This window comes from Lysinibacillus sp. NPDC056185 (assembly GCF_047737915.1).
Classification (GTDB): domain Bacteria; phylum Bacillota; class Bacilli; order Bacillales_A; family Planococcaceae; genus Lysinibacillus.
In genome coordinates, this window is the sequence record NZ_JBLLLQ010000017.1 from 57,237 (window position 1) to 113,070 (window position 55,834).

Consider the following 55,834-nt stretch of genomic DNA (forward strand, 5'->3'; position numbering starts at 1 on the left):
ATTGAGGAGCTCCCGTCCGATGGGAGTATTCCATATATGGATGGTTTTCGTTGGATTCATACTCCGGGCCATACGCCAGGTCACATATCTTTATTTCGCGAAGAAGATCGAGCGTTAATTGTTGGAGATGCATTTGTTACGGTAAAACAAGAGTCTCTTTACAAAGTCATGCTACAAAAAAAGGAAATTAGCGGACCGCCACGATATTTCACAACGGATTGGCAGGCTGCTTGGGATTCTGTAAAAAAATTAGAGGCATTAAAACCTTTAGTTGCTATTACAGGACATGGATTACCGATGAAGGGGGAAGAGCTTACTAGAAATTTGCATAAGTTAGCGACTGAATTTGAGCAGATTGCTTTACCTAATCACAGCAAATTCTTGAATTAATGATTCCGAATTATAAAAAACTGCATCTCCAATTGTTAGTTGTGTCTAACTATTGGAGTGCAGCTTAATTTAGATTGTCTTATAAACTTGAAGCTTTTTAATATTTACTTATAAATTGTCGTATTTTTCCTTGTTCACCTCAATGTTATTTTCGGGAATAATAAGTGTGAAACCAACAATAACGACGAGTCCAGTAATTAAACCATAAATAATCGGTAATGTAGAAGTAATTCCAAAAATTATAAATGAAATAAAGATAACTAGTGAACTAGCAATAATAGAATAGAAAGCAGCTTTACTTGTTACACGCTTCCAATAGAGACCGATGATGAGTGGTACGAAGATAGCACCTGATAAAATTGCGTAGGCCATATCTAATGCAACTAGTATGTTTTGAATCCATACTGAGAAAATGATGGCTAACAAACCTAAGCCAAGTATGACAATTCGCGATGTATTGATGATATCTTTATCAGTCATATCTTTTTTTACGTATACCTTAATAATATCGTTAGTGATTAGGGTCGCAGAGGCAAAAATAGCACCCGAAGCATTTGACATAAGTGCAGAACAAACACTAGCAAGAACTAGCCCCAACAAGCCTGGTGGGAGAATTTCTAATGCAAGGCTAGTAAACGCTGATTGAGAGTCTCCTAAATTTGGAAGTAGCACAAGTGCGCACATACCTACAATGCTTAGTACTAAACCATATAAAACACTGTAAAGACCGGCCGATATGGCACTGCTTTTCGCTACTTTTTGATTTCTCGCTGTAAATACACGCTGCCAGATGTCTTGAGAAACCATTAAACCGAAGAAGTACAATAAAAAATATTGGAAGATACGATCCCAGCCGATATTTGTAAGGCTAAGATGCGCTTCTGGCACACTACTAAATAGAGCAGTTAATCCTCCAACACTGTTTACGCTAAACGGGAACATAATAAAAAATACGCCGATAGTCATTACTATAAATTGTATAATATCGGTTAAGGTAATACTCCACATTCCACCTAAGATTGTATAAAAGAGCACGATCCCTCCGCCAATAATCATAGAAGGAATAAGGGACCAGCCCAATAACACGTGAATAACATTTCCCATACCAATTACTTGTGTTACTACGACCATAAGGGTATAGATGGCTGTAACAATAGCACTGATAAGCTGAGTTCCTTCTCCAAAGCGCTTTCCGAGTAACTGACTAATAGTAAAAACCTCATAACCGCCAATTTTATTAACGACGAAAAGACCCAAGGCAGCTATACCAAAGCCCATCATCGAAACAAACCAAAGACCAGAAACCCCGTAATTATAACCTAATGACGTGGAACCCATAGTAGCCGCACCACCAATAATAACAGCTGCTAAACAGCCGACATGGCTGTAGTACCCTAAACGACTTCCTGCGAGGACAAAATCTTTTTCAGATTTCGCTTTTTTAACTCCTATTATTCCAATAATCATTAAGACACCGAAATATAGAAGAAGAACAAAAGTATCTAGTGTATTCATTTATTCACCCCCGAAACTTAACTCTAATTCGTATTCGGTAATCGCTTCGTCAAGCAAGGAAATTCCTAAGTCTAAATGTTCCTTATCTATATTTAATGGAGGCATCATTCGAATTACCTCTCCCTTATTACCGCTCAAATAGTAAATAACCCCTTTGTCCAGACACTTCTCGAGGATTTTCATTAAGCCCTGACCATTTGGTTCTAGGGTAACAGGATGAATAATTTCAATTCCTAGCATTAAACCAATTCCACGAACATTGCCAATCGTGTGATGTTTTTCTTTTAAGTGTATTAATTTATTTAATGCATAGTCACCTAATATTCTAGCATTTTCCACTAAACCTTCTTCTTCTAAAACGTCTATTGTAGCGCATGCAGCTGCACATGCGACAGGATTTCCGCCAAATGTAGTACTATGACTACCAATTGTCCATTGTTCCATTAACTCCTGTGAAGCTACAGTTGCGCTAAGGGGCAAGCCACTGGCAATTCCTTTTGCAATCGCCATAATATCTGGTGTCACACCAAATCGATTGGCCGCAAACCAGTCACCTGTTCGACCAAAACCAGTTTGAACTTCATCAAAGATTAGTAAAATTCCGAATCGGTCACAGATTTCTCTTATTTTTTGTAACCATGCTTTTGGAGGGATAACATAACCGCCTTCTCCGAGAACAGGTTCTAAAATAACTGCTGCCACTTCATCTGGAGATACTTGATGATTGAATAAACGTTCAAAATCTTTTTCAACATGTTCTGACCAATATTCTTCGTGGTTTAAACCCTCTGGTGTTTCCGTTATTTGAGCATATGGTAATTGATAGGTCATGTTTGCTCCAACCGGTAAATTCCTTCTGTATTTACTTTTCGATGTAGTAAGACTCAACGCTCCCATCGTTCTGCCGTGGAATCCTCCAAGGAAAGAAACAACGTAAGGTCTCTTGGTTACATGTCTTGCTAATTTTACTGAACCTTCGATTGCTTCTGCTCCGCTATTTCCAAAGAAAAAACAATCTAATGACTCTGGTAAAATCCTTTTCAATTTCTTAGCTAATAGAATAATTGAATCATAATTAATAATACCGATAGGACCATGAACTAAACGATCTACTTGATCTTTAATAGCTGTAATTACCTTTGGATGTCTATGCCCTGTATTTTCTGTAGCAATACCAGAAGTAAAGTCTAGATACTTTCTACCATCTACTCCTATATAAAATAATCCCTCAGATTTTACTACCTGCAGATTCGGAAAATCCTTCGCCATTGTGGGTGCTAATAGGCCTTCTTCGTTAATATTTTTCCAATCAATCATAATCTCATCCCCATTTCATTGGTGTTGAAGGAATTTTCTCTCAATTCAGAAAAAACGTCAAATGCCTACCATAAGAAATTTTAATAGTTGAAAAATAGTTGATAAAGAGGGATAGAAATAAAAACTTCTAATTCGACCTTGCATAACACTCATAATTTCTTAAATGGAAGAAGGGTAATTATTACTTTATAATAGAAATACAGATTTAATATGTAGGAATTAGGGGAAAGTAGACGGTGATTAAATGGAACTAAGGAATTTGAAAACCTTTCAAGTGGTCGCAGAAGAATTAAATATCACAAAGGCTGCCAAAAGATTAGGGTATACACAGCCAACTATTACGCTACAAATACAATCTTTAGAAAAAGAACTGAAGCACACTTTATTAACAAGAGTTGGTAAAAAGACTCTTCTAACAGCTGCTGGAAAAAAGCTAAAAGACCATGTCGATAACTTATTTATCTTTATAGATAAGTTAGAAAAAGACATGGAAGAGCTACATGGACCGTCTGGCATTCTGACCATTGCTGCCTCAGAATATTATTGTACTCAACATCTTTCACCGATTGTAAAAGCTTATTTGGAAATCTACCCGACTATGAAAATAAGTCTTCTACCACTAAATAGTATACATGCTATTAAAAGTGTAAGAGACCACGTAGCGGATATTGCTATTATTGCGAATGAATGTAATGATATTGATATTAGTAAAACTTTTTTAGAAGAGGAAAAGGCTTATTTAGTTGCTTCTTCTAGAATTAGTAAAGAAAGAAGTTTTCAAGAAATTCTATGTGAAGATACCTTTATCTCCTATGACTATCATTGTAGTTTCAGTAATATCATTGAACAATACTTCAAAAAAGCCGAATTTCAACCTCAGTCCACTATTATGGTTGGTGGAAGTGATGAGATGATAAAGCGTGCCGTGTTGAACGGAACAGGCTATGCGATTTTAGGTCAAAATGCTATAGAGAATGAAATACAGGATGGTTCGATCAGCATCCTCCAACATGTTTCAGAATCTATCATTACATCAGCCATTAATTTAAAAGTTCGCTCAAATGAACCGAATATACTAACGTTTAATGAATTTTTACAAAACGCCTGGCCAGTTAATAATAATCTTAGTAAATCATTTGATTAAATTGAGAGAATAATTAGAAAATTATAGATGCAAGAGTGCAGTCCCATTTTTTATTTTTCTAATGCGGGATATATATCTAAATTTATTTAAAAAGAAAAGCTGTAGCAAATAAATTTGCTACAGCCTGAATTGGTTCATGCCCCTTGATGGCGCAATATCATATATTTTATCATAAAAAACGTTATTGTAATATATTTTGTTTTTTGCAACATTTCAATAATAAATAAAAAATTATTGACAAAAAAATGCAGAACCGTTATATTCAATTTATTCAACGTTGAATATAAAAAGGTGATTATTATGACAAGACTATTAGTTCTTGCTATGTTGGGGCTAAAACCAATGACTGGCTATGATATTAAAGTAATGCTTGAATTAAGCGACGCTGAACGCTGGGGTGGTGTGCTAATCGGCTCGATCTATAATGCTTTGAAGAAACTTGAAAAAGATGGCTATATAGAGGTGGCTAGTATTGAATCCACAGGTCACAGACAAAAAGCAATTTACCAAATTACTGAAAAGGGCAGGGCACATGAGCAAGAATTAATTATCGAGGCTCTTGAAAAATCCTCTGTAGTTTATCCTACAACTTTATATTCTGGTGTCTCTTTTGCATTTAAACTACCAAAAGCTAAAGCGGTGAATGCATTAGAAAAGCAGAAAATAATTTTGGAACAAGAAGAAAAGGCGATCAATGCTGGCTATGAGGCGAAATTAATTGCTATGCAAGGAGAACTACCAGCATTAACACAACTAGCATTTGATAATATGCTTGAAATTGTTCAAGTACAATCAAAATTTGTACATCAAGCTATTGAAATTATGAAAAAAAGTGACTCTCTCGAATGAGGGAGTTAAAAATTAGCCATATATTCAACGTTGAATATACAATGTTAAGTAAGGGGAGATAATGTGAAAGAACTCATTAGCGCTAGTCAATTAACGAAAAGTTATAAAGCTAGATGTGTCGTTGATCATATAAATATTGCCATTAAAGAAGGGGAGGTAATAGCTTTAGTGGGCACAAATGGTGCTGGGAAAACTACAACGATCGGTATGCTTCTTGGCATTATTCCGCAGGACAGTGGAACGATTGAATACTGGACATCCGACTACAAAAAGGAAATAGGTACGCAGCTTCAATCAACCCCTTTTTTTGAAGGTTATTCTGTAGAGGATAATGTGAAATTATTTGGGGCATTCTATGGAATTTCGCTCACAAAAAATGATATTGATGAAAAACTCGCTGCTTTTGATTTATTGCAGGTCAAAAAAACGCCTGCTATCAAACTGTCATTAGGACAGCAAAAACGGCTAGCTATTATCGTGACAACTTTGCATAACCCGAAACTAGTAATTTTGGATGAACCTTCTGCTGGATTGGATCCTAGAGGCCAAAGAGAAATTCAACAGATCATTAAACGATTGAAAAATAGCGGGGTTGCCGTGTTATTTTCTTCCCACGATATGTTGGAAGTAATGAATGTAGCTGACAGAGTGTTGGTTATGCATCACGGAAAAATAATGGCAAATGGCTCACCTGATAGTTTAATGGAGCACTACCAAACGCAAAATTTAGAAGAATTATTTTTTGAATTAACGAAGTGAGGAGCGAGAAGATGAAGGCTATTTTCGTATTAAATTTGAAATCTAGCGTAAAGGATATGTATTTACTCTTTTGGTCAATATTAATGCCATTTGCTGCGATTATTGCGTTAAGGATATTTTTACCGAGTTATGCAGGAAATTATGTAGAAGGAATCATTGCCATTAGTGTATTTTTCTATTCATTTATGACCACTGCTTTTATAGCATTATCGCAAAGAAAAAGAGGGGTTTATAATTTACTTCACGCTACACCAATGCCATTATGGAAATATATCGTCAGTATTTCTAGTGCATGGGCTATAGTAGCGATTATCTTATCTTACATCGTGCTTTTATTCGCTATCGTTATCAATCAACTGAATTTTACTTTTAAAATCCTCTTATATATGACACCGATTATCCTAATAGCTTCATTAAGTTTTGTTTTTTTAAGCTTTTTTATTTCAAGTCTCGTGAAAAACGAGGGGCATTTAAGTATGACTGCAAACGTACTGATGATACCAATGCTACTTTGTAGTAATGCATTTTATACAATGGAAAAAGCGCCAAACCTTATACAATATGTTAGTCTGGTAAATCCATTTGAATGGTTTGTAAATGGAATTAAAGCCGCGTTTCTAAATAATTTTAGTACATGGGGAGAATCTTTACTTCTTTTATCGGGATGCTTAGCCGTGACACTTATCATTTCCTTAAAAACATTCAAGTATAGTGAATAATAATTGAAATATAATAAATCAAGTGACTAGAACTCGAATTTGAGTCTAGTCATTTCCAACGTTACTTTACAAACCCAGCGTTCATGGAGAGTTACAAGGATGGAGAGTAAACCATATTGAAAGGAGTAGAAGTGATATTTATTCCGATTTCACTAAATTTTCCAGACAATTATTTGGAGTTGGGGAATGATAGAGAAGGAGAGACGAAATTTTATCTTGTATGATCGAGATAGAAATACTCTAAGAGTTTGTCAATAAACTATATAAAAACACTATTTCCTGAACAGAAAACTTATAGAGGGCCACTTAATATTATAAGTGACCCTTAGTAACAAAGCTTCGGAGGTGTAAGACTAAACCAATCTTACATTACTAACATATGATACGATGTTATTCTTGCATAGTTAATTGCCTGAGAAATAGTTTAACTTCCTTCAGCGGGTCGCTGAAAGAAGTTAAAGCCTCCGGCGGATGTCACGGAATCGGAAAGGAGTGCTTAAAGGATGTTAGCCTAAAACCATCGCATCCATGCGATAACGGCTAACTGACCTGCATCGTGCAGGCCCAAGCACAAAGCCGATTCCGGACGCAATTATGCCGAGGCATAATTGATAATATTAGTAAGTCACTTTAAAGGCATAAAAGCCGCGGGATTTAATTGTTCAGATTCTATCACGATGCCGGTTAATCCTTTATCCGTTTTAGTTTCATGCCATTCACCCTTTTCCCAATAAACTGCATCTCCAGGCTGAACTTGATAATATTGCTCCTGTTCATTTCTTACAAATCCTTCGCCTTCTATAATTAAGAGAAGCTGGGGAACTACCGCTTGATGATAGCCAATAACACCGTTTTCTTCTAAATACATACACCCGAGACTAGCTGATGCTTCAGTTTTGATAATACGAGACATAATAAAACTTGACTTAAACTGTGTTATATTTTTGCCATTTTCTTTGGACAATTGATAAAATTTCATTTGATTCCTCCGAACTTAACTTATTTTTTCACGGCATGGACGTAGTGAATCGTTTCAAAGGCTGTTAAATAATCTTTTCGATTGTCAAAATAAAGCTCATTAATTGTATCTGGCGATAGATGTTCGTAAATAAGCAGACCTGAGTTCTCTAACATTTTTTCCATTTCTTCATAAGTAAAACATGATTTCATCGGTTCACCACTTGCTGCAGCCATTTTTACCATGTTGTTTACTCGGTTTGATATTCCTTGTTCTTTAAATAGTTTTTCATCTGCATAGTCCAACACTATCGAACTTCCTGTTGGTACATTGGCAAACAAGTGATCAATTAAACTTGAAATTTCAACTTTCGTTAAATAATAGGAAACACCTAGTAGACTAAAGAAAGTTTTTTTATTGTCAAAGCCGCTATCCATTAGATTTTGATATGAAAACTTTTTTGTGAAATCCATCGAAACGAAATGTACATTACTTGGAAGCTTTAAATTAACTTTAGCTAATCTTTTCTTTTTAAATTCTTGCGTTGCAGGGTGATCAATTTCAAAGATTTCCAAAATGCTTTCAAATTCCGGGTGTCTTAAGCTAAATGTATCTAACCCTGCACCGAGTATGACGTATTGCTGTAAACCCAGCAAAACTTCATTCAGTAAAACTTTTTCACAATATGCTGCACGCGCCAAGGGTGTGGGGGAGAGCTGTGTTTGCACAATCCATTTTAATAGCTCTTCAGTTTGTCCATTTAGTTTTTCTGCGATTTCTTTGTTAAAAAACTGGATGCCTTGTACCATATTTGTTTGAATGTCATGGAACTCTTGTTGTGTGATTAATTTTTGAGCTAGATAGTCATCAAAAATTTTAGGGGTATCAAATTGACTATGATAGGCTCTACTAAAAGCTGAGATTAATGAAGTTAAACTGGATTCACCTTTGTTCATGCAAATACACTCCTTCAAAAAAAATAGGATTCCCCTGGCCAGGAGAATCCTATTGTACAGATAAATTATTTAAAAGTAAATTTTTGCATAAATAACTTTTTTTGTCAAGTTTTCAGTACCGATAAGCCATTAGATTTAGAAATCTCCTTAATCAAATTTTTGGATAAATATTTTACCGTTCGGTTGAATTTCTGCATAAAATACTTCTTCGATTGTTTTTATATGTGCTTTTTTTAATTCGCTATCTAGCCATTCTCTACTTTTTCCAACTTCCAGTAAATTTCGTTTCAATAGCTTACCATCTGTGATCACTTCAATGGGGATAAAAGCTGGAGATGAAGGAGAGATATTTAAATCGATCTTCTGTGTGCCTAGAAATTCAGGCTTTTTCAAAATACTAAGCATGCCATTTGGTTCTAATATTGCATAGTCAATTTCTGTAATTGAAAAAACTTGATACTGTCTAATCATCATCGTCAGGTCATCAATATTAATTTTAGTGTTTGCTAAAGCTTTTCTATCTATTTTTCCCTTTTTAATAACGATTGTCGGTTGTCCATCAAGTAATGTTCTTGCTTTTCCGGATTTTAGAGCGATGTAACTAATTAAAGTAGTAAGCGCACACCAAACAATTAAGCTTACTAAAAATTTTGTGTATACAATTGTTTTTAAAACTACCATATTGGCTGCCATTGAACCAATTGTAATACCAGTTACGTAGTTAAAGAAGGTTAAGTGACTTAGTTGTTTTTTACCTAGAAACCTCGTAAGTGTCAGAAGAACAAAAAAACTAATAATCGTTTGAACAACTACTTGTATATAACCTGTGTACAAATTCTCCCACTCCTTATCTAATCACTAGAATACCCAATGAATTTCCAAAAGATACGTCGTTACAGGGCCGAGTTCGAATTGATTAGTGTTCTATTTAAGTTTTATAAGAAAATAAATGAATCGATACAATGTTGATTCATTATCAAAAGTATAGATAACCTTTGTATAAAACGTATGCTATGTAATTAAGTTAATTGAAGTGGGGAATGGGCGACTCCTTGAGGCTCATCGGACGTCCCCAAAGAAAGCGCCCAGTCGGAATGGAAATCAACAATACGTTTTGATGATAACCATATTAGTTTCAATAATGGAAAATATAGTTGGTGTTTTGGTAATATAAGTATTATTTGATTAAAAGGAGAGTTTTTATGGATTCTAGAGTTTCTATTCAGGTTCAAAAAATTTTAAATGAATATACTACCCTATTTCAAAATAAAATACCGAATACGCTTGAAGGGTTCTATTTACATGGCTCAATTGCTCTTAACGCTTACATAAACGGTTCTAGTGATATCGACTTTATTGCAGTTGTTAATAGATCCTTAACCGAAGAAGATGCGAAAGTAATATCGGCTCTTCACAAAGAATTAAATCGAAAATACAAGAATACAGGGATGGATGGATGTTATTTACTTGTTGAGGATATTGGCAAGAAACAGAGTGAGGTAAATGGTTGTTTAAACGTCAACGAAGGTAAAACAAATTGGAGTAATGATCATATTAACCCAATTACTTGGTGGATATTAAAAAATAAAGGGATTACCATTTTAGGGGCAGATGTAGCTACATATAACTTCAGTGTAGATGAAAGAGTGCTTGATGATTATGTTTTAGAAAATATGAACAGTTATTGGTCGAGTAGATTGGAAAAAATTAAAAAATATAAAGCATTTTTAATACCAAAAAATTTAGTTGATTCAGAAGTAGAGTGGTCAATAACAGGGGTTTTACGGCAATTTTATACACTGCAAGAACATGATATTGTTTCGAAAGTTGATGCTTGTAAATATGCAATACATCATTTACCAGAAGAATATCACAATATTATTAACGAAGCCATCAGTATTCGAGAAGGTTCTAATAAACGCTATTGTAATTCGAAAAAACAACGCATTGATGACACTATTCAATGTATGGATTATATACTTAAGCAATGTAATAGTGTTAAAAACTAATGAAATGTGGTTATCACCACATGTTTTGGTGATGAGATTGAAATGTTTTGATTTGCCTATTATTACTTTTTGTGGAAAGTGTGATAATATTAATTCTTAAATGACAATTTCATTTTAGGGGGTAGATATTATGAACAAAAATTATGTTAGCACCGTGATAAACAAAAAGGGGAAATCGTCTAACTAAAAAATAATTATATAGCGTTTCCTCAAATTGAAAGGGGAAAATTTTTTGAATCAAGCACTACTTATTATTGATGCTCAGCAAGAATTAATGGATGGTAATGAGAAAGAAAGGGCTGTTTTTAAGAAGGAACAGCTTATTAGAAATATAAATTTAGTCATTGACAAAGCAAGAAGATCCAATGTTCCAGTCGTCTTTGTAAGGGATCTTGATGTTGCTGAAGGTAAAGGGACAGGGTTCGGTATTCATAATGGCATTAGCGTACCTAAGGAAGCGAAGATATTCGATAAAAAAGCAACGAATTGTTTCCATGGGACTGAACTGCTAAATCATTTACATTCTCAAGAAATTAAACATGTTGTTGTGATGGGATGTTCGACACAACACTGTATCGATAGTGCAGTAAGAACCGCGACTATTAGTGGTTTGGATGTCACGTTAGTTGGTGATGGGCATTCAACAACGGACAGTGATGTTTTAAGTGCAGAACAAATTATCAAGCATCATAACAATACACTTCATGGTCATTACAATGTCGAACACTTTTCTGTTGTTAGAAATTCAGAAGAAGACTTGTTTCAACCTACACATGATTCGTATCGATAAAAAAGAAGATTCAAGGGCACTCAGATAAAATTAAATATACATTGATCCCTTCGGACTTGATAAGAAAAGCTTATATCTAAGTAATAAAAGATATAAGCTCTTTTTATGGTCTGTTCGTAGAAATTGTTACTTCTTAATTCCTTTTCTTATTCCACAAACAGGGGATAGTGCAATACGGAATGAGGGAATTATAGTTGTGTTATGATGATTCTATATATAATACTTTATTTAGGGGTTTTCTACATAATGTTTAAATTGAACACCATTAAAAAATTCAAAACTTCATTTCAGCTATGTCTTTCAAATGATTATCAACTATTATGTCATACAATGGGCGGAAAGACGATTGTTTATAACACTATTTCTTGGGAGAAAGTGGTGGAGATTCCTAAACCTAAAAATCCTGGTGAGATAAAATTCTCTGCTGATGATAAATATCTATTTATTAAAAGAACTACTGGTACGGTATATGTTTATGAAACGACTGAATTTAGTTTAGTTGCTATATTTCAATCGACTAAAGCTATACATCTGACGGAAGGGAATTTTGCTTTAACTACTAACCCTTTTATTATTCTTGATGAAATAAGAATAAAAGCAGATATTCAATTAGCTTCTATCAATACGGAAAATGGAGAAATTAATGTCTTGACTAATTTCGAAGAGCCTATCAGATATATGAGATACCATCATCATATACAAAGTGAAAATGCGCATCTATTTACAATAGCTTTTGAAAATGAACTATATGATGAACTTAAAGTACTAAAAGTCACTGAAAAAAATGGTACATTTTATACTTCATTAATTAGCTTTCCAGACGAGCTTTTTTGGGATACATTGATTTATAATCCAGTTTATCAGGTATATATTTTAGTGGAAAAATATAACTTAATCATAGTGAATGCAGAATTTAATAAAATATTGATGAGGAAAAATCTATTAAAGGATGAAAAATTAGATGATATCGGGTACTTCACACACATCCATCTGTCTGATAACGGCTTATTCATTGTATTAGCTTATAGTAAAAAGGTTCTGATTGTACGTTCTGAGGATTTACAGGTTATTTTAGTAGAAACATTTTCTTATGCTTGTTTCGCAGAATTTAGTAAAAATGATGAATTACTACTTATAGGTACTTGGAGCAATGGTTATGTTTTAGAAACTAATCTGAAATAATATGTTACTGATTGCGCCGAGATATTTTTAATGAAATGGTTATTGATTATCTAGAGGATAAGCCTTTAAAGCAATATAAGGATGTAACTATTATTAGTAAATAAATAGTAAATGGAAAGGCGGGATAGTATGACTATATATATTGCATTACTTAGAGGAATTAATGTAGGCGGGCACAATAAAATAATCATGGCAGAATTAAGAAGTTCTCTTGAGCAACTAGGATTACATAATGTGAAGACATATATCCAAAGTGGAAACATCCTTTTTGAATCTGACGAAACTGAGGAGCTTTTGCAAACGAAAATTCACGATAAAATTAAAGAGGATTTTGGGATCTCTAGTGTTGTTGTCATTAGGACAGCAGAGGAAATACAGCAGATTGTAAATCAATCCCCTTTTTCAAATCAGGAGATTTCAGAAGCGGAGCAATCATGTAAGGGGGAATGCTTGCATGTTGCTTTGTTGCCAGCAGCTCCTTCGAAGGTCAATAGCGACAAGTTTTTATCTCTAGCAAACGAAAGAGAACTTAGTGTCATAAATGGAAGGGATGTGTATCTTTTATTTTTTGACAGCATTCGAAACTCCAAACTTGGCAATAATCTAAAAAAGCTTGAAATTCCAGCAACTGTTCGAAATTGGAAAACGCTCATGAAGCTTTCGAGTATGGTCGAAGAGCTCAAACATTAAAAAGTGAATACAAGAAAAGAATTATTCAGGACTCGAAATAGAAGATTTACAAGATGGTACAATGGCTACAACGCATAGATTTGATATTCCATCTGCTAAGTTTAGGAGCTAAAAAATGTTTGGTCAATTGACTTTTTTGTGTTTTTCCTATATATTAGAAAAAAATGAAGGAAGAGGGTGATGGGTAATGTCAAACAAACGTGTAAACAAGTTATTGCCATTCAGTTTGTCCAATTTCCCTCACTGTTTGTGTACGTTGTAAACTAGACGTATACTCTCTTAAACGTGGATGAAACCTTGTGACTGCTGAAGGGCAGAACACGAGGTTTTTTATTATGTACAAAAAACGTATAAGGGAGCATATTATGTATGATTTATGAGGTAAAAGGGCCAGTAATAGAACACGTAACTAAGATATTTGAAAGCGTAGAGGATACATTAGTTCAGTCGTATCTACAGGGGCATATGGGAACTGCTTATGTTGATAGTTTAGAAAATCCGAAGGTAGCTCAAATTATTGTAGGTATATTTGTTTTTTATGCAGGAGATGCAGGTGTACCAGGTACCAAGGAATTATTACACAATTTACCGGACTATCCATTAGTTATTGTAAATACGGATGAATGGAAAAATAGTATTGAGCTTGAATACAAAGAACAGGCACATAAATTTAAGCGCTATCGATTTAATAGAGACAAGACCCATTTTAATCATGAGAAATTAACACAATTGATTAATGATTTACCAGAAGAATATAAGCTACAAAAAATAAATGCCACAATTATCAATAACTCTTCATTTTCAACACTTTCTGAAGATTTTTTCAGTCAGTTTGAGTCACATGATGACTTTTTGGCGCGTGGAATTGGCTATTGTGTTACGTATAAAGATGTTCCAGTTTGCGGTGCAACTTCTTTTAGTATATACGATGCTGGCATTGAAATTGAAATTGCAACTGACGAAAGACACCAGCGTAAAGGTTTAGCGGCGGCAACAGCTGCATCGCTAATTTTAGACTGTTTAGAGCAACAAATTTACCCGAACTGGGATGGGGCAAATTCTCCGTCAGTTAAGTTAGCTGAAAAGTTAGGTTATGTGTTGAAGGAAGAGTACGATACGTATTTTATAGAAAAATAAGTGCTATAAAATATCCATCTAAAAGGCTGAAGGTTGAAAGTAATGAGTAAAAATGCATTGTGACTTGAAAGCTAAATGAATAGAAGGCACTCTCGATGTCATTTGTCCTAGTAAAACAAATATACATTATAAGACCAAAAAATAGAGAATTTCATGATTTGTTCAGAATTTGTTGAGAATGATGTGGTAACCTAGTTATGTCATGGTTAACAAATGAACACGCATAAAAACGGCTAGGTATTCACAAATCTTTTGTGAGCCTAGCTTTTTTTGATGAATGGAGCTTTAAAAAGCTGTATTGCTGTAACCATTTGGAAATAGTTTTCTAAAAGGGTTTCATAGAGTAAATAAAGAGTATCTTGACAAATTATGTTTTTTAATTAAAATTAAATATGTTTAAAAATTTAAACATAGGGATGGGAATTATGGAGAATTTTAATTGCAATAACAAAGAACAAGTTTTAGAAAAATTTAAATTATCAACCCCCATTTTCCAAGCACTTGGTGATGAAAATCGTCAACAAATTATCATGCTATTACTCACACATGATAGCCTGAATGTAAATCAATTAACAGAAAGAATAGAGCTTTCTAGACCAGCCGTTTCCCATCATTTGAAAATTTTAAGACAAGCAGGTTTAGTTACTTTTAACCGAAATGGGAATGAAAAATATTATTCATTGAGTTCTAACGAGTTTCTAAAACAAATCAAAGAGCTAATTCAAACTATTGAGCAAAGCTATTGATTTGTTCTTTTTTACAAAAAATGTTCGTATGTTTAAAAACTTAAACGCACAAACATTATTCGAATGTTTAGGAGGATTTAAATCATGGGGAATAAGAACAAAAATCAATCGAGAAATATGTATTTATTAATGCTGCTCGTTCCTTTGTTTTGGGGTGGGGCCTTCGCGACAGCGAAGCATGTCATTACGGAAGTTCCACCACTTGTTGCAGCTACACTACGTTTTGGCATAACAGGAATAATACTCGTTACATTCATAACAATTAAGAAAGAATGGCAGTGGCAAGTAATCAGAAATCAATGGAAAGGCTTATTATTTATTGGCTTTATCGGAATTTTCGGTTACAATGCTCTTTTCTTCACGGCATTGAAGTATACTTCAGCAACAAATGGTGCGTTAATTATAGCTGCGATGCCTGCATTCACTATGTTAGGGGCAGTCTTATTAGGTAAAGAAAAATGGAGTAACAAATCTGGAACAGGTTTAGCTTTATCGATGATTGGAGTAATTATTGTTATTGTCAAAGGGTCGCTTTCTGATTTGTTTTCTCTTTCTTTTAACTTAGGAGATATTCTTTTTGTCGGGGCACTTTTATGCGGAGTTATTTATGCATTAATAGGTGAATCAATTCTTAAAGGTATACCAGTAATGCTATCGAATACTATTATGATGTTATCTGGTGCTGTTTTCCTAGCGATTAGCACGGTATTTGAAGGTGGTTGGGATCAAGTAGTTAATATGTCGGTTCAAAGTTGGATTGAAATGTTTTATATGGTCGTTTGTGGGACATTGATCGGCTATGTTATTTTTAACAAAGGTGTAGAGAGCTTAGGAGCTAGTAAAGCAAGCTTGTATTTAAACTTAACACCTATAGTCGCAACATTACTTGCAGTTATTGCGTACGGCAGCTCAATTACATTGATACAAATCGTTGGGATGGTGATGGTGCTGGTAGGTGTTTATATTGCTACTAATACTCAGGTAAAAGCCTAATAGAGAATACATAATCATTTTGAATTGGGTAAAGAAATTTAAATACTTCTGTCTTAACAAATAACTCGACTCCAAATGCTTTATTCAGAACGACGTGCTATTCAATAAATGTAAACTTTTCAATGTCATAAGGTAAACCCAAGATACCAGGTACTCATTAAATTGAGCCGGGTATTTTTTTATTATATCGTTTCTCTCGCTTTAAAACGAATCAAATTTTCTTTTTCAGATTTTCCAACAAATTAAATCAGCAAAGTTAGAACTGCTTACCAATTGTATTAGTTTATTACAATTAATAATTTTGTAAGGAATGAGTAAGAAAAAAGAGATGATCGATTCGTACAATTAAAGTACATGAAAGGGGGAAATTCTATTACGGATTAAGAGTGCTAAAAGGATATCAATTAATATCAGATACTCTTAAAAAACATAGCCCTTTTGGAAGTATTTCTTAAATAAACGAACGGAGAGAAAATCCATGCTTAAATCGATGGAACTAGGATGGAAAAAATATCGATTATCTAACTGTTTTATAGAAATAATCATTTGTTTTGTGGCGGCCTCCTATCCTGTTGAACTTGTGTCGTGGGGATTTAAAGATGGGAGCGGACTAATGCCATTATTGAATATTCTTATCAAAACAACAGTGACTATTATTTTAGCTATACGTTTAATAATTGATAAATACAAGAATAGTTATGGTCTACCAATATTCAACATAATGAGTATTGTTTATATTATCATGCAATAAGGAGAGATGGTTCTATGCTACAATTACTGAAGTTGGAAATGAAGAAATATAACTTAGGTTGGTATGTAAAAGGTGCGATTATTGCAAACATCATTATAACTGCAGTAGTGTGTTTCGTAGTTTATATAGCACAAAGAGAAGGGGATATACCCATTTCAACATATGAAGATGTTTATGTACTAATTGGTGCAAGTGTGAGGGCAATGTTTATTGTGTTTGCCTCTGTATTAATTGCAAAACTAGTTATTGAAGAGTATAAAAACAGAACAATTTTGATTATGTTCACTTATCCGGTTAGTCGTAAGAAATTGATTGCTAGTAAACTGGCCTTGATCGCTTTTTTAACCTTAATGACTATGATGTTGTCAAATATCGTTGTAGCTGGTCTTTTTTCGATCATTAATATTTATTTTCCTATCGTTCCATTTACAATAACTGCAAACCAGTTTATTGGAGAAGTCATAAACATAGTTCCTTTTGCTATTGCGGCAACAGGAACAAGCTTAATTCCATTGTATTTTGGGATGCGTAACCATTCAGTTCCGGCTACAATTGGTTCATCTTTACTTGTGGTGGCAATTGCTTGCGCTTATAACCCAGAAATATCATTAGTAACCTTCATTCCACTGCAATTAGGACTTGCAGCAATTGGAGTAATTATTGCGTACATAGGTATTCGTAATATTGAAAATGTAGATGCAATGTAATTTAGAGTAAAGTAAAGCAGAATCAAAAGACTATCGAAATCGAAGAGTTTTAGTAATTAATATTGGTGTTTACAATAAAAAATGTAAAGAAAGAAGGCAACAAGAAATGGGAATGATTATAGGTATTATTACAGGGGCAGTTCTGGGTGTGGTTTTATTATTAATTAGCATGATATTATTTTGGATAAGCAAGAGAAGACAAGAAGAGAGTCCCTATGCAATATGGATACTGGCTGCGGGTTTGCTAGCGTTAATTACATCTGGGAGTAATGCTTTAAAGTATCTCTTATAAGGTACTAAATTTTAATGTAGCTAAATGATATTTGACTTTCATTTTGGCTCACGATATTTGTGATACTGAGGGGATTTTTGTAAGACTTTTAAGATTCGAACGGGCTGATGATAAGGAAAACTTATGTATTTATATAAAACATCATAAATTTACTTTATATTCTTTATTTGATAACGTAAAAGTAAGGAGGCGGGAAAAATGAGAATTTTTGATGCACACTTTCACATTATTGATTTTGATTACCCTATTACTGAAAATCAAGGATATGTACCACCTAGCTATGTTGTAGAAGATTACCAAAATGAAACAGCGACTTATAATATTGTCGGTGGTGCAATTGTTTCAGGTTCTTTTCAAGGATTTGACCAAGCTTATTTAGTGAATGCTTTAGAGAAAATGGAAACTACATATTGTGGAGTTACACAGCTACCATTTGCGGTGACAGATGATAAGATTATGGATTTACATAAAAAAGGTGTTCGCGCACTACGATTCAATGTGAAACGTGGCGGTTCCGAAGATTTAACGAAGCTCGATTACTTTGCGAGACGTGTTTATGATTTAGCTGGTTGGCATAGTGAATTATATATCGACGCAAAAGATTTGCCTGAAATTACACCAACGATTGAAAAATTACCAGCGATTTCAATTGATCATTTAGGGTTATCTGAGGAAGGCTTACCTCATTTGTTGCGCCTAGTAGAAAAAGGTGTACGAGTAAAGGCGACTGGTTTTGGTCGTGTAGAGCTCGATGTAGAACAAACTTTGAAATCAATTCAAGCTGTTAATCCAGAGGCGTTAATGTTCGGCACAGACTTACCGTCCACACGAGCAAAAAGACCTTTTGCTTATGCAGATATTGAACTAATTCAAGAATTGTTTGATGCAAAGTCAGCTGAGAAAATTCTTTATCAAAACGCGATGGATTTTTATTTCAAGTGAGTTTTTTTCGTATATAAATCGATAATTGCCTTTCACATCAATAGTGAAGGTTTTTATTGTACGATTTGAGAGTAATCGTATTGGTCAACAATCCTTTTTAAGTTAGGTAAGTCCTTTCTTTCATATGTAATTCATTAGGAGGTAGAAATGGCCACTTTATATGATAGATCATATGGTGCTTCAAAAGTAAGTCTTGAATTATTAAATATAGAAAGTGATTCTATTTCAAGTGATATAAAGATTATCCTCAATTGTGGTGCACATCAATTGGATTTTAAATTTCCCGTTCTACGGAGTGACCTTGAAACTTTATCTATACTGATTTTAAATAATTGGGATGAAATTTTAAGGGTCGGTGTATGGGACTCAACGGAACCTGCGTTTTCATTTTCACTCCAGGAGAATAAAAGCGAGCTAGTTGACGAAAAGATTTATCAATTTCAATTTTGGATAGATGCAGGAGAATTTTATTCACATAGATGTACTCGTTCTGGTATTGGTATTACAATCTATCAGGATAGAGAAGCCATTGAACAGTTTGCTTTGCAGGTGAAAAGTGAATTAAACTAAAGTGAAACCGAGTTAACTCATAAAAATTTGAGTACTCGGTTTTCTATTTGTGTGGATTGAACTGCACTACTTGTTATGTGAGCACTTAGTAAATACTTCTAAAAAGGTTGTCAACAGTCTATTGATCAGCGAGTCTAATAGACTTTAACTTCTTTCAGCCATTCCGGACGCAATTATACTGAGACATAAGATTATGCGATCGAGCCAGTTAGTGTAAACGCTGCGCATTCTTATCATCTTTCATAATATCTTCTTTCTTTATATTTGCAATAAATACACCTACTAAAGTAATCAAACCACCTGTTATGGCAGAAAAATGCGGAACTTCACCAAGCCAAATCCATGCGATAAGAAATGCAAAAACAGAGGTTAAATAAAGCGTACTTGTTGCTTCAGCTGCTCCTGTTCGCGAAGTAACATAAGCTAGTGTAAAATAAGGAATGATTGTTGGAAAAATTCCAAGATACAAAATGACTAATGTTGCATTTAACGGGGCATCCATTATTGCTTCACTTAGGCCAGGTGAGAATAGTAACATAAAAATAGTACCTGACCAAATGGCGTACATCGTAAAGGGGATAGCGCCGTATTTTTCTAGATAACGATGTTGAAAAACAAAGTAAATACTTTCTGAAAGAGATGCTATTAAAACGATAATAATCCCAGTATTAAGAGAAAAACTTTCAGTTGTACCTCCTACAGAAATAAATGCTACACCACAAAATCCAACAAGTGAACCAAGCCATCCCCATAGTCCAAGCTTCTCACGATAAAAAAATACAGCTAACAGAGCAGTGAATATTGGAGTTGTGGAAACAAGTAAACTTGCAACCCCAGCACTTATCGTTTGCTCTCCATAATTTAGTGCTACTTGATACACGGTGAAACCTAAAAAGCCAAGTAATAAAATAATGGGGATATCTTTTAACGCAGGCAAAGGGGTTTTTGTAATAACTGCTATGATTATTAAGACGAATGAGCCGACTAATAATCGTAAAAGTGAAATATGCTCAGGTGAATAGGCCGTTAATGCCACTCGAATTCCTGGAAAAGCTGATGCCCATAAAATGATTGTTATGAAATGAGCGGAAATAATCTTAAGATCTAATGTTTTTAACATGAATACACCTCGTTATCCAACCAATTAAATTTATGATTTCAATATTAATAGGATTTTGGTAAAATTTCTCCAACAGGTTAAAATAAAAAAAACCAACCAGTATAGAAAAGAGCGTACATATGAAAAAACCAAAATATCAATTGATTATTGATTTTATAAAAGAAAAAATTGCTAAAGGGGAGTGGGCGATCGGAAGTCCCATACCAAGTCAACGTAATTTGGCAAAACAGTTTGAGGTTAATCGTAGTACAGTCATAACGGCATTAGAGGAACTAATGGCAGATGGGTTACTAGAAGGTAAAGTAGGAAAAGAAACAGTCGTCACCAACAATACTTGGACTTTGATGGGGGCAAAATCCTCGACTAACTGGAATGAAAATGTCAGATTAGGCATTCATAAACCTAGCGTTTCGATGGTGCAGGAGATTAACGAAGCGGAATCGAATACGAATCTTATTCAATTGAGTAAAGGGGAGCTATCACCAGAGATGTTCCCTTTAGAAGAGATGAAAGTCATTGTTCAAAAGGTATCGAATCAATTAACCTCTTTTGGCTATGAAGAGCCAAAAGGAAATATAAAATTACGGCAAGCCATTAGTGACTATTTAAAGGTAAGAGGGGTCGAAGCGTCTCCGTCGTCCATTCTTGTAGTGTCTGGTGCGCTCCAAGCTTTACATCTAATATCGATTGGACTTCTAAAAAGAGGTTCGACGGTGTTGTTAGAAATGCCGTCTTATCTTTATTCGTTGACTGTTTTTGAGTCTGCGGGTATGGAGTTGCAAGGATTAGCGATGGACAATGAGGGGATTATCATCGATTCCATTTATCCGACGAAGGAAAAAGGAAAAAATATTTTATATACGATTCCAACCTTTCACAATCCAACAGGCGCCTTAATGCAAGAAGAGAGACGAGAGAAATTAATTGCCTATTGTGAAAGAGAGCAGCTGCCAGTTATAGAAGATGATGTGTACCGTGATTTATGGATTGACAACCCACCACCTAAACCACTGAAAGCAATGGACCTTTACGGAAATGTGTTATATGTTGGAAGTTTATCGAAAACCCTTAGTCCAGGATTACGAATTGGTTGGATAGTTGGCTCGGAGTCAGTCATCAATCGATTAGCAGATTTAAAAATGCAATCCGATTATGGATCAAGTACTCTTTCACAACTCGTTGCTGCGGAGTGGTTATCTAGTAATTTCTATGATGATCACCTTGATAAAGTAAGAGAACAACTTAAGGTTCGTAGAAAAGTTGCTTTAGATGCACTGGATAAATATTTGAGTCCTTACGCATCGTGGGACATCCCAAATGGTGGTTTGTTCATATGGGTGAAAATAAAGCCTGAGTTTAAAGTAAAAAGGCTATTTGAGAAAGCATTATCCGACAATATTCTTCTAAATCCCGGTAGCATTTATGCTGAAAAAACAGGACAATTTATACGAATCTCCTATGGGTATGCTTCACTCGATGAAATGAAGGAAGGGATTTTCAAATTAAGTGAAATTATTAAAAACAATAGATCGTAAAAATGGAATGGAGAGGTTAAATGAAAATACTAAACAAATTACCAAAAAGTAACCCAAATTTACATGAAGACTTAATTAACAATGGCTGGATTCCAATGAAAGAACCTAAAAATTTAACTAGTGCTATATTGTTATCTATCCCTTTAATGATTATCGCTTCAATGATCTCTATTGGGGTAATAAATATTTTTTCTAGTATCTCTTTGAGAGATTTTGGATTTACATCTGGTGGAATATCAATAACCATTAACTTAAGCGTTATTTTGGGGATCGTCTTACTATTAATCATTCACGAATTACTTCATTTGATGTTCATTCCTAATTTTATGAAATCAGAAAAAACTTCTGTAGGGCTTACTCTATTCGGGGGTTTTGTCATTACGGAAGAAGAGATATCGAAATCAAGATATATATTCATTACGATTGCACCTTTTATGATACTTTCAATAATTTTCCCACTAATTTTTAGTGCATTTGGACTTTTATCAACGACATTAAAGTTCCTAATCATACTAAACTCATTGGGATCGTCAGTTGATTTACTAAATCTTCTTCTAATAATGAAACAGGTACCGAAAAATGCAACTTTAAAATGTAATGGACCAAACACTTATTGGAAAAGCGCTAAGACTGAACAAGAAGGGTAAAGATAACGAATAAATCAGTAATAGAAACATTGAAAGAGGAAGAAGAAATGAAATCAACCCGCATGTTTAGTATTTTAAATTTATTAGTTAATCATCAAAAAATCACTGCTTAAGAATTGGCTGAAAAACTTGAAGTGTGTGGGCGCTTTGCTTGGCTGACGCTTCGCTTTCGCACAGAGCAAAGCTTCCTTGGGGCGTCCGTAGCCTCTTCACAATGATTCAAAAAAGTCCTAAAAGCCCTGTTTTATAAAGGCTTTTAGGACTCGCGACTTATAACTTTTTTCCACTAAAGAAAGATGGTTAAGCTAGACCTTTTATATATTTAGTAACATTCCCTAAACAACAACTACCTTGTGGATTGTTTACCTCACAGCCACAACGGTTTTCTTTTATATTTGCACGAATATGTTCTAATGGATTAGGCGTAAGCTCATTTTCAACATATTGTTTAATTTTTTCTTTAGTCCAATCAAAACAATAACAAACCGGTGTACTTAATGAATCATCCTTTTGATGTACATCTACCTTTATATCAGATAAATGGTACTCCTTATTGCTCGTATCAAAATAAACGACATGACAATCTTTAGTAGCACAAAAATAGTGATTTTCCATAGCGTTTATTGATCCTAATACAGATGGTTTCATCATTGATTTAATAGTTATTAGCTGTACATTTTTAGCTTTATTATTGCAAGAGGGACAAATATTAGTGTTTTCATTTTTAAGGCTACTGCAACAATGTTCCATAGTCATTCCACCTCGTATATTTTATTTTCAGCCGCTAAAGGTAAATACCCGGAATTAGTACTTAATACACCTTATTTAAAGTATAAACCATGTACTCAGGTAAAGGGGAACGGAAATTCATTTGCCACATTAGTGAAACATAATATTGTCAAGACAGTGAACACGCAACGAGCTCAGCGTAATAATTCTTTTTTGAAAATAATTAACTGTTATTTTACAATGAAATTAATTCCAAAAGAATAAGCGAATTATTTAGGGCGAACTACATTCTGATTTGTTAGAAGGTCTAACAATTGGGATGCAGTTTAAATTGTCGTCTAGGTTTTATAAAATAAAATACTTTTAAGGTGATAAATATTATGTTTTTAGGATTTGAATGGCTCTCTAAAAAATGGGGGAAAAGAAAAGTTTCGGAGCGGTTTCTTCAAGCAAAATTTACTGAAAAAGGTAAAGGGATTACGATTACTACATATGCTATTGATTTATATATAATATCGATTCCTTTAGAAGTGAAAAAATATAATTCACTTTAATTTCTTTTGGCTGGTGTCCAAACATCCGCTGAAATAGAGGAACTTGGGCTAAGAACGCCACGTCCTTGATTAAAGCAACGAAAAACAAGTTAAAATGGATTAAAACCAGAAATAAAGGCTGTGAAGATATTGATTATTTCACTTATTGTAGCTATGGACAAAAATAGGGTTATTGGTAAAGATAATAAGCTACCATGGAAATTGCCAAAAGAATTGCAGTATGTAAAGAAAACTACTTTAGGACATTCGCTTATCATTGGCAGAAAAAACTTTGAATCTATTGGAAGAGCATTACCTAGAAGAAGAAACATTATTTTAACAAGAGATATGAACTATTCTGTTGAAGGCTGCGAAATTGCGCATTCTACTGATGATGTATTTAAAATGTGTGAAGATGAAAAAGAAATTTTCATTTTTGGTGGTGAACAAATTTATAAATTGTTCTTGCCATATGCTAATAAACTGTACGTTACAAGAATTGATTTTGAATTTGAAGGGGATACATTCTTTCCTGAATTAGACTTTGCAAAATGGAATGAAATTTATGTACAAAAAGGGATTACTGATGAAGAAAATCCATACCCTTATTTTTTTCACATTTACGAAAGAGCTGAGTAATTGTTATTGAACTAACGATGTAGTTTAGTGAAATATGGACTTTGATGATAAAATATACTTATCTTAATGCAGAGAGGTATATGGGGAAATGAATATTATGAAATTTGAGGAAGCTGACATTGAAGAAATTGTTTCTTTGTTCTATGAAACAGTTCATTCAATTAATTTAAAAGATTATTCACAAACAGAATTAGATGCTTGGGCACCAAAGGAAGAAAAAGAGTTAAAGATAGATGCTTGGAAGATTTCATTAGGTCAGAACATATCTTATGTCGCAAAAATTAATGATAAAGTAGTAGGCTTTTGTGATATGACGCATAGCGGGCACCTAGATAGACTGTATATTCATAAAGATTTTCAAGGTCAAGGTATAGCTACGGCTTTAGTTGATAAACTAGAAGACGAAGCGAAAAAATTAAATCTATTTAAAATCGATACAGATGCAAGTATTACAGCTAAACATTTTTTTGAACATAGAGGTTACAATACTATTTGTTCACAAACTGTTGAACGAGAGGGTGTTAAATTGACCAATTTCAAAATGATAAAAAAAGTAGAATCTTAATTTTGTGTTCTTCTTTAACTAGTGGGGCTTTAATTAAATATTCGATTCGCGAAATATTAAACCAAAAAGACAGAGTTCACTGAAACGTTATGTATAATATAGGATCGTAAAGGAAATTGTAGGGAAAAAACCGGAACAAATTGAAGACTTAGGTGATGTGTAATGTGCCTATATTCACGCAAACACGTAAGCTTAAGAGGTGATTTGTCGATAAGAGCAATCACCTCTTAAGCTTACGGTGCAGGTAGTTTTAATAAGAGTCTCGTCATAATAATGCGCTTTTACAATTAAAAAATGGTCTATATATACATGGTTTTATTTAGACAGTGCACCAGCAGCGTTTTTCTGCAAAATTCCAAAAAGGCTTATAGCAACTGAGTTCATACGCCTTTACATAATACTTTTTTTATTGTGGTTGAGTTAAACATCGGAATTTTGATTATTATATTTTAAGTTTTTTAACTTAATAATGAATAGAATTATGACTAAAATCATCAGAAATAGACCTAGATAGAGTAGCCCTTTTCCTAAGGGATAGTTTATTGCATATTCTTTTTGAAATTCCAATAGCTCTTTACTACTTATAGAATTAATATCTTGTAAAGGGATAAGGATTGTTTGTAATATATATCCAATTACTATTGAACAAAATGATAAAAAAATTATGCTGAAAAGTGTTATCTTATTAAAAATAAATCGCATAATGTCACCTCAATTTTTTCTCTATATCTTTCATAGACGTTTTCATTCAATAAAGGTTGTTCAATACAAAAAAGCTCCCAAAGCAAGGTTCGGGAACTTCTTATTTATAAATGACCTAGACTTGAAGTGGGATTTTTTTTAATTGATTGGTTTTTGTTTTAAAATGCGAAAATAAAAAACATCCAATAATAACAATCAATCCCCCGATCCCTTGCGTCCAAGATATGCTCTCTCCTAAAAATAAAAGCGCTAGAAGTGCAGTGAAAATCGGATTGAAATTAAGGAAAACACCGGATGTTGTAGCCCCTAATTTTTGAATTCCAATGCCCCAAAGTACCATACAAACGACAGTGGAAATAAACCCTGTATATAAAAGTGATAGTATAAAAGAATGATTAACATTAGAAACGGTAAAATCCCTAAGGTTAAATGGCAATAGGATAAGAAGTCCAAATATTCCTGAATACAAAGTTGACATTAGTGGCGAGGCAGTTTTCATTGCCCATTTATTACAAACAGAATAAATTCCCCATACACATACCGCTGCAAGCATCCATAAATCACCCAAATTAAAATGAAAAGACAATAATTGGCTGATATTGCCCTTCGAAAGTACGAGTAGAACACCGAACAACGAAAGTAGCATTGAAAGTGCTTGAAGTATATTCATCTTTTCCTTTAGAAAAACAATTGAAAAAATCGCAATTGAAATTGTATTTAAAGTTGAAATAAAGCCAACATTCGTCGACGTAGTTCTTTCCAATGCTAAAAATTGAAAGATATTGAATAATACCACACCTGTAACGCCCATTAACAATAAAGGCAGGAGGGCATTTCGAGAGGGAAGCAATCTTTTTTCTTTCCACCATACCATTGGAAGAAGCGCAGCGACGGCAATGATCCATCTTAAGCTCGTCAATGTTAACGGAGATGCATGATCAACAAGGGATTTGGCAACTACAAAATTGCCTCCCCAAAGTAAACTAGTTAAAAGCATTAGTAAAACATAGATATTCGGCAATTCACGATCTCTCCTTTGTTTCTCATATGTATAATTGATTTTTTAGATAAAAGAATAATAACATTTTTATCTTTTTAACTGTATAATATTTTGTGTTATGAATAAAAAACAAAATAACAGTAAGAATAACTGGTTTTTTCAGAATATAATTAATAATTGCTGCCAAATGTGGCTGAAATTTCGAATATAAAAAAGGGGGAAAAATGCATGAAAGATGTTGAAAGAAAATTATTAGATAGTATTGATACTCAATTACTAGATATTTTGCAGAGAGAGGTCCAGATAAGTAATGCAGAGATAGCGAGACGGGTGAATTTGTCCCCACCAGCAACCCATACAAGAATAAAACGTTTAGAAAGTGAAGGGTTTATCGACAAACAAGTTGCCATTTTAAATCAAGAGAAGCTGGGATTCGATTTACTGTGCTACGTATTCATGAGTACAAATATTCATCAAGCTAAGGAATTAGAAGCTTTAGAAAAGGCCTTAAAAACAATGCCGGAAATCTTAGAATGTCATTGTTTAACAGGAGAGTATGATTATCTTTTAAAGGTTGTTATTCGAGATCGAAAAGAATTAGATCGCTTTATAAGAAAATTAAATAGACTGGGCATATCCCGCATTCAAACGAACTTATCTTTACGAGAAGTTAAATATTCAACAGTCTTACCTATATCAGAGGATGAACAGTAGAAGTTTTTCCGAGCAATTTGGTTTTTGGCTTGGTCACAGAAATGGGTTTGGTCAAAAAAATTAAGCACGATAGGAGGCATTATGAAAACATTCATTTATATGGTACGACATGGAGATTCACCGAAAGACGGAAATGAGAGAACGAGACAATTAACTGAAAAAGGTAGAATAGACGCACAACGAATAACTGATATTCTAAAAAAAGAGAGAATTGATACTGTTATCTCTAGTCCGTATAGTCGTTCAATCTTAACTGTTCAGAAAGTAGCTGAACAAATAGCAAAAGAAGTAATTGTATTTGAAGACCTTAAAGAGCAAACATTTATTGTTGGTGATAAGCGAATATCTGACAAGGAATTATTCCCTTTATTAGAAAAGTCATTTTCTGACCCAACCTATGCTTTAGAGGGAGGTGAGTCAAATGCTGACTGCCAGAAACGTGCTATAAATGTTTTAAAAGAAATATTAAATACATATCAAGGACAGAAAGTAGTAATTGGCACACATGGTGCAGTTATGACTTTAATGATGCGGTTTTATGATAGTAAATACGATCTGAACTTTTTATTACATACAACAAAGCCAGACATATACAGAATGGAATTCGATGGGCAAGAATTGGTCGATGTAAAGAGATTATGGGAGATTTAAGTGAGGGTTTTTATTAGTTCTAAAAGCTGAACTATACTGCCATTTAAGAAGAGTTTTGAATTAAATACTAGTGATTTTTGCCGTATTTTAAAAGTTAGGAAATCCGTAGTAAACAATGTATTAGTAGAGGTGAAAATTATATGGAGGACAAGCTAAATAATAAATATGAAATAAAAAATAATATAAGAAAACAAATTAATAAAAATAAATATATTTTAGGTGTTGCTGCTGGTTCTGGAATGACGGCTAAATACGCAGAACAAGGCGGCGCAGATTTTATTTTAGCTCTAAATTCAGGACGATTCAGATTAATGGGTGTAAGTTCATTAGCCGGTTTCTTACCATATGCAAATAGTAATGATGTAGTAATGGATTTTGCAAGTAAAGAGATCATTCCTATGATCAAAAAAATTCCAGTTTGTTTTGGTTTATGTGCTACAGATCCAACAATTGAATTAGATTGTTATATCGATTTAATTAAGCAAAGAGGATTTTCGGGCATTAATAATTATCCAAGTATAGGTTTAGTAGATGGGCTTTTTAGAGAAGCTTTAGAGGAACAAGGGATTACTTATGATAAAGAGGTAGAAGCTATTCGTATCGCTAATGAAAAAGGGCTGTTTACAGTGGCCTTTGTATTTAGCGAAGAACAAGCAATAAGTATGATAGAGGCCGGTGCAGATATAATTTGTGTTCACTTAGGTCTAACAAATGGCGGATCACTTGGAGCTAAAAAGATTTTATCTTTACAGGCTGCCAAAAGGTTGGCGGTAAATATTTTTAATAGATGTAATGAACTAAATCCTAACATTATTAAAATGATTTATGGAGGCCCGGTTAATAAACCAATAGATGTTCAATATATGTATGATGATACTACTATTATGGGTTATATCGGAGGTTCTGTGTTTGAAAGGATTCCAAATGAACAAGCTCTCATACATATTACGAAATCATTTAAGCAAACGAACGATTTTCAGTTGGATGATTTAATCGGTAAAATTACTGATGGTCTAGGAAGTCAAGCTGATTATATTAATTTTATCAAGAAGTACATTAGTTTACATTATATGGATGAAATATCATTGAATGAAGTGGCAGAAATATTAAATTTGTCTCGTTCTTATTTAAGCACATTATTCAAAAAAGAAGTGGGTATTTCATTTACAGAATATCTTATTAAATTTCGACTTAATAGGGCAATTGAAATATTAAAATTAGAAAAATTACCACTAAATAATATTGCCGAAATGGTAGGTTATCCCGATTATACTCACTTTAGTAAAATATTTAAAAAATATAAAGGTGTATCACCTCAAAACTATATAAAAAATAACAAAGAGACAATTTTATAGAACAAAAGCACATTAACTCGCCTAAAAGAAAACGGTATTATGAAATGGAGTAATAAATGAAACCGCTTTCTTATATGATTTTAAAGATCAAGAAGGGAGAGAGTTGATATGAAAACAATTGCTTTGGCTGGAACATTTGATTCAAAAGGAAAAGAATATTTATATGTAAAAGAGTTGATAGAATCGTTAGGTTTTAATACTTTTACGATCCATACAGGTGTTTTTACTCCAGCATTTGAGCCTGATGTATCAAATGCTGAAGTAGCTGCTGCAGCTAGAGAAGATATACAAGAAATTGCAGCAAAAAGAGACCGAGCAAATGCAACCGCAGTTCTTGCAAAAGGGATGGAAGTGCTTTTACCGAAATTGTATGAAGAAGGTAAATTCGACGGTGTACTATCCTTTGGAGGTACTGGAGGGTCATCTATTGTAACAACTGGCATGAGGGCATTACCAATTGGTGTTCCTAAAGTAATGGTTTCAACAGTCGCTTCTGGCAATACGGAGCCGTATGTAGGGACTAGCGACATTATGATGATTCCGTCAGTAGTAGATGTAGCTGGTTTAAATGTAATTTCGACAAAAATATTTGCGAATGCAGTATTTGCGATAGCAGGAATGCTTAACTTTGAAAATAAAACTATAGAGAAAAAGAAGCCTCTTATTGCCGCAACTATGTTTGGAGTGACAACACCTTGTATTAATCAGGCTAAAGATTTCTTGGAAGCTAAAGGATATGAGGTATTAATTTTCCATGCAACGGGTGTTGGTGGTCGTACAATGGAAAATTTAATAGCTAATGGTTTTATAGATGGTGTTCTTGACATAACAACTACTGAATGGGCCGATGAGTTAATTGGGGGTGTATTGAAAGCTGGACCGCATCGTTTAGAGGCAGCTTCAAAAAAACAAATTCCTCAAGTTGTATCAGTGGGTGCAATAGATATGGTGAACTTTGGTCCATTTGATTCTGTCCCTCATAAATTTGTAGGAAGAAAATTTTATAAGCATAATCCGACAGTAACTTTAATGCGTACATCTGTTGAAGAGAACAAGCAAATAGGTGAAGTGATTGCTGAAAAATTAACTTTAGCTAAAGGGTACACGGCATTATTTTTACCGTTAAAAGGGCTCTCAGGTCTTGATGTTGAAGGACAGCCTTTCTACGGTTTAGAGGAAGATAACATGTTATTTGATACATTAAGAGAAAAGGTTGACCAACATAAAGTGGAAATGATTGAAATCAATGCGGATATAAATAGCGAAGAGTTTGCACTAGCTTCAGCGAAAAAATTGATTGAATTAATAGAAAATAAAGCGAGGGACAACGATTATGTTACAGAGACAAGAAATATTGAATCGTTTTAAAGAAGAAATTAAAAAAGGAAATATTCTTCTAGGTGTTGGCGCGGGTACAGGAATTACAGCTAAAAGTAGTGAAGCTGGGGGAGCAGACATGTTGATTGTCTATAACTCGGGTCGTTATAGAATGGCTGGTCGTGGTTCACTAGCAGGTTTATTATCATATGGTGATGCTAACCAAATTGTCGTTGAAATGGGTAATGAGGTATTACCCGTTGTAAAGGATACCCCAGTACTAGCAGGTGTTAATGGAACAGACCCTTTTAAAGTGATGGGAGTTTTCTTAAAGCAGCTGAAAGATCAAGGGTTTAGTGGCGTTCAAAATTTTCCTACAGTTGGATTAATTGACGGTGTTTTTCGTCAAAATCTAGAGGAAACAGGAATGGGCTATGATTTAGAAGTAGATATGATTAGAGAAGCTCATAAATTAGATTTACTAACTACTCCATATGTTTTCGATGAAGAGCAAGCAAAGAAAATGGCTGAAGCGGGTGCTGATATTTTAGTGGCTCACATGGGATTAACAACAAAAGGAACGATTGGTGCACAAACTTCATTAACTTTAGATGACTGTGTCGATCGAATCCAAAAAATTATACATGCTGGGAAATCTGTAAATCCTGATATATTAGCGATTTGCCATGGAGGTCCAATTGCAGAACCGGAAGATGCTGCTTATATTATTGAAAGAGTAGATGGAATTGTTGGATTCTTTGGTGCGTCTAGTATTGAAAGATTTGCTGCAGAAAAAGGAATTAAGGAACAAACTGAAGCTTTTAAGGGTATAAAATAATTAGCTCGTTTTCTCTCACGATAGCCTAGTCACTCATAAGTAAACATGAGTGACTTTTTTGTATGCTACGAAACCCTCTTGCTATGCGAGGGGATTTAGAAAGAAAAAGTGAACTGTAAGAGATAGAGCGAATGACGTGTTGAGCTGACGTTCAAAAAAACTTCAACTAAAGGATGTCCGAAATATTGGCAGTGAAAAAGAACCGGAAAAGAGGTTATTAATTTGTGTAGGTAAGCTAAGAGAATCTTGAGAGAAAATGTGCAATAGTAATAAGAAAAGCGTTGCAATAAAGCAACGCAAGTTCAAGAAATTCTAGACAACTTTACAACACTAGAAATAAAACCAATCAAACCGCAAATAAAGAAAATATATGCTACTAGCATTGACATACTTTCTAAGTTGTTTGTAAAAATTCTATATCCTCCAACTGTACCTAATGCCAAACCACTAACCGAGCTAAGTAATGTTCTATTCTTTTCTGTCAAAAAAACACCTCCAATAATTGGATTGATAATATGTTAACATAAATCTTGTTGTTAGTTAACTTATTTTAGGAGATTTTTCCTTGAAGAATGTCATGCAAGCATTATGAATACAGGTTATATTATAGGTGCATTTTTCTTTTAACTGGTAGTTTTAAGTTGTTCATGCACAGACTGAGTAGCCGAGGCGGTCCGGTATTTAGTCAGTTTGCAGATGATACTATACATATGAATTATGAATTATAAGTACATTCTTTAGGGTTCATACTAGTGGGTTTGATTTTTATATTACCGGAATATGTAAATAAAAGATTAAAGGAAAGAAGGTAAAAAACACTAGAAATATTTATGTTTCTGAGAATATTATCGAAGTAAAGATAAAAAAGAAGAAACAGCATAAATCATCACACCAATACCTATGATTGCCAATCCCATATCGATCAGTCTCAAATAGCTCGATTCTTTTTGCATCTCCTTATAATTACTTATCGTCAAAAATGCACCAGTCATCATTATGACCGCACAAGCAATATACGAAACAATTCCCCCGCCATCAATCTTACCTTGATGGATGATTGTCATCGCTATGTAGTTTATACCAGACACAACTGAAAAAGACGATATTTCCTTCTTTTCTAATTTTCTAGTATTCTTTTTCGATACTTTATACCATTGCTTCACATCTTCTTGCGACATATACTGCTCAACAATAGCTTTTACTTGTTCCTCATATTTTTTTCGAACTTTGACTGTATAAAACGCTATGTATACTTCATCATTTTTTTTCGAGCGGAATCTTCCAGACGATTGCCTTAAAATATCTTTGATCCCTAGTTCAAACGGAACGCTACTTCTCTTTAAGTGTTCGATAATTGCCGGGAAAGCATCTTCTGAATGTCCAACTAATATTTTCTTTTTAAACAAACTCAGCACCTCTTACGAAATAAGTTAAATACGCTTAATTATACTATTTCGTTAGACCTTTCCAATAATCCAAAATATAACATTCCCTTTAAATATCTAATGCTATTTAGCAACAATCTTTGAGAAAACAGTCTTAAATTACATGTGAATATGTTTTTATAAACTAATCAACTTAATTGGTGGGAATAAAATCTGTATGTATGGAATGGACTTAATTTTTTTATAAAAATCCACGGCATTTATACAAAAGACAGCGGTTTGGGTGAAGACTATTTACTACATCAGATACATATTGAAAATAATTAAGAAAACGAGTGAATCAACATATTTTTTTGAATATAATGTTTGAAACTATAAGAATTAGGGAGATGGTGAAGTGAGCGAAATAGATAAACGAAACAGATTAAGTGAAGAAGAACCGTTTGATTATCAAATAACGAAAAAAGGAACGGTTGTCATATATTACGAAGGGAAACAAATTAAAACTGTAAAGGATAGGGAGGCTGAGCGTCTTATTGCGAGGATCAAAGAAGTTGAAGATAATCTAACAGCCGTACAGTTATTATTAGCTAAAATTACGGGTAATTTTAAGCGGGGAAACGAGAAGTTTGGAAAAAATAAAAGAAAGTAAAACAAAGACTTTACTCCCTAAATTTACGAAGGTGGTTAAGTGAATAAAAAAATGTGCAGGCTGAGTAGTTATTAATACCGTAGGACAGGAAAGTCGCCTACGGTACAAAGTTTATTATCTAGAAGACTTAAATTAACCTGTTTAAAAGATAAACAGTATAGGGGGTAACAAGAAAAAGTGTTGTATAAAGGCCGGGAGTATATGTCTTTAAAATGATTGTTTGTAAGATATGCACAAGATTATGTAAGAGAACGAAGCATAAAAAAGAAATAAATAATATTGCTGTCCAATTATTTTCTATAAATTGAACTTTAAAAAATACAATACTTGAAGTCACTAGAAAAATAAATACATCTCTTTTAGCAAATGAATGTGAATTGATATTCCAAAACTTCCAAATTAGCAGTTTTAAATTGTTATTAGTGTTTTTAACTAGATGATTTGTTTTTTGAGACCAGTTTTCAACAGTTATTATTTCTTCAAAATCATGAAGCATAAAAATAACAACAAAAAGCCAAATTGCGTTGTGTAATTCAATCTGAAACATTTTTAGTGTAACCTCCGCTGTTGTATTAAAATAATGTGTATTTTTACATTAGCATTGATTACAAAAAATGTGAAATAATCTTATTGAATAAAAGGGTCACCAGGCTGGGGGGGCGACCCTTAAATCGAAAATGTTAATACTCTCTATTCATAAAAGTAGCGCCGATAATAATTAGAAGTATAAATAGAACTACAATTAAGGCAAATGTTGAACCATTACCATATCCGCCGCCGTAATAGCCGCAGTTATTAATTCCACCAACATTTCCACCATAGTATCCCATAAAGCACACCTCCTTTCTACAATATATAATATGTTAGCTGTAGAGAAGGAGTGGGGTGTTAAACCATGCAGTTATAGGCATTAAAAAATATTTTTTTGTTAGATAAGAAAATAAAAAAGGGTCACTTGGGATAGGAGTGACCCTCAGTAAAACCTTCGGAGGTGTAAGGCTAAATTAGCTTTACCTTACTATTATTATGAAGTGATAGCTATGTTTGTATAGTGAATTGCCTGTGAAATAGATTAAAAAATAAAAAAGCCGTAGCGTCTTCACATGCTACATAAACTAATGAACAATATGAGAGACATGTTTAATAAAAGAAGTGGATAAATAAGAAAGCAGTCCTCTCAATTTGAAAGGACTGTTCAATAAAAGTGAACTATTTAACATTCAATATAACATTTTTATAATAGGGGGCATTTTTATATAAATTTATTAAGGGGCTTTCGTTTGAAGCAACTTTATCCCCATTCCAATAAATATCATTCCGGTTATCTTATTCAGGATCATTCCTACCTTTTGGTTTCCTCTTAGTTTTTTAGTAATGTACGAAGAGAAATAAGCAACAAATAAGCACCATAGTAGTCCAGTTGCTTTAAAAGTAAGTCCTAAAATTAAAAAAGCCATAGGACCCGATGCCTTTACATCTATAAACTGTGGGAGAAACGCATGATCCGGTGTTTGCAGAAGCAACGCACCGTTTATGAATTGAAATATCGCATTAAGGAATACGCAAAATTAAATCAACAGCACAGGTTAGTTAACAAGGGAAATTATTGGTGATTGTAGAATAACTAAATATAATCTTCTATATTGTATTTTCAAACTGTTACCAAATTTGATAGGAGTGACTACAATTGTGTTTTGAAAATAATGAAATATACCCATGTTGCCCATTTATTACCAGAAAGGTGGAAGTTGGTGGCCTTACTAAATCACAGCTTATTCAGAAATTGCAACAGTACTCTATCTTGATGAATGAGTATGGAGAGAAGTTATTTACTGATGATAAATTTACGACTTCTGATAAGAAGTACAGCCTGCAGACTGTTGAACTAACTGTTGGAGACCTTGGCTTTCCTGATGGAGCTAATACGGATCGAATCTTTAAAAGAGCTGAGGAACTTGGTTTGAAATTATGTCCGCTTGAGCTGGGACCTCACCTAAGGATGGAGTATCTGGATCAAGCTGAAGGTTATTCAGGGAATTCTTTACAGCAACAACAAGCTCCATCTGGTTCCATAACAATAGCATCCGAAAAACTAACTGAAGACGATCATTTTCCGAAAGGTTTCTATCTTAGACGAATTAATGGAGTTTTATGGCTTCGTGGATACTGTGCAGATCATCTACACGTTTGGAATCCTAACGATCATTTTATCTTTTGTCAAAAAGACACTACAAGGAAAGACTAAAGAATTTGAAAATGTGAATAAGGTGAATGCGTTGTGATTTTCCTGAAAAAGGAATTAAAAATTCCGTCATTTCCATTTCTGATATGGTTCAAAGATTCATTTTTATTACATTGTAAGAGGCTGACAATGATAGTCAGCCTCTTGCTAGAAAAATAATAAGTAATAGCTTAAAACAAACAGGATTAGATTAACTGACAGCCATTAGCCTTATAAAGGGGAATATCCGAGCCTACTTAGAGCTAATGCCATTTGATAGTATCCTCTACTATTAGGATGAATTCCTCCTGATGATAATAAAGCTTTTTCATTCCCCTTAAATACACTATAGATATCAGCTACTTTAACATTCAATTCCCGACCAAAACTGTTAATTAATGAATTAAACGCTCTAATGCCCTCATCTGCTATAGGAATATCGCTAAATGGATTGTATAAATTCTGTAACCGTAAAATATATTTATCTTGTTTGTCTAGATGGTGAATTTTTTCTAATATTTTTGAGATGTTTTTCCCTGATTGCTTAATAGCTCGAGATATACTTTCTTCATTTTTACTTATTCGAAATTCTTTAGCAGCGTTTATTAAATCATTCCCTCCAGCTGTTATCGTGATGATATTTGCACACTTTACAGCTTCCGTCACAATCGGGGCATTAAGCATAGCTAAAACATCCTCTGTCGTTGCTCCTGACCTTGCATGTTTTTGATAAGAAATACGCTTTTTTAAAATTTGCTGGCTTAGACATCTATAATATTCAACAAATCCAGGGTCCAAAAACGGAACGCCGATACCTACAGTAAGTGAATCGCCTATCGCAAGATAACGTAAATGATTGAAATCCATATTTCACCTCAACTGATTAGTTATGTTCTTATAATATTCAGTAAAAGATGAATGTGGAAACGATGCCTAGACAAAGTTAGCATTAAGCGAGGGCAAACATTAAAAAGCAATTGAATTGATAAAGGTTGAGGAAAAGCAACGAAAAGAGTATGAAAATCAACTCAAAATGATCCTATGAGGTTGCAGAAGGGCACTCTAATCACTTCAAGGTCACTTTTAAAACAGTTCAAACTAATCGACTTGATAGTAACGACTAAAAGAAGAACAACCAATTTTTTATGAAAAAATATCAAAGAATCGTTATCAAGACGTATAACAATTAAGAAGGCTACTAATAATGGTAACTACAACTGCAATGGCGCAGGCTTTACCAAAACACATGGATGTTGACCGTTTAATGCGACTAGCTATGGCTACAATTTGTACTACACCAGTACTCAAATATGTAGATGTTTCTAGTTTACTAGGTACAGAGGCTGACGAAACGATTAAAACCGAGGTAGCAGAGGATATGAACGATGTTATTGACGTTATGGATTACTCAGTAATTGAAGATGAACCTACTCAAGAGGAATTAATCATTGAACAGTAATATACAACACAAAGTCCATCTGCTGCTGATAAGGTAAAACTTGTCGTTTCTTGCGCTTACCCGGGAAATTATTTTTTATTTCATACCACGCAAAGTCCTTCTCCTGTAGGAATATCCAAACAGGAGAAGGATAAATCAGACGTTAGGTACTAGATTAGATCACTAGGTATCCAAACTATTGTTATCAAAGTAAGTGGTAGTTTTGCAGTAGAAAGCTTTCTATAGCAGACCTCATTAGTACATTATTTATCTAGCTTTTCAGCTATACTGTTTAGAATTCGAGTTTGTTCATTATGTATGCTAATAATTTTGAATACGAACCAAACGCCAAATACTAAGGGGACAACATAGAAAATTATTAGAAAAAGAATAGGTAAAAGAGCAAATAATACTTCCATAATTGTATAAAAACCTCCTTTTTGGATTATTATACCTTAATATTATATGGTTTGTATGTCAACTTGTCGATTGAATATTTCTAGTATTTGTGGATTTTGTAAATAAGTCCAAAGTAGAAAATTTGAATATTGCGACACGAGGAGAGGCGAATCATGAAAGTATTTCAGCAAAATATCTTAGGGGATGAGGACGAAATTATTTCTGATGTACCTGTGATTGTTTTTCAAAATCGTAAGGAATGTCGTTAACATTGCTGAATGTGAAGATGTAGAAGGTGGATGGGATAACGACGATTTAGATGTAACTATTGATGATTTTAAGTATGAACTTATCATAGGCATGATGTAGGAGCCTTGTGCCCCTACAAATAGAGCTATTTTTATTCCATTACTTCTTGCTTCATATAAAACTCTATTGCTTGATTAAACCATTTTTGTTCATCCTCTGTAAAAGGAGAAGTTGTCATATATTCAAGTTCTTGAATATCCAGTTCTTCCACATTAGTATCAGCTAACTTTTGTATTAAATCGTCACCAAGAAATGAAAAAATTGAATCTAAATAGTTTTTGACCATCTCTTGTACTTTGGAGTCATCTATAGGTTTACCATATAATTGTTTCATTTCTTTAGATAATTGAATAAATGTTTTATCCAAGGTAATTTTATCTTCCTCTGATTTGATTGAAAGCTCTTCTGTGATGTCCGTTAAACTATGGCGTTCCATCCATTCTTCATGTTTATGTTCTACTTTCATATTGTATATAAGGCTAAATAATATCGTACTATCTACTTCTCCTTCTTCTTCAACTAACTTTATTACTCTTTTTATTGCTTGCATTGATTGTTCAATTTTTTCCTTTTCACTTACTAAAGCATTTAAATGCAGAGATAAACTTTCATTCAAATCAACGTTAAAACTTGCCTCATGTAACAAATTAGCTATTTTATCTAGGCTATACCCTAGGAATTTCAGGCTAATAATTTTTTGTAAGGTAATAATATCTTGAAAATAGTAAGTGCGATGCCCTGAAGATGGATTCTTTTCGGGTTGTAATAAACCAATTTCATCATAGTAATGCAAAGTAGGAATTGGAATTCCTGTCTTTTCTGAAAATTCACCAATAGAAAACTTTTTATCCTTATTCATCAAAATTCCTCCTATCTAAAGTATAGGTTTATCATATAACCTAAAGTAACTTGAGGTTCAAGAGGAAATTTTAAAAAGTTCTTGAATAAATGTTGTAAAAGTTACAAATGTGATAGATGTTACAAACGGTGCATATGTTACATTCGTTTACTTCGTGCATTAACTAAACAAATGAGAGATAATTGGGGTAGGGGAGGTAACAATATTTTACTAATCTGGTATTTAGCATTTCCTTAATATTAGGGAAAGACAGACTGACGACCAACCTGCGCTTGGCAGACTAGTTCGGAGCGCGACAAACTTGGCCGACCCATATTTAGAGATTGTGTGACTTAATTAGTATAGAAATCTAAATATTAGTAATGTGATGAATGAATCGAGAGGTGAAAAAAATGGCAGTATTAAACACAGTAAACGAAGCATTAAAATTCTTTAACGAACAATTCCCAGAAGGTTCTTCTTATAGAGGAGCTGAAGAAGCACAAATTGCACAGGGGCGAGTTTTCGAAGGGCGAGCAGTTCCGGGAGTTGGTTTACAACGCATGGGATGGCAAATTCAATTCTTGACAACGCTTTACGACAAAATTGGTCCAAATCATTCAGATTCTTATCGAGTGATGAGTGCAATCGTTAATAACTTAAATATCTTCTATACAACACCTATTCATACTAAAACAGAGGCCACAATTGAAATTCCGAGTGGTAGTACAGCTTGGGAAGCGGGGGTTGTTGAAATTGATCCAGGTTATCCAATTATGTTAGTAGCATTATCTATGCTTCGTAAATCAACTCATGCGTATAATAATTTAGGTGTAAATGGTTCAGGAGATTCACAAGCAGCATACTTGAATACAGCACTTACTCGACACTATCAAAAAATACTATATCACTGCCAAAATTCGGGTCACGGTAAAACTCTTATGACTGATTCGGGATCATTTGGTACAACAAGTCCAACTATTCGTTCATTCAAAACAGCTGATGGATCAACTTTTAAAGTGGCTAATGGTGTTGTTAATACTACGTATGCGATGTTAGGTTCTTTAGCTTACTATCATGACGTTGTTCTTGGCCATTCTCAAACTGAAGTTGAAAAAGATCCTCTTTATACAAATATCTTTAACGCTGGAGTTAATTTGATTAACGCTTTTGGTAACGCCGTTGATTCGAATTCTGTTTCGATTGCAATTGGTGGTGGTGCTAAAGGTACTACTTGGGCACAATTGCGAGCACCGTATGTTTCATCAGGATATGATTCATATGTAGGTGCATCTCTTGTTTGGCTAGGTCATGGTGTTGTTCCAACAAATAATATTTATGTACTTACAGAATCGAGTCTAGTTACTTCATCTAAAAAACTAAGCAACTATTACAAGAATTATGTACTTGCTAACAGATCAAAAGCTCTGATGGCTATGGTCCCATTAACTAATGGCTCACCAGCTACTTTATCTGGATCTACTTTCACGGCTGCCAAAACATTCTTTGGGACTCAAACTCCAACTAGTGATGATGTTTTAAACCTTACTGGATTAATTAATGATCATCCGTATTCAACAGGATATTTATATACATTCGCTAATAACGGAGATTCAGAATTCATTCACAAAGTCGATAAAGCGGTACGAGAATCTGGTGAAGGTTTATGGAGAAGTACAGTTGAGATGGGAACAACTTCTTCAATCGTTGCTTATGGCCGACGAGGTGAAGCAGCTGGACATCGTACATTATCTGGTTTAGCCGGACTTCTTCAACGTGGTATCCCAACAGTGACAAACGGGCAGTAATATCTAATTAAGTATAATACCTAGTCTGAAATAGAAACATTAAGTCACGTTCATTTGAGCGTGACTGTTTTTTTGCTCTGAAAAGTGAGTGTCGGGCAGTTTCCCTCTTGGCTGCTAGAGCAATGGAACGTATCATTTTAAACAATTGGTAGTGTGAAATCGGAGGTAGGATAGCAAGGGTTTTCCTCCCTTGGTATTTATGAAATCCTAAATATTAGGAAGAGACAGACCGACGACCGATCTGCGCTTGGCAGACTAGTTCGGAGCGCGACAAACTCGCCGGCCCATAGTTTTTAAGAGATTAGGTATCTTAATTAATATAAAAGGCTAAAAATTTACAGTCATTTCCACGACCTCTTTGTTAATGTATGATAAATAAAAATGAAATTTAAAGAGGAGTGGAAAGGTATGTTGAAAATTTTACAAATTGTTTTTGCAATCATAGTAATATCTCTATCAGCTTATGGACTTATCACACGTGATTACCAACTGAACTTCCTAATGATATTCTTCTTAGGTTTATTTATGTTAACTTTAGGAATTAAAGAATTTCAAAGAGAGAGAAAAGCTTATAGTTGGTTACTAATTGGGGTATTTTTATTTTCAGTATATGTATCTATTCAAAGTTTGGTATTGTAAATAAAGGAGTGGTTATAGATGGCTACTACCATTACGGATCATGGAAATCAAAGGCTCCGAGGTTATGGGGCGTTGCATCGATGGATATACAATGTCGTTGTATACGATTTACATGGTCAATGGAAAGTTGCCAGAGTACCGTAGAGGCAAGGATTACATGGATGATACGTACCAAAAGCAATTAGCTGCTCGAATCGATGCTTATATGTTTGACTTAGGGCTAACTTACGGCAAGCTTTTAACAAAGCTTATAAACAGGTAAAGCTGCCAAGTGTTGCAGTGCCGTTCATTAGTTATGAGGACTGGAGAAAAAAATCTAGTGGAGAGGGAAAAAAGCAAAAGGTGTTAATCTTCCTTTTGCTTAATTTCTAAAAATATTGAGAAACTAACTGCAATAATCATTACTATAGAAAAAATAATTGAAGAAGTGGATTTAAAAGAGACTGATGTAATCAATAAAGCAAGAGAGCAAATGATAATGGCTATACGTAATAAAATATTTGTACTTTTACTAGGTTTAAAAAAATCATCCAATACACCAAGAATAATAAAAAGTCCTATAAATATAAGATATTCATATAGAAGTATGGGTTCTAAATATTCTGGACTGAACCTAGTTAACTGAATCGCAGAAATGAATATAAGAATGTATTTTGTAAATTTAAAAATGCCTGACAAAGTATCACCTCATTTTTAATGATAGGTAACTAAATAATGTAAGTCTAGATTAATTTAGGAAAAATTCGGTCCAAGTCACTACATTATTTTTTTGAGTGACTTTTTTCTTTTTTATCCTTTGCACCTGCCCGGTGTTATATAATTTTATATTTTTTGTACCCAGTGAACCCCAATTTGTACCCCAATTAAGCGGGATGCAACGGGTAAAAACAGAAACCAACATTTATTACCAAATTAATTTTTAAATAGAACTTCAAGATTTTATGAAATTAAAATTTTGTTATTTTCTTAATCAATAAAGCAAAAACACCGCCAAATCAATATTTTTACGCTATAATGTAGGACGAGGTGAAGAAAATGTTTGTTAGTGAAAAACAAATCGAAATTCGATATGCTGAGACCGACCAAATGGGCGTGGTGTATCATGCGAACTATATCATTTGGATGGAGATAGGCCGTTCTCAGTTAGTTAATGATGCAGGCTTTGAGTATGCTGAATTAGAGAAAGACGGTTATGTATCGCCAGTGATGGATTTATCCATTTCTTATAAGGCTGCTATGCATTATGGCCAAGCGGCAACGGTCCGTACATGGGTGGAAAAACACGATCGTTTACGTACAACATATGGCTATGAAATTTTACATGAAGATGGCACGATTGCAGCTACTGCTCAGTCCGTACATATTCTAGCTCAAAAAGATACGTTACGTCCGGTATCCTTAAGTAAAATTGATCCTGCATGGGATGCGAAATATAAAGAAATCGCACGCGAAACGAAATAGGAGAATCATACATGGAACTTTTATTGGCAATCGGTGCAATTATGGCTTGTCTTGGTGTCGTGCTAGGCGCTTTTGGAGCACATGCATTAAAAGATAAATTTGCGTCACCATACTACGCTACCGTTTGGGAAACTGCGGTGCAATACCATATGTATCATTCAATAGGTTTACTTGTGCTTGGTATTTTATCGAGTGAAGCCCTTTTAGGAGCTTCTAGTATGCTTTCTTGGGCAGGCTATTTAATGTTGGCAGGTATTGTGTTTTTCTCAGGTAGTTTATATGTATTAGCTGTTACAGGTGTGAAAAAGCTTGGAGCGATTACCCCAATCGGCGGTCTGTTATTTATCGTTGCCTGGGTGCTTGTGGCTATTACCGCATTATCTTAAGAAACGCTAAGATTCACTAAAAAAACGATATAGTATTTACAATACGATAGAGGTAGTTCCTTTGGAGCTATCTCTTTTTATAGAGAAGTTTAAAAAAAATGAAACAAATTATCCTTTTTATGCGTACTACATAATGATTAGATTAATTTTAACTTCTTTCGGCGAATGTCACTGATTCGGAAAGGAGTTCATATTGGATGATAGCCTAAAATTATCGCGTTCATGAGATAATGGCTAACTGGCCTGCATTGGTAAAAACGCTACACTCCTGTGGCAATACCGAAATGGCCGATATCGTGTCAGCCCTCATGCAGGTCTAAGGACAAAGCCGAATCCGGACGTCATTAAGCCGAGGCATAATTGATATGATAAAATAAATCTTAAGTATATAAGTTGAAGGTGGGAATAAATATGGGTTTATTAAAAGCAGGAGTTGGCGCATTAGCAGGTGTTCTAGAAGATCAATGGCGTGAATATTTCTATTGTGAGTCACTGTCAGCGGATGTTCTTGTGGAAAAGGGTCATAAACGTACTTCAAAACGAGGGTCAAATAAAGGCAATGACAACATTATTAGTAATGGTTCTATTATTGCTATCAATGAAGGTCAATGTATGATGATTGTAGAGCAAGGGAAAGTAGTGGAGTTTTCTGCGGAGTCTGGTGAGTATGTTTATGATACATCCACAGAGCCTTCGATAATGTATGACAATGATTTGTCCGAAGGTATAAAGGAAACATTCAAGCAGATTGGTAAACGCTTCACATTTGGCGGAGAACCTGCAAAGGATCAGCGTGTGTACTATTTTAATAAAAAAGAAATCGTAGGCAATAAATATGGGACACCAGCACCGATTCCTTTCCGTGTTATCGACCGTAACATCGGCCTAGATATTGATATTGCTATTCGTTGCCATGGCGAATATTCTTATAAAATTGTTGATCCATTACTATTCTATACAAATGTATGTGGAAACGTTGAGCGTGAATTTACAAGAGATGCAATCGATAGCCAATTAAAAACGGAATTAATGACTGCGTTACAGCCGGCTTTCGCACATATTTCAGCAAGCGGGGTACGCTATAGTGAAATTCCTGCACATACGGTTGCTCTAGCAGATGCCCTTAATAAAGTGTTATCGGAGAAATGGCTAGCAACTCGTGGTTTAGCAATTGTATCCTTTGGCATTAGTTCTTTAAAAGCATCAGAAGAAGATGAAGCAATGATTAAACAACTACAACGAAATGCAGTGATGCGTGACCCGGGTATGGCTGCAGCTCATTTAACAGGTGCTCAGGCGGAAGCAATGATTGCAGCAGCCAATAATGATGGCGGAGCAATGGCAGGATTTATGGGCATGAACATGGCGACACAAGCAGGAGGAGTTAATGCAGGACAGCTTTACCAAATGAATGAGCAAAATAAACAGGCAGCTCAGCAAGCTCAAACACCGAATTCAGATACATGGAAATGTGCATGTGGCAATGAAAACACTGGTAAATTCTGCTCAAATTGTGGGACACCAAAACCTGCTGAGGAAGGATGGACTTGTACTTGTGGTGCTGTCAACAAAGGCAAATTCTGTAGCGAATGTGGTGCTAAAAAACCATCAGGAGCATTACAATACGTTTGCGATAAATGTGGTTGGCAGTCAGAAGATCCTGCAAACCCACCAAAATTCTGCCCAGAGTGTGGCGATGTGTTTGACGAGAATGATATTAAGTAAGGAGATGACTAATGATGCCAACGCAAGATGCTGAAAATGCTAAACAAGTAAAGCTTGATTTTGACGCTGAGTGTCCATCATGTAGTGCATCCATTGAATTTAACCCAGCAACTGGAAAGCTGACATGTCCTTATTGTGGCTATGAAACTGAAATTGCAGCCCCAGAGAAGCAAGAGGAAAAAGTTGCCCAGGAAATGGATTTTGCAATGGCTGAAGAACGTGGGAATTTTAACTGGGGTGTTGAGAAAAAAACAGTCATTTGTAAATCCTGTGCGGCAGAAACGATTTATGATGCATTACAGGTAGCTGATAGTTGCCCATACTGTGGTTCTAATCAGGTTATGGAGGCTAGTGCTGAAAATACGCTAGCCCCGAACGGAGTATGCGCATTTGAAATAACAGATAAGCAAGCGGGAGAGAACTTCAAAAGTTGGATTAAGGGAAAATGGTTTACACCGAGAGCAGCAAAGGATAGTGCAAAGCCTGATTCATTTAAAGGGGTTTATCTTCCTTATTGGACCTTTGACACGAAAACAAGCTCAAGGTATTCTGCAAGATACGGTAGACATCGCACAGTTACAGATAAAGATGGAAATACTCGAACTGAAACAGACTGGTATTCTACAAGTGGTTTTTATCAGGAATTTATTGATGATCATTTAATAAGTGCGACAATCCGTTATGATCGTAATATGATGAGAAAAATAGAACCCTTTAATTTACTCAATAATAAAGCCTATAAGCCGGAATATGTATCAGGATTTTTATCAGAACGCTACAGTATTGGTTTACAGGACGGGTGGAGTCAGGCGAAGAGGGAAATTTCTAATCATCTGAATGCACAAATTACCTCAAAAATACGTTGGGAACATAATGCGGATGTAGTATCCAATTTACATTTCTCAACAACTCATGATGATATTACATACAAATATCTAATGTTGCCGATTTGGCTTTCTTCATTCCGTTACAAAGAGAAAATTTATCGATTTATGGTAAATGGACAAACAGGTCGAGTAGGTGGGGATGCCCCAATTTCACCACTTCGTGTAACAATTGCTGTTATTCTATCTTTAATTACAATTGCGATTATTTGGTATTTCTTTATGTCAGAATAGTCATGAGCAGTATTCCTGTAGGGTATAATCCATACTTTGGAATACTGCTTTTTTACTGTAGTGGGTGAACGGCTGAATTATTTTAGGATATAGGATGAAAAACTTTAGTTATCTTGGCTTTCACATTGAATTGTTGCATAAGTTATAATGATAAAGGAATTCTGAGGGAGTTTTTTTACACAGCAATACATGAAAAATTTAGTGAATGCATAAAGAGTGACGCTAAATAAAAATAAGCGTACTTAAGCAACCTATTTTGCGAGAAAATCGTTATTAGTGATGAATTGTCAGAAAAAAATAAATCAGTTAGGTGGAAGTTTGTTAAATTTCAGAACAGATTTATTCCATAAAATAACGCCATGTGAAGTTGCCAATTTTCTTTAAACAAATTATTATACAGTCAGAGAGCTTTTTTCATGTAATGAGCTGTGAATGTAATGTTATTCTTGGATAACATCATGTATGGAGGTTTCGACAATGGATGCAATTGAAGTTTTAACAAATTTAGATCAAATACATGGGTATTTTCAACCTATTTTTAGCGCGGATGCGCATACGGTGATTGCCTACGAAATTTCCGGACAGTTACAAATCGAGGATCAACAAATTAATTTAAAAGATTTTGTGAATAATGAAGATATTCCAGAAGAGTATCGTATTGATATGGAACATAAAATTCTACATGCTGCATTAGCCAAAGTAGAAGAAATCGGGCAAGATATTGATATTTATATTCCTAGTAATCCGAACTTATTGATGCAGGATTTTGGTGAAAGTCATTTTAATATTATTCAACAATATATAAGTGAAGAGGATTTACATCGTATTGTATTAGTTGTTTCTGAGCATCGTTTTTTAGGTGATATTCAAAAGCTGCACCATGCAGTACGTTACTTTACGACTTTTGGTGTCAAAATTGCCGTTCAGGAAGTGGGAGCGGAGAGTCATTTAGAGCACATTGCTTTATTATCACCACAAATTTTAAAGGTCAATATTCAAGACTTAAATTATGATTCTTGGTCTGCACAGTCTGATATGATATCAGCAATAGGTAGTCTTGCTTATAAAATTGGCGCAAATCTTTTATTCGAAGGAATCGAAACTGTGTATCAATTGCAGTTTGCTTGGAAGAATGGAGGCCGATTTTATCAGGGGCGATACTTGGCAAACCCTGCAATAACATTCGTAGAGAAGGATATTTTAAAGGAACGTTTTAAGGAAGAGTGCCAGCAGTTTATTACCTCTGAAAAGAAAATTCTAGAGGCGCAATATTTCGAGTTGAAAAAGCTGAGAGAGGAGCTAGAAGCGATTGTCCATCGTGTCAAACCTTCTAGTGACAACACCACACTTTTAGAGCATTTAGCGCAGCTATTGGATAGTTATTCGTTCCGAGTATATATTTGTAATGAAGACGGCTTCCAACTTTCTCCAAACGTAATGCGTATAGATGGACAGTGGGAATTGCAGCCAAGAGCCATCAATAAAAACTGGAGTTGGCGCCCATACTTCCTACAAACAATCATTAAAATGCGCAACGATCAAAGCGGAGAAATCTCAGAGCTATATCGAGATATCGAGACAGGGGAAATTACAAGAACATTTTCTATTGCTATTAACGAGCATGAATATTTGTTCGTCGATCTTTCGTATGATTACCTATACGAACATAATATATTTAGATAGTACTACAAATGCTTATATATCAAGGTTTAATGGGTACAAGATTAACTTGTACCCCACTTTGTACCCGAAATTTGAGTAAAAAGAGAATCACAATGATGAAAGAATTTTAGAACTCTAATCGTTTTGATTTTGTTCAAGAATGGAAAATCAGATATGCAATAGAACATATTATGATAGCAGAACTAGAAAATGTTTTGATTCTTGTTAGTAATAATCGTGTTATTCATATACATACAGATAACGTTAAAAAAAATTAAAGAAAAGCCACTCATTTTAAAAATAATGAGTGGCTTTCTTCTGTTAATTATTGTAAATTAATCATGCCTGTTTCAGTGCCGAAAATACCTGTTTGCACTTGTAGTTGTAGATCTTTCATAATAGAACCATTACTAATAATGTTGTCATTGCCTTTATTTGACCCTCGTTTTGAAGTACGTTTATGACCCTTTTCCACTAGAACATCCGCTGACAGTGACTCACAATAGAAATATTCACGCCATTGATCGACCCGTTTTCTTCTGGAGGCTTTGTTTTCACAAATATATTTAAGGGGTACAAAAATAATTTGTACCCCTGTTTAGTCTCTTATTATTTTAAAGGAATTCCAAGTCCTAAAGCAGAAGCGATAGATACAATAGAGCTAATAACACCTAGTATACTAGTTAATTTCTCTAATGGTTTTTTAGCTTTCTCTTTATCTCCATTTTCTATATGAGTTTGAAGGAGTTCAAAATTAGCCTCTGCAATCTCTCGTTGTTCTTCAGCTAGGTGTTGAATTTCATCGTGAAGCTGTTGTAAAGCATTGATAATGTCATTAGGCAAGCTAGCTATCCCTTGATTGAGTGTACCATTGTTTTCAATAGTTATATTACCTTTGTTTTCTCCAAAAGTTAAACCACCATATTTACTAGAATCACCCATATAACCATCTCCTAAGATAATAGTAACTTTCCCAAGCTTGGATACTTTCTCTAATAATTGATCGGAATTTTCTTCGGCTAAAATATCGATAATTTCTCTTAAACTCTCAGGTTTATTTTGTTTACTTAACCCGACATTTTCCGTTTTGTTATTAATTTTTTTTTTGAAAAACTTTGTCTGAAATCATCACTTAATTCGATTATTGGAATAGCGTTTAAAGGATCGAAGTAATTTTCTGTACCACAATACTTGCAAGGAATGGAATCAATATTTTCAAGTTCAGATTTATTAGCAGTTAAAATACTTCTACTACATTCCTCGCATTGAAATTCTAATTTTATAACGAGCGCTTCTTTTTTTTCTAATTCAGATAATGTATCAATAACTACTCCAAGAGGTAAGTTAGTTATTTTTGCAATATAACTATGGTAAAATTTTTCAATCTTACTGATAGCAATTGCCTCAAGTGCATTATCTATTTTTTGAGAAATTTCCCATGGCTTTAAATTGCTCAATACTTTTACCTCGCAGAATAAATTTGGTAAATCAATTTTTCTCTAATATAATCCAATACAGGTTCAGACGCAAATACATTGAACTTAAATGTTTTTGTATTAACGCCGATTCGAATAGAATATTCTTGTTTGACTCCACCAATACTATGTTCAAATAGTATAGATCCTTTTTGTTTGGATAGGTAAGGTTCTAAATAATTGTATAATGGTAAACCTCGTAGTTCTCTAATACTACCTAATCCTATTGTTTCAAGACCACTTAAAAGTAACAACGTAAAAGGTGTTGTTTCTAAAATGCCAGTAATATCTTCGCTATTTAAATTTTGCTCTAGAACTGATAATTCACCACTAGTATAGTATTCGTCAATTGCAGAAAGTATACTCACAATTGATTGACCCTGTGTTTCTTCAAATGTATTTACTGATCCTGCTGGTCTTCCTGTAGCATCAATAAGCCTTCCTTGAAGGTTATCAGCTAAAGACTCAAGAGTACCCCCGTATCTCTCTAACAAATCATACTGTTTGAATTCGTATTCATCCTCGACAATTTTAGTTAACAAAGCAATAATTTTTTTGGCAACAGCTGAACTTGCTCGTACTTCAATTATTCCCGTACTTTCATCTATATAAACTGTTGTAATTTCATGCTTAATGTATTCTCTTCGGTTAGTTAAATAGTAATCAACATTAACCCCAGTTCTATGAATAAATCTTAAATAATATGCTTGTGAATCTTGGATTTCAGCTGCAGCAATAATGGTAGGATCAGTAGGAACATTTTTGCTATTTGGTGTAACTACTGTTTCGAAAGGGTTAAATGGCATTTTATTAATTATACTTTGTTTAAATCCTGTTAAATCAGTTTTATTTGTTGCCTGGTACCAAGCTAAAGAAACTGCTCCAGAGAAAATATTATTGCTTATCATTTTAAGAACATCGCCTTCAATATGCTCAAAAGAGTCCCAAACTCTACTTGCTAATTCATTTACATTGCCGGTTGTTTCTAAAGTCATTTTATTACAAATCTCTTTGAGATGAGTTTTGCTTAATTTATGCAAGTCTTGGGGGAAAATTAAAGATTTAATTGTATTCATTTAACACCCTCCAGAATTATATTCTGTGTTCGATGAAATTATGTCATTTTATTAATAAATATAATAGTATATGTATTGAATACCCAAAAAATAACATAAAAGTGTTGATTGACATGGAAGTAAGAATGAATTGGAACTTTTATGCGTCGAAATGAATAAAAACATTATAGTTCTTTATTCTCTTTTGTTGTCTGAGGTTTTTAAAAGAAATAACTACTACTGATTAGGGAGTAGTTGGTATTAGTTTTCAATTCATTTTGTATGGCTTCCAAAAAGTGGGTGCTTTTATTAAGTGCTCTCATCTTTTTTTAGGCTGTTTTCGAAATGATTGCGCTATTCAACTACGGAGTAGGTTAGTTTAACAGTGTTGTTTAAGTTGTGTTCAACAATCGGGCCATTTAATTGAATAACTCCTTTGATAAAATTAATGAATTTATGTTAAAATTTAGGTTAAATTATAAACTGATGTACATAAACTAATGACGCAATTTAGTGGAGGAGGGATTATATGTATGAGTGAAATATCTTTTAATGAGTTAGAGAAGAAAGTGAAGAAGATTAAAATTGAAGGTTTTGTCATTTATAAAGGAAATACACGGATCTTTGAATATTTAAAGAATAAAAAAGTCGTAAAAAATCAGACAAAGGTTTATTCCATTACAAAAAGTATTGTGTCTATATTAATTGGAATTATGGTCGATAAAGGGCTAATAAAAAACATTCATGAACCTATTTATAACTACTTTCCGGAAATATTAGAGTTCAATGACCCAATGAAAGAGGAAATCACATTATTTCATTTGCTGACTATGACTTCGGGGTTACAAGTAGGAAAATTCCAAAGTTCAAAAAACTGGGTTAAATTCATACTAGAACAACCAGTTATATATAGACCAGGTTCAACCTTTGAATATAATAGTGGAAACTCTCATTTACTAAGCGCGATCATCCAAAAAGTTTCTGGAGGTTCTACCGCCTCATTTGCTGAAGAATTTCTATTCCATCCATTAGGGATAAAAAAATACATATGGGTAAAGGACCCGCAAGGAATTCACGAGGGTGGCTTTAGTATTTCATTAAATTTAGAAGACATGGTGAAGTTTGGATTTTTATTACTTAACGAAGGGCAATTTAAATCAAATCAAGTGATTTCATCTAACTGGATCCACGAGGCAAAAAAACCATATAAACAATTTGAAGCAGAAGAAGACAGAACAGCTGGATATGGTTATGGTTATCAGCTATGGACTTGTGAAATTACTAATAGTAACAACAAAATTGAATATTACTATGCCAATGGCTTATACGGACAATATATATTTATTGTTCCGAAGTTAAATATTATGGCTGTGGCAAAAAGCTATCTACAAGATGACCATTCCTCTGCACCGAAACTCTTTTTCGAAGAACTTTTACGTAGTTGGAAGGATGAATGAGACATTTAAACAAATGAAAAGGAGGAATCACTATCTTGATATTCCACAATCGGGCGCTTTAGTTAAATATTCGATTTACGAAATATCAAACATAAAAACAGAGTTGATTCTACACATTTTGTAGATTAACTCAGTTTTTATGTTTTAATAGCAACAATCTTCAAATATGCTCTAAATTTTTATGTTCCTCAATTTATATCATGTAACTTCATTTTTTCTAATTCTTTTTTTCTTTTATTTTTTAGAGATTCTCTTCCTCTAGCCCAGATTCCTAATAAAACTGCTGGACCAACAACTGCAACCTTAAAGAGTGTATAAGTATTGAATTTATCCATTCCGTTATACCACCATCCAAAAATAATAACTAAATACACAACTGGTACAATTGCTCCCCAGTAAACGTTAGTTCTTCTAGATAAATAAAATTGAGTTCCTAATATTACTATGGCTATTAAAATGGCTATTAACCATTTATACATTGGATCCATTATCCTTCATTCCTTTCGTCTTTATATTTATCAATAATCAATTTTGCCGTCTCTAAACTCAACCGTTCATCAATTACCAAATTTTTAATCATATTTACAAACTCGACGTCTTCTGTTTTGCTATTCAGTTCAATTTTTTTAATTAATGTATCTAATTTAGTCCTTACTGTCGGATATGATACACCATAAATTTTAGATATATTCTTTAAAGACCCAGAATTAATTATAAATTTTCTTATAAATTCAACAGATTCTTTATCTAAAGACAAAATCCAAGCTGGTACTTCATCACGGTTCACATTTTCCCCTCCCTTTTTAATAATATTAAATAATGGTTAAATAAAATTCAAGTATACATTAACATTATTCATTTGTTTTAAGGTTATTTTAAGCTAATCGCTTTTTAAGACACGGAAACTTTTCGTTAGGTTAATGTTAGGTTTGTCGTTTATTTTTTTATTATCAACAAAGGAAGGGATTTCGATAAAAACACCCGTTAGCCATCCATGAAGCACAAAAATCAGCACTTCACCACAGAAAATGAAAGATGATTAAGTTCTTTCATGGGAGTTGAAGAGTGATTGTAAATAGACAAACTATTAGCTGGTTTAGTTGAAGAATATAGCCAAACCATAAGCAACAGCTTTTCTCAAAGATTGTTGCTGTTAATATAAAAAGACGGATTCAATCTACAGAATATGTAGAATTGATCTATTTCTGTTTGTTTTGAGATTTCGCAAATCGAATATTTAAGTCAAGCCATGTTAGTTTAACAAAGTTTAAAATTATCCCTGACGTAATATCTTTTGAAACATTCTTGGTTGATGTTTTTCAAAAAAACGTTCCTCTTATTGATAGGAGTTCCTATTCTGGTATAATTAACTGTGAGAGAGGATGATTAATATGAGCAAAAATATCGTTGTTATAACAGGGGCTGGCAGTGGTTTAGGTGCAGCACTTGCTAAAAAATATTCGTCTTTAGGCAATCACATTTGTTTACTCGGTCGAACGAAATCAAAGCTTGAGGATACGGCTAAAGCTTTAACCAATGGCTATTCTATTTATGAGGTTGATGTTACTTCGAAACAAATGGTCGCTCAAGTAATTCATTCTATCCAAGAGGATTTTGGATCAATTCAGTTATTTATTAATAATGCTGGTGTTGGCTATTTTGATAAAGCTGAAAACTTGAATGAGGATTCAGTTCATCAAATGATTGATATTAACCTAAAAGGAACAATTTTTTGCACACAAGAAGTGCTAAAAGGTATGAAAGAACGCAATGAAGGAACAATCGTCAATATCGTTTCTACAGCTGGTCTAGAAGGAAAAGTAACGGAATCTGTTTATTGTGCTAGTAAATTTGGTGTACGTGGATTTACAGAAAGTCTAGCACTAGAATTAAGAGAAACATCTATTCATGTATGTGCTGTATACATGGGTGGTATGAGCACAGAATTTTGGGACGGGATATTTACTGAGGAAAAAACTAAGACATTAATGAATCCTAATGACATCGCGGATATTATTATGGAGAATATTAAACCGAGAAAAGCGTTAGCAGTAACTGAGGTTGTTATTAAAAATAAACGATAACGAAATGGATATGACCAGGCACTTCAATTAATGTTGAGCCTGGTCATTTTCCATTTCATTTAATATTTAAATTGCTAAGGTACAGTATATGTCTTAAAACGCAATCTATATTTCGATGAAAATTGAAATATCTATCTTGTACTATGAAAATTGAAAGTACAGATAGGAGGAGAGAAAATGACTCAAATTGCTAAAACAGAAATGATTAATCCAAAAATTCTATACTACGGGACACCTGTGATATTATTAACTACACTAAATGAAGATGACACAGTAAATATTAGCCCTCTTTCATCATCATGGGTGTTAGGGGATTGTATTATTTTAGGAATTGGGCTTGGGGGAAAGGCTATTGAAAATTTAGAACGACATCCTGAATGTGTCATTAATGTCCCAGATCATTCATTATGGGAGAATGTAGAAAAATTAGCCCCTTTTACAGGGAAAAACCCCGTTCCTGAATATAAGAGAGCGAATGGATTTACATTTGAAAAAGAAAAATATAAAATTAGTAATTTAACGCCAACCGATTCTAAATCAGTAAAGCCTACAAGAATTGCAGAGTGTCCATTTCAACTTGAGGCAAGAGTAAAACATATTCGAATTCCTGATTATGCTCCCTTTTTTGCTATTGTTGAGGCACAAGTAATACATGTACATGCTCATAAGGAGATTATAGTTAAAGAAAATTATATTGATCCAAATAAATGGAGCCCACTTATTTATAATTTCCGCCATTATTTTGGACTTGGACATCAGCTGGGGAAAGCTTTAAGGGCAGAAATTTAATTTGCTAATCTTTAACAAAGATCAGTTCTCTTTTTAGAATGGGAATCTGGTCTTTTGGTGTTTATTAAGATTCTAAGTTACAAAACTGTCATATTGAGATGTTTTTATTAATGTAAAACGATGGTTGTGGTATTAATTCCTTGTTATAGTTAAATTAAGGAATTTAATAACCTTGTACCAGCTTAAAGGAGAAATGAAATGAAGCCATCATTAAAAATCTACACGCTTCTAATTGCTATGATTGTTGCCTTTTATAGTTTAACGCCAACAATCGTAAATGCAGACTCAAATGAAAAAATTCAAAAGATTGATCAATTTGTTAAAGAGCAAAAGGAGATTAGTAAAATTCCAGGAATATCGTTAGTAATTGTAGAAAAGGGGAAAACGGTTTATGAAAAAGGCTTTGGATACGCTGATATTCAGTCAAAAACACCTGTTACCTCTAATACATTATTTGAACTAGGATCTACATCGAAAGCATTCACGGGACTAGCCATTCTAAAATTGGAGCGGGAAGGCTTACTAAAACGTTCGGATGATATCCAAAAGTATATCCCATGGTTTGAGTTAAAATATAATGGCAAGCCTCAGTCAATTACTATTAATCAGTTACTGTATCATACAAGTGGAATAGCTACTAGCACTATTTCTAATATCCCGAAAAGTAACGAAACGAATGCTCTTGAGTTAACTGTGAAAAAATTGCTTGATCAGCCATTAAATAGACAACCAGGTAGCTCATTTGAATACGCAACAATCAATTATGATGTTTTGGGACTCGTTATTGAAAAGGTTTCAAAACAACCCTTTGATACGTATATCAAACAGCAAATATTAAAGCCAATCTCTATGAATGATACATTTGTTGGAATTCATCAAGTTAAATCTAATGAGATGGCCACGGGATATAAAATAGGACTGATGAGAGTGCAGGAATATACACCACCGATCTACCGTGGAAATGTACCTGCAGGTTATGTAATAAGTAACACAAGCGATATAGCAAAATGGTTAAAGCTACAGTTAGGAACTAGCCAAATTGATTCGATTGATCATAAAATTATTCAAGAATCGCATATCCCAGATTTATCTGTAGAGACTTTCGATAAGGACACATACTATGCAAGTGGATGGGGAGTTATGGGAAAAGAAGAACAATATATATCCCATGC

The 55,834-nt window shown here is 34.0% G+C and carries 63 protein-coding genes and 1 pseudogene (1 of these 64 running past the window's edge); 42 read left to right on the forward strand and 22 right to left on the reverse strand.

Annotated elements, in window-relative coordinates:
* Positions 1 to 390 carry the end of an MBL fold metallo-hydrolase gene (locus tag ACMZ42_RS16410; protein WP_415732055.1) on the forward strand. Its footprint begins 456 nt before the window's first position, so 390 of the gene's 846 nt are visible here — the last part of the coding sequence; its start codon lies off the left edge, out of view; the stop codon is at positions 388 to 390.
* A gap of 108 nt (positions 391 to 498) precedes the next feature.
* On the opposite strand, the gene ACMZ42_RS16415 is transcribed toward ACMZ42_RS16410, so the two are convergent.
* Both ACMZ42_RS16415 and ACMZ42_RS16420 read right to left on the reverse strand, forming a co-directional pair.
* On the reverse strand, positions 499 to 1,905 hold the full coding sequence (locus ACMZ42_RS16415; RefSeq protein WP_415732056.1) for a sodium:solute symporter: 1,407 nt from the start codon (positions 1,903 to 1,905) through the stop codon (positions 499 to 501).
* Entirely contained in the window at positions 1,906 to 3,222 is a 1,317-nt protein-coding gene (locus ACMZ42_RS16420) for an aspartate aminotransferase family protein (protein WP_415732057.1), read from the reverse strand.
* Between the two features lie 244 nt (positions 3,223 to 3,466).
* Between ACMZ42_RS16420 and ACMZ42_RS16425 the strand changes: the two genes are divergently transcribed.
* The 4 genes from ACMZ42_RS16425 (at position 3,467) to ACMZ42_RS16440 (ending at position 6,693) form a co-directional block, all read left to right on the forward strand.
* Complete coding sequence (locus tag ACMZ42_RS16425; protein WP_415732058.1) at positions 3,467 to 4,366, forward strand: LysR family transcriptional regulator; 900 nt, start codon at positions 3,467 to 3,469, stop codon at positions 4,364 to 4,366.
* A gap of 300 nt (positions 4,367 to 4,666) precedes the next feature.
* A complete protein-coding gene (locus tag ACMZ42_RS16430; RefSeq protein WP_370080300.1) occupies positions 4,667 to 5,215 on the forward strand; it encodes a PadR family transcriptional regulator in 549 nt (182 codons plus the stop codon).
* Positions 5,216 to 5,278: 63 nt separating this feature from the next.
* Positions 5,279 to 5,974 carry an ABC transporter ATP-binding protein gene (locus tag ACMZ42_RS16435; RefSeq protein ID WP_370080298.1) on the forward strand — a complete coding sequence of 232 codons (696 nt, stop codon included), beginning with the start codon at positions 5,279 to 5,281 and terminating at the stop codon, positions 5,972 to 5,974.
* An 11-nt stretch (positions 5,975 to 5,985) separates the two neighbouring features.
* Positions 5,986 to 6,693, forward strand: a complete 708-nt coding sequence (locus tag ACMZ42_RS16440) for an ABC transporter permease (RefSeq protein ID WP_370080296.1) — start codon at positions 5,986 to 5,988, stop codon at positions 6,691 to 6,693.
* A gap of 625 nt (positions 6,694 to 7,318) precedes the next feature.
* On the opposite strand, the gene ACMZ42_RS16445 is transcribed toward ACMZ42_RS16440, so the two are convergent.
* The 3 genes from ACMZ42_RS16445 to ACMZ42_RS16455 all read right to left on the reverse strand — a co-directional run bounded on the left by ACMZ42_RS16445 (position 7,319) and on the right by ACMZ42_RS16455 (position 9,441).
* The gene (locus tag ACMZ42_RS16445) at positions 7,319 to 7,672 is read right to left on the reverse strand and encodes a cupin domain-containing protein (RefSeq protein WP_370080294.1); all 354 of its coding nucleotides are present in this window, start codon (positions 7,670 to 7,672) and stop codon (positions 7,319 to 7,321) included.
* 20 nt (positions 7,673 to 7,692) lie between these two features.
* Positions 7,693 to 8,607: a class I SAM-dependent methyltransferase gene (locus ACMZ42_RS16450; RefSeq protein ID WP_370080292.1), complete on the reverse strand. Its 915-nt coding sequence runs from the start codon at positions 8,605 to 8,607 to the stop codon at positions 7,693 to 7,695.
* A 147-nt stretch (positions 8,608 to 8,754) separates the two neighbouring features.
* A complete protein-coding gene (locus tag ACMZ42_RS16455) occupies positions 8,755 to 9,441 on the reverse strand; it encodes a DUF421 domain-containing protein (protein ID WP_370080290.1) in 687 nt (228 codons plus the stop codon).
* Positions 9,442 to 9,809: 368 nt separating this feature from the next.
* On the opposite strand from ACMZ42_RS16455, the gene ACMZ42_RS16460 reads away from it, so the two are divergent.
* The 12 genes from ACMZ42_RS16460 (at position 9,810) to ACMZ42_RS16515 (ending at position 19,416) form a co-directional block, all read left to right on the forward strand.
* Positions 9,810 to 10,616, forward strand: coding sequence for an aminoglycoside adenylyltransferase domain-containing protein (locus ACMZ42_RS16460; protein ID WP_370080288.1), 807 nt, complete (start codon positions 9,810 to 9,812; stop codon positions 10,614 to 10,616).
* A gap of 232 nt (positions 10,617 to 10,848) precedes the next feature.
* Positions 10,849 to 11,406: a cysteine hydrolase family protein gene (locus tag ACMZ42_RS16465; protein ID WP_370080286.1), complete on the forward strand. Its 558-nt coding sequence runs from the start codon at positions 10,849 to 10,851 to the stop codon at positions 11,404 to 11,406.
* Between the two features lie 246 nt (positions 11,407 to 11,652).
* Positions 11,653 to 12,588 (forward strand): hypothetical protein, encoded by a 936-nt coding sequence (locus ACMZ42_RS16470; RefSeq protein ID WP_415732059.1) that lies wholly within the window; start codon positions 11,653 to 11,655, stop codon positions 12,586 to 12,588.
* 129 nt (positions 12,589 to 12,717) lie between these two features.
* Positions 12,718 to 13,278, forward strand: a complete 561-nt coding sequence (locus ACMZ42_RS16475) for a DUF1697 domain-containing protein (protein ID WP_415732060.1) — start codon at positions 12,718 to 12,720, stop codon at positions 13,276 to 13,278.
* Positions 13,279 to 13,647: 369 nt separating this feature from the next.
* Positions 13,648 to 14,415, forward strand: coding sequence for a GNAT family N-acetyltransferase (locus ACMZ42_RS16480; RefSeq protein WP_415732061.1), 768 nt, complete (start codon positions 13,648 to 13,650; stop codon positions 14,413 to 14,415).
* A gap of 425 nt (positions 14,416 to 14,840) precedes the next feature.
* A complete protein-coding gene (locus tag ACMZ42_RS16485; protein ID WP_370080274.1) occupies positions 14,841 to 15,161 on the forward strand; it encodes an ArsR/SmtB family transcription factor in 321 nt (106 codons plus the stop codon).
* Positions 15,162 to 15,245: 84 nt separating this feature from the next.
* Entirely contained in the window at positions 15,246 to 16,154 is a 909-nt protein-coding gene (locus tag ACMZ42_RS16490) for a DMT family transporter (RefSeq protein WP_415732062.1), read from the forward strand.
* A 478-nt stretch (positions 16,155 to 16,632) separates the two neighbouring features.
* On the forward strand, positions 16,633 to 16,905 hold the full coding sequence (locus ACMZ42_RS16495; RefSeq protein ID WP_415732063.1) for a hypothetical protein: 273 nt from the start codon (positions 16,633 to 16,635) through the stop codon (positions 16,903 to 16,905).
* Positions 16,906 to 16,919: 14 nt separating this feature from the next.
* Positions 16,920 to 17,612 carry an ABC transporter permease gene (locus ACMZ42_RS16500; protein ID WP_415732064.1) on the forward strand — a complete coding sequence of 231 codons (693 nt, stop codon included), beginning with the start codon at positions 16,920 to 16,922 and terminating at the stop codon, positions 17,610 to 17,612.
* A 106-nt stretch (positions 17,613 to 17,718) separates the two neighbouring features.
* On the forward strand, positions 17,719 to 17,904 hold the full coding sequence (locus tag ACMZ42_RS16505; RefSeq protein WP_370080266.1) for a hypothetical protein: 186 nt from the start codon (positions 17,719 to 17,721) through the stop codon (positions 17,902 to 17,904).
* 198 nt (positions 17,905 to 18,102) lie between these two features.
* The gene (locus ACMZ42_RS16510; RefSeq protein ID WP_415732065.1) at positions 18,103 to 18,846 is read left to right on the forward strand and encodes an amidohydrolase family protein; all 744 of its coding nucleotides are present in this window, start codon (positions 18,103 to 18,105) and stop codon (positions 18,844 to 18,846) included.
* Positions 18,847 to 18,993: 147 nt separating this feature from the next.
* Positions 18,994 to 19,416 carry a hypothetical protein gene (locus ACMZ42_RS16515; RefSeq protein WP_370080262.1) on the forward strand — a complete coding sequence of 141 codons (423 nt, stop codon included), beginning with the start codon at positions 18,994 to 18,996 and terminating at the stop codon, positions 19,414 to 19,416.
* Between the two features lie 208 nt (positions 19,417 to 19,624).
* Here the strand turns inward: ACMZ42_RS16515 and ACMZ42_RS16520 are convergent, their stop codons facing one another.
* Positions 19,625 to 20,536 (reverse strand): DMT family transporter, encoded by a 912-nt coding sequence (locus tag ACMZ42_RS16520; RefSeq protein ID WP_415732066.1) that lies wholly within the window; start codon positions 20,534 to 20,536, stop codon positions 19,625 to 19,627.
* Positions 20,537 to 20,655: 119 nt separating this feature from the next.
* On the opposite strand from ACMZ42_RS16520, the gene ACMZ42_RS16525 reads away from it, so the two are divergent.
* Both ACMZ42_RS16525 and ACMZ42_RS16530 read left to right on the forward strand, forming a co-directional pair.
* Positions 20,656 to 22,071: a PLP-dependent aminotransferase family protein gene (locus ACMZ42_RS16525; protein ID WP_415732067.1), complete on the forward strand. Its 1,416-nt coding sequence runs from the start codon at positions 20,656 to 20,658 to the stop codon at positions 22,069 to 22,071.
* A gap of 20 nt (positions 22,072 to 22,091) precedes the next feature.
* A complete protein-coding gene (locus tag ACMZ42_RS16530; protein ID WP_370080256.1) occupies positions 22,092 to 22,718 on the forward strand; it encodes a DUF3267 domain-containing protein in 627 nt (208 codons plus the stop codon).
* 300 nt (positions 22,719 to 23,018) lie between these two features.
* Here the strand turns inward: ACMZ42_RS16530 and ACMZ42_RS16535 are convergent, their stop codons facing one another.
* Positions 23,019 to 23,468, reverse strand: a complete 450-nt coding sequence (locus tag ACMZ42_RS16535; protein ID WP_415732094.1) for a putative iron-sulfur cluster-binding metallochaperone — start codon at positions 23,466 to 23,468, stop codon at positions 23,019 to 23,021.
* Positions 23,469 to 23,827: 359 nt separating this feature from the next.
* On the opposite strand from ACMZ42_RS16535, the gene ACMZ42_RS16540 reads away from it, so the two are divergent.
* The 3 genes from ACMZ42_RS16540 (at position 23,828) to ACMZ42_RS16550 (ending at position 25,184) form a co-directional block, all read left to right on the forward strand.
* Positions 23,828 to 24,001, forward strand: coding sequence for a hypothetical protein (locus ACMZ42_RS16540; protein ID WP_415732068.1), 174 nt, complete (start codon positions 23,828 to 23,830; stop codon positions 23,999 to 24,001).
* 129 nt (positions 24,002 to 24,130) lie between these two features.
* Positions 24,131 to 24,619: a dihydrofolate reductase gene (locus ACMZ42_RS16545; protein ID WP_415732069.1), complete on the forward strand. Its 489-nt coding sequence runs from the start codon at positions 24,131 to 24,133 to the stop codon at positions 24,617 to 24,619.
* An 88-nt stretch (positions 24,620 to 24,707) separates the two neighbouring features.
* Complete coding sequence (locus ACMZ42_RS16550) at positions 24,708 to 25,184, forward strand: GNAT family N-acetyltransferase (RefSeq protein WP_415732070.1); 477 nt, start codon at positions 24,708 to 24,710, stop codon at positions 25,182 to 25,184.
* Positions 25,185 to 26,001: 817 nt separating this feature from the next.
* Here ACMZ42_RS16550 and ACMZ42_RS16555 read toward each other — a convergent pair.
* Positions 26,002 to 26,907 (reverse strand): DMT family transporter, encoded by a 906-nt coding sequence (locus ACMZ42_RS16555; RefSeq protein WP_415732071.1) that lies wholly within the window; start codon positions 26,905 to 26,907, stop codon positions 26,002 to 26,004.
* Positions 26,908 to 27,114: 207 nt separating this feature from the next.
* On the opposite strand from ACMZ42_RS16555, the gene ACMZ42_RS16560 reads away from it, so the two are divergent.
* The 5 genes from ACMZ42_RS16560 (at position 27,115) to ACMZ42_RS16580 (ending at position 31,761) form a co-directional block, all read left to right on the forward strand.
* Positions 27,115 to 27,600: an Lrp/AsnC family transcriptional regulator gene (locus tag ACMZ42_RS16560; protein WP_415732072.1), complete on the forward strand. Its 486-nt coding sequence runs from the start codon at positions 27,115 to 27,117 to the stop codon at positions 27,598 to 27,600.
* A gap of 81 nt (positions 27,601 to 27,681) precedes the next feature.
* Positions 27,682 to 28,251, forward strand: coding sequence for a histidine phosphatase family protein (locus ACMZ42_RS16565; protein WP_370080248.1), 570 nt, complete (start codon positions 27,682 to 27,684; stop codon positions 28,249 to 28,251).
* A gap of 140 nt (positions 28,252 to 28,391) precedes the next feature.
* Positions 28,392 to 29,606, forward strand: a complete 1,215-nt coding sequence (locus tag ACMZ42_RS16570; protein ID WP_415732073.1) for a phosphoenolpyruvate hydrolase family protein — start codon at positions 28,392 to 28,394, stop codon at positions 29,604 to 29,606.
* Positions 29,607 to 29,714: 108 nt separating this feature from the next.
* Entirely contained in the window at positions 29,715 to 30,974 is a 1,260-nt protein-coding gene (locus tag ACMZ42_RS16575) for a Tm-1-like ATP-binding domain-containing protein (RefSeq protein ID WP_415732074.1), read from the forward strand.
* Positions 30,940 to 31,761 carry a phosphoenolpyruvate hydrolase family protein gene (locus ACMZ42_RS16580; protein ID WP_415732075.1) on the forward strand — a complete coding sequence of 274 codons (822 nt, stop codon included), beginning with the start codon at positions 30,940 to 30,942 and terminating at the stop codon, positions 31,759 to 31,761. Before ACMZ42_RS16575 ends, ACMZ42_RS16580 begins: the two co-directional genes overlap by 35 nt.
* 302 nt (positions 31,762 to 32,063) lie before the next feature.
* Here the strand turns inward: ACMZ42_RS16580 and ACMZ42_RS16585 are convergent, their stop codons facing one another.
* Both ACMZ42_RS16585 and ACMZ42_RS16590 read right to left on the reverse strand, forming a co-directional pair.
* A complete protein-coding gene (locus tag ACMZ42_RS16585; protein ID WP_370080241.1) occupies positions 32,064 to 32,246 on the reverse strand; it encodes a hypothetical protein in 183 nt (60 codons plus the stop codon).
* A 360-nt stretch (positions 32,247 to 32,606) separates the two neighbouring features.
* On the reverse strand, positions 32,607 to 33,167 hold the full coding sequence (locus tag ACMZ42_RS16590) for a hypothetical protein (RefSeq protein WP_415732076.1): 561 nt from the start codon (positions 33,165 to 33,167) through the stop codon (positions 32,607 to 32,609).
* Positions 33,168 to 33,543: 376 nt separating this feature from the next.
* On the opposite strand from ACMZ42_RS16590, the gene ACMZ42_RS16595 reads away from it, so the two are divergent.
* Positions 33,544 to 33,798 carry a hypothetical protein gene (locus ACMZ42_RS16595; RefSeq protein WP_415732077.1) on the forward strand — a complete coding sequence of 85 codons (255 nt, stop codon included), beginning with the start codon at positions 33,544 to 33,546 and terminating at the stop codon, positions 33,796 to 33,798.
* Positions 33,799 to 33,925: 127 nt separating this feature from the next.
* On the opposite strand, the gene ACMZ42_RS16600 is transcribed toward ACMZ42_RS16595, so the two are convergent.
* The 3 genes and pseudogenes from ACMZ42_RS16600 to ACMZ42_RS16610 form a co-directional block, all read right to left on the reverse strand.
* Entirely contained in the window at positions 33,926 to 34,345 is a 420-nt protein-coding gene (locus ACMZ42_RS16600) for an HXXEE domain-containing protein (RefSeq protein WP_415732078.1), read from the reverse strand.
* Positions 34,346 to 34,478: 133 nt separating this feature from the next.
* Positions 34,479 to 34,628, reverse strand: coding sequence for a YjcZ family sporulation protein (locus ACMZ42_RS16605; RefSeq protein ID WP_370080233.1), 150 nt, complete (start codon positions 34,626 to 34,628; stop codon positions 34,479 to 34,481).
* A gap of 435 nt (positions 34,629 to 35,063) precedes the next feature.
* Positions 35,064 to 35,297: pseudogene (locus tag ACMZ42_RS16610) on the reverse strand (LysE family transporter); the annotation flags it as partial.
* A gap of 188 nt (positions 35,298 to 35,485) precedes the next feature.
* On the opposite strand from ACMZ42_RS16610, the gene ACMZ42_RS16615 reads away from it, so the two are divergent.
* Complete coding sequence (locus tag ACMZ42_RS16615) at positions 35,486 to 36,043, forward strand: helicase (RefSeq protein ID WP_415732079.1); 558 nt, start codon at positions 35,486 to 35,488, stop codon at positions 36,041 to 36,043.
* Positions 36,044 to 36,250: 207 nt separating this feature from the next.
* Here ACMZ42_RS16615 and ACMZ42_RS16620 read toward each other — a convergent pair whose 3' ends face one another.
* Entirely contained in the window at positions 36,251 to 36,886 is a 636-nt protein-coding gene (locus ACMZ42_RS16620) for a GDSL-type esterase/lipase family protein (protein ID WP_415732080.1), read from the reverse strand.
* Between the two features lie 337 nt (positions 36,887 to 37,223).
* Here ACMZ42_RS16620 and ACMZ42_RS16625 point away from each other — a divergent pair, with 337 nt between their 5' ends.
* On the forward strand, positions 37,224 to 37,478 hold the full coding sequence (locus tag ACMZ42_RS16625; RefSeq protein ID WP_415732081.1) for a hypothetical protein: 255 nt from the start codon (positions 37,224 to 37,226) through the stop codon (positions 37,476 to 37,478).
* A gap of 778 nt (positions 37,479 to 38,256) precedes the next feature.
* On the opposite strand, the gene ACMZ42_RS16630 is transcribed toward ACMZ42_RS16625, so the two are convergent.
* The gene (locus ACMZ42_RS16630) at positions 38,257 to 39,024 is read right to left on the reverse strand and encodes a MerR family transcriptional regulator (RefSeq protein ID WP_415732082.1); all 768 of its coding nucleotides are present in this window, start codon (positions 39,022 to 39,024) and stop codon (positions 38,257 to 38,259) included.
* A 392-nt stretch (positions 39,025 to 39,416) separates the two neighbouring features.
* Between ACMZ42_RS16630 and ACMZ42_RS16635 the strand changes: the two genes are divergently transcribed.
* From ACMZ42_RS16635 to ACMZ42_RS16645, 3 genes are all read left to right on the forward strand, one after another.
* A complete protein-coding gene (locus ACMZ42_RS16635) occupies positions 39,417 to 40,811 on the forward strand; it encodes a hypothetical protein (RefSeq protein WP_415732083.1) in 1,395 nt (464 codons plus the stop codon).
* Between the two features lie 408 nt (positions 40,812 to 41,219).
* Positions 41,220 to 41,450 carry a DUF3953 domain-containing protein gene (locus ACMZ42_RS16640; protein ID WP_415732084.1) on the forward strand — a complete coding sequence of 77 codons (231 nt, stop codon included), beginning with the start codon at positions 41,220 to 41,222 and terminating at the stop codon, positions 41,448 to 41,450.
* Between the two features lie 91 nt (positions 41,451 to 41,541).
* Positions 41,542 to 41,712: a hypothetical protein gene (locus ACMZ42_RS16645; RefSeq protein WP_415732085.1), complete on the forward strand. Its 171-nt coding sequence runs from the start codon at positions 41,542 to 41,544 to the stop codon at positions 41,710 to 41,712.
* Positions 41,713 to 41,795: 83 nt separating this feature from the next.
* On the opposite strand, the gene ACMZ42_RS16650 is transcribed toward ACMZ42_RS16645, so the two are convergent.
* A complete protein-coding gene (locus tag ACMZ42_RS16650) occupies positions 41,796 to 42,128 on the reverse strand; it encodes a hypothetical protein (protein ID WP_370080213.1) in 333 nt (110 codons plus the stop codon).
* Positions 42,129 to 42,485: 357 nt separating this feature from the next.
* On the opposite strand from ACMZ42_RS16650, the gene ACMZ42_RS16655 reads away from it, so the two are divergent.
* The 5 genes from ACMZ42_RS16655 to ACMZ42_RS16675 all read left to right on the forward strand — a co-directional run bounded on the left by ACMZ42_RS16655 (position 42,486) and on the right by ACMZ42_RS16675 (position 47,823).
* Positions 42,486 to 42,911: an acyl-CoA thioesterase gene (locus ACMZ42_RS16655; protein WP_415732086.1), complete on the forward strand. Its 426-nt coding sequence runs from the start codon at positions 42,486 to 42,488 to the stop codon at positions 42,909 to 42,911.
* 11 nt (positions 42,912 to 42,922) lie between these two features.
* On the forward strand, positions 42,923 to 43,297 hold the full coding sequence (locus tag ACMZ42_RS16660) for a DUF423 domain-containing protein (RefSeq protein ID WP_370080209.1): 375 nt from the start codon (positions 42,923 to 42,925) through the stop codon (positions 43,295 to 43,297).
* Between the two features lie 411 nt (positions 43,298 to 43,708).
* The gene (locus ACMZ42_RS16665; protein WP_370080207.1) at positions 43,709 to 45,022 is read left to right on the forward strand and encodes an SPFH domain-containing protein; all 1,314 of its coding nucleotides are present in this window, start codon (positions 43,709 to 43,711) and stop codon (positions 45,020 to 45,022) included.
* A gap of 14 nt (positions 45,023 to 45,036) precedes the next feature.
* Positions 45,037 to 46,140 (forward strand): hypothetical protein, encoded by a 1,104-nt coding sequence (locus ACMZ42_RS16670; protein ID WP_370080316.1) that lies wholly within the window; start codon positions 45,037 to 45,039, stop codon positions 46,138 to 46,140.
* A gap of 477 nt (positions 46,141 to 46,617) precedes the next feature.
* On the forward strand, positions 46,618 to 47,823 hold the full coding sequence (locus ACMZ42_RS16675; protein WP_370080205.1) for an EAL domain-containing protein: 1,206 nt from the start codon (positions 46,618 to 46,620) through the stop codon (positions 47,821 to 47,823).
* A gap of 304 nt (positions 47,824 to 48,127) precedes the next feature.
* On the opposite strand, the gene ACMZ42_RS16680 is transcribed toward ACMZ42_RS16675, so the two are convergent.
* The 4 genes from ACMZ42_RS16680 to ACMZ42_RS16695 all read right to left on the reverse strand — a co-directional run bounded on the left by ACMZ42_RS16680 (position 48,128) and on the right by ACMZ42_RS16695 (position 50,353).
* Positions 48,128 to 48,277, reverse strand: a complete 150-nt coding sequence (locus ACMZ42_RS16680) for a hypothetical protein (protein ID WP_370080203.1) — start codon at positions 48,275 to 48,277, stop codon at positions 48,128 to 48,130.
* Positions 48,278 to 48,411: 134 nt separating this feature from the next.
* Positions 48,412 to 48,744, reverse strand: coding sequence for a hypothetical protein (locus ACMZ42_RS16685; protein WP_370080201.1), 333 nt, complete (start codon positions 48,742 to 48,744; stop codon positions 48,412 to 48,414).
* Positions 48,745 to 48,869: 125 nt separating this feature from the next.
* Positions 48,870 to 49,259, reverse strand: a complete 390-nt coding sequence (locus ACMZ42_RS16690) for a hypothetical protein (protein WP_370080199.1) — start codon at positions 49,257 to 49,259, stop codon at positions 48,870 to 48,872.
* A 5-nt stretch (positions 49,260 to 49,264) separates the two neighbouring features.
* Positions 49,265 to 50,353: a hypothetical protein gene (locus tag ACMZ42_RS16695; RefSeq protein WP_415732087.1), complete on the reverse strand. Its 1,089-nt coding sequence runs from the start codon at positions 50,351 to 50,353 to the stop codon at positions 49,265 to 49,267.
* A 512-nt stretch (positions 50,354 to 50,865) separates the two neighbouring features.
* Here ACMZ42_RS16695 and ACMZ42_RS16700 point away from each other — a divergent pair.
* Entirely contained in the window at positions 50,866 to 51,789 is a 924-nt protein-coding gene (locus ACMZ42_RS16700) for a serine hydrolase domain-containing protein (protein ID WP_415732088.1), read from the forward strand.
* Between the two features lie 188 nt (positions 51,790 to 51,977).
* On the opposite strand, the gene ACMZ42_RS16705 is transcribed toward ACMZ42_RS16700, so the two are convergent.
* Positions 51,978 to 52,277 (reverse strand): hypothetical protein, encoded by a 300-nt coding sequence (locus ACMZ42_RS16705; protein WP_415732089.1) that lies wholly within the window; start codon positions 52,275 to 52,277, stop codon positions 51,978 to 51,980.
* Positions 52,277 to 52,576 (reverse strand): DUF2089 family protein, encoded by a 300-nt coding sequence (locus tag ACMZ42_RS16710; RefSeq protein ID WP_370080191.1) that lies wholly within the window; start codon positions 52,574 to 52,576, stop codon positions 52,277 to 52,279. Before ACMZ42_RS16710 ends, ACMZ42_RS16705 begins: the two co-directional genes overlap by 1 nt.
* A gap of 604 nt (positions 52,577 to 53,180) precedes the next feature.
* Between ACMZ42_RS16710 and ACMZ42_RS16715 the strand changes: the two genes are divergently transcribed.
* The 3 genes from ACMZ42_RS16715 to ACMZ42_RS16725 all read left to right on the forward strand — a co-directional run.
* Positions 53,181 to 53,873 (forward strand): SDR family oxidoreductase, encoded by a 693-nt coding sequence (locus ACMZ42_RS16715; RefSeq protein ID WP_415732090.1) that lies wholly within the window; start codon positions 53,181 to 53,183, stop codon positions 53,871 to 53,873.
* Between the two features lie 177 nt (positions 53,874 to 54,050).
* Positions 54,051 to 54,662 (forward strand): flavin reductase family protein, encoded by a 612-nt coding sequence (locus ACMZ42_RS16720; protein ID WP_415732091.1) that lies wholly within the window; start codon positions 54,051 to 54,053, stop codon positions 54,660 to 54,662.
* A gap of 198 nt (positions 54,663 to 54,860) precedes the next feature.
* Positions 54,861 to 55,834: serine hydrolase domain-containing protein (locus ACMZ42_RS16725; protein WP_415732092.1), on the forward strand; the 974-nt coding region annotated here is incomplete at its 3' end.

Bases quoted from the DNA above. Each gene is read 5' to 3' on its own strand.
- ACMZ42_RS16480 (WP_415732061.1), top strand. From the start codon at position 13,648: ATGATTTATGAGGTAAAAGGGCCAGTAATAGAACACGTAACTAAGATA.
- ACMZ42_RS16520 (WP_415732066.1), bottom strand. From the start codon at position 20,536: ATGTTAAAAACATTAGATCTTAAGATTATTTCCGCTCATTTCATAACA.
- ACMZ42_RS16565 (WP_370080248.1), top strand. From the start codon at position 27,682: ATGAAAACATTCATTTATATGGTACGACATGGAGATTCACCGAAAGAC.
- ACMZ42_RS16665 (WP_370080207.1), top strand. From the start codon at position 43,709: ATGGGTTTATTAAAAGCAGGAGTTGGCGCATTAGCAGGTGTTCTAGAA.
- ACMZ42_RS16655 (WP_415732086.1), top strand. From the start codon at position 42,486: ATGTTTGTTAGTGAAAAACAAATCGAAATTCGATATGCTGAGACCGAC.
- ACMZ42_RS16535 (WP_415732094.1), bottom strand. From the start codon at position 23,468: ATGGAACATTGTTGCAGTAGCCTTAAAAATGAAAACACTAATATTTGT.
- ACMZ42_RS16550 (WP_415732070.1), top strand. From the start codon at position 24,708: ATGAATATTATGAAATTTGAGGAAGCTGACATTGAAGAAATTGTTTCT.
- ACMZ42_RS16425 (WP_415732058.1), top strand. From the start codon at position 3,467: ATGGAACTAAGGAATTTGAAAACCTTTCAAGTGGTCGCAGAAGAATTA.
- ACMZ42_RS16580 (WP_415732075.1), top strand. From the start codon at position 30,940: ATGTTACAGAGACAAGAAATATTGAATCGTTTTAAAGAAGAAATTAAA.
- ACMZ42_RS16640 (WP_415732084.1), top strand. From the start codon at position 41,220: ATGTTGAAAATTTTACAAATTGTTTTTGCAATCATAGTAATATCTCTA.
- ACMZ42_RS16440 (WP_370080296.1), top strand. From the start codon at position 5,986: ATGAAGGCTATTTTCGTATTAAATTTGAAATCTAGCGTAAAGGATATG.
- ACMZ42_RS16600 (WP_415732078.1), bottom strand. From the start codon at position 34,345: ATGTTTCAGATTGAATTACACAACGCAATTTGGCTTTTTGTTGTTATT.
- ACMZ42_RS16505 (WP_370080266.1), top strand. From the start codon at position 17,719: ATGGGAATGATTATAGGTATTATTACAGGGGCAGTTCTGGGTGTGGTT.
- ACMZ42_RS16605 (WP_370080233.1), bottom strand. From the start codon at position 34,628: ATGGGATACTATGGTGGAAATGTTGGTGGAATTAATAACTGCGGCTAT.
- ACMZ42_RS16540 (WP_415732068.1), top strand. From the start codon at position 23,828: ATGTTTTTAGGATTTGAATGGCTCTCTAAAAAATGGGGGAAAAGAAAA.
- ACMZ42_RS16570 (WP_415732073.1), top strand. From the start codon at position 28,392: ATGGAGGACAAGCTAAATAATAAATATGAAATAAAAAATAATATAAGA.
- ACMZ42_RS16485 (WP_370080274.1), top strand. From the start codon at position 14,841: ATGGAGAATTTTAATTGCAATAACAAAGAACAAGTTTTAGAAAAATTT.
- ACMZ42_RS16685 (WP_370080201.1), bottom strand. From the start codon at position 48,744: ATGGGTGATTCTAGTAAATATGGTGGTTTAACTTTTGGAGAAAACAAA.
- ACMZ42_RS16560 (WP_415732072.1), top strand. From the start codon at position 27,115: ATGAAAGATGTTGAAAGAAAATTATTAGATAGTATTGATACTCAATTA.
- ACMZ42_RS16575 (WP_415732074.1), top strand. From the start codon at position 29,715: ATGAAAACAATTGCTTTGGCTGGAACATTTGATTCAAAAGGAAAAGAA.
- ACMZ42_RS16625 (WP_415732081.1), top strand. From the start codon at position 37,224: ATGGTAACTACAACTGCAATGGCGCAGGCTTTACCAAAACACATGGAT.
- ACMZ42_RS16420 (WP_415732057.1), bottom strand. From the start codon at position 3,222: ATGATTGATTGGAAAAATATTAACGAAGAAGGCCTATTAGCACCCACA.
- ACMZ42_RS16675 (WP_370080205.1), top strand. From the start codon at position 46,618: ATGGATGCAATTGAAGTTTTAACAAATTTAGATCAAATACATGGGTAT.
- ACMZ42_RS16460 (WP_370080288.1), top strand. From the start codon at position 9,810: ATGGATTCTAGAGTTTCTATTCAGGTTCAAAAAATTTTAAATGAATAT.
- ACMZ42_RS16430 (WP_370080300.1), top strand. From the start codon at position 4,667: ATGACAAGACTATTAGTTCTTGCTATGTTGGGGCTAAAACCAATGACT.
- ACMZ42_RS16645 (WP_415732085.1), top strand. From the start codon at position 41,542: ATGTCGTTGTATACGATTTACATGGTCAATGGAAAGTTGCCAGAGTAC.
- ACMZ42_RS16525 (WP_415732067.1), top strand. From the start codon at position 20,656: ATGAAAAAACCAAAATATCAATTGATTATTGATTTTATAAAAGAAAAA.
- ACMZ42_RS16415 (WP_415732056.1), bottom strand. From the start codon at position 1,905: ATGAATACACTAGATACTTTTGTTCTTCTTCTATATTTCGGTGTCTTA.
- ACMZ42_RS16475 (WP_415732060.1), top strand. From the start codon at position 12,718: ATGACTATATATATTGCATTACTTAGAGGAATTAATGTAGGCGGGCAC.
- ACMZ42_RS16700 (WP_415732088.1), top strand. From the start codon at position 50,866: ATGAGTGAAATATCTTTTAATGAGTTAGAGAAGAAAGTGAAGAAGATT.
- ACMZ42_RS16500 (WP_415732064.1), top strand. From the start codon at position 16,920: ATGCTACAATTACTGAAGTTGGAAATGAAGAAATATAACTTAGGTTGG.
- ACMZ42_RS16635 (WP_415732083.1), top strand. From the start codon at position 39,417: ATGGCAGTATTAAACACAGTAAACGAAGCATTAAAATTCTTTAACGAA.
- ACMZ42_RS16490 (WP_415732062.1), top strand. From the start codon at position 15,246: ATGGGGAATAAGAACAAAAATCAATCGAGAAATATGTATTTATTAATG.
- ACMZ42_RS16530 (WP_370080256.1), top strand. From the start codon at position 22,092: ATGAAAATACTAAACAAATTACCAAAAAGTAACCCAAATTTACATGAA.
- ACMZ42_RS16620 (WP_415732080.1), bottom strand. From the start codon at position 36,886: ATGGATTTCAATCATTTACGTTATCTTGCGATAGGCGATTCACTTACT.
- ACMZ42_RS16660 (WP_370080209.1), top strand. From the start codon at position 42,923: ATGGAACTTTTATTGGCAATCGGTGCAATTATGGCTTGTCTTGGTGTC.
- ACMZ42_RS16630 (WP_415732082.1), bottom strand. From the start codon at position 39,024: ATGAATAAGGATAAAAAGTTTTCTATTGGTGAATTTTCAGAAAAGACA.
- ACMZ42_RS16445 (WP_370080294.1), bottom strand. From the start codon at position 7,672: ATGAAATTTTATCAATTGTCCAAAGAAAATGGCAAAAATATAACACAG.
- ACMZ42_RS16670 (WP_370080316.1), top strand. From the start codon at position 45,037: ATGCCAACGCAAGATGCTGAAAATGCTAAACAAGTAAAGCTTGATTTT.
- ACMZ42_RS16495 (WP_415732063.1), top strand. From the start codon at position 16,633: ATGCTTAAATCGATGGAACTAGGATGGAAAAAATATCGATTATCTAAC.
- ACMZ42_RS16510 (WP_415732065.1), top strand. From the start codon at position 18,103: ATGAGAATTTTTGATGCACACTTTCACATTATTGATTTTGATTACCCT.
- ACMZ42_RS16705 (WP_415732089.1), bottom strand. From the start codon at position 52,277: ATGGATCCAATGTATAAATGGTTAATAGCCATTTTAATAGCCATAGTA.
- ACMZ42_RS16450 (WP_370080292.1), bottom strand. From the start codon at position 8,607: ATGAACAAAGGTGAATCCAGTTTAACTTCATTAATCTCAGCTTTTAGT.
- ACMZ42_RS16470 (WP_415732059.1), top strand. From the start codon at position 11,653: ATGTTTAAATTGAACACCATTAAAAAATTCAAAACTTCATTTCAGCTA.
- ACMZ42_RS16720 (WP_415732091.1), top strand. From the start codon at position 54,051: ATGACTCAAATTGCTAAAACAGAAATGATTAATCCAAAAATTCTATAC.
- ACMZ42_RS16715 (WP_415732090.1), top strand. From the start codon at position 53,181: ATGAGCAAAAATATCGTTGTTATAACAGGGGCTGGCAGTGGTTTAGGT.
- ACMZ42_RS16515 (WP_370080262.1), top strand. From the start codon at position 18,994: ATGGCCACTTTATATGATAGATCATATGGTGCTTCAAAAGTAAGTCTT.
- ACMZ42_RS16695 (WP_415732087.1), bottom strand. From the start codon at position 50,353: ATGAATACAATTAAATCTTTAATTTTCCCCCAAGACTTGCATAAATTA.